This window comes from Streptomyces sp. CRN 30 (genome assembly GCF_034105845.1).
The window spans coordinates 1-42,687 of record NZ_JAVRHI010000232.1; the positions used below are offsets into that span (position 1 = coordinate 1).

The 42,687-nt window shown below is 73.4% G+C and carries 37 protein-coding genes and 1 pseudogene; 14 read left to right on the forward strand and 24 right to left on the reverse strand.

What is annotated here, in order from left to right; all coding sequences use genetic code 11:
* Together UW392_RS24770 and UW392_RS24775 are read left to right on the forward strand one after the other, a co-directional pair.
* A partial coding sequence (locus UW392_RS24770) for a glycosyltransferase (protein WP_320777316.1) occupies positions 1–1,477 on the forward strand: 1,477 nt, incomplete at its 5' end.
* A 162-nt stretch (positions 1,478–1,639) separates the two neighbouring features.
* Entirely contained in the window at positions 1,640–3,616 is a 1,977-nt protein-coding gene (locus UW392_RS24775; protein WP_320777317.1) for an NAD-binding protein, read from the forward strand.
* A gap of 74 nt (positions 3,617–3,690) precedes the next feature.
* Here UW392_RS24775 and UW392_RS24780 read toward each other — a convergent pair whose 3' ends face one another.
* The gene (locus UW392_RS24780; RefSeq protein ID WP_320777318.1) at positions 3,691–5,541 is read right to left on the reverse strand and encodes a prolyl oligopeptidase family serine peptidase; all 1,851 of its coding nucleotides are present in this window, start codon (positions 5,539–5,541) and stop codon (positions 3,691–3,693) included.
* A 187-nt stretch (positions 5,542–5,728) separates the two neighbouring features.
* On the opposite strand from UW392_RS24780, the gene UW392_RS24785 reads away from it, so the two are divergent.
* Complete coding sequence (locus tag UW392_RS24785) at positions 5,729–6,547, forward strand: SURF1 family protein (protein ID WP_320777319.1); 819 nt, start codon at positions 5,729–5,731, stop codon at positions 6,545–6,547.
* Positions 6,548–6,565: 18 nt separating this feature from the next.
* Here UW392_RS24785 and UW392_RS24790 read toward each other — a convergent pair whose 3' ends face one another.
* The 8 genes from UW392_RS24790 to UW392_RS24825 form a co-directional block, all read right to left on the reverse strand.
* The gene (locus tag UW392_RS24790; RefSeq protein ID WP_320777320.1) at positions 6,566–7,750 is read right to left on the reverse strand and encodes a hypothetical protein; all 1,185 of its coding nucleotides are present in this window, start codon (positions 7,748–7,750) and stop codon (positions 6,566–6,568) included.
* Positions 7,747–8,355, reverse strand: coding sequence for a SigE family RNA polymerase sigma factor (locus tag UW392_RS24795; RefSeq protein ID WP_320777321.1), 609 nt, complete (start codon positions 8,353–8,355; stop codon positions 7,747–7,749). Before UW392_RS24795 ends, UW392_RS24790 begins: the two co-directional genes overlap by 4 nt.
* A 492-nt stretch (positions 8,356–8,847) precedes the next feature.
* Positions 8,848–9,918, reverse strand: coding sequence for an aspartate-semialdehyde dehydrogenase (locus tag UW392_RS24800; protein ID WP_320777322.1), 1,071 nt, complete (start codon positions 9,916–9,918; stop codon positions 8,848–8,850).
* Entirely contained in the window at positions 9,918–11,207 is a 1,290-nt protein-coding gene (locus UW392_RS24805) for an aspartate kinase (RefSeq protein WP_320777323.1), read from the reverse strand. Before UW392_RS24805 ends, UW392_RS24800 begins: the two co-directional genes overlap by 1 nt.
* A gap of 298 nt (positions 11,208–11,505) precedes the next feature.
* Complete coding sequence (locus UW392_RS24810) at positions 11,506–12,471, reverse strand: M56 family metallopeptidase (RefSeq protein WP_320777324.1); 966 nt, start codon at positions 12,469–12,471, stop codon at positions 11,506–11,508.
* A gap of 22 nt (positions 12,472–12,493) precedes the next feature.
* On the reverse strand, positions 12,494–13,153 hold the full coding sequence (locus tag UW392_RS24815) for a DUF5063 domain-containing protein (RefSeq protein ID WP_320777325.1): 660 nt from the start codon (positions 13,151–13,153) through the stop codon (positions 12,494–12,496).
* Entirely contained in the window at positions 13,146–13,745 is a 600-nt protein-coding gene (gene recR / locus UW392_RS24820; protein ID WP_320777326.1) for a recombination mediator RecR, read from the reverse strand. The genes UW392_RS24815 and recR overlap by 8 nt, the downstream gene beginning before the upstream one ends.
* Positions 13,746–13,912: 167 nt before the next feature.
* A complete protein-coding gene (locus UW392_RS24825) occupies positions 13,913–14,254 on the reverse strand; it encodes a YbaB/EbfC family nucleoid-associated protein (protein WP_320777327.1) in 342 nt (113 codons plus the stop codon).
* A gap of 308 nt (positions 14,255–14,562) precedes the next feature.
* Between UW392_RS24825 and UW392_RS24830 the strand changes: the two genes are divergently transcribed.
* A complete protein-coding gene (locus UW392_RS24830) occupies positions 14,563–15,303 on the forward strand; it encodes an SLATT domain-containing protein (RefSeq protein ID WP_320777328.1) in 741 nt (246 codons plus the stop codon).
* Between the two features lie 90 nt (positions 15,304–15,393).
* Here UW392_RS24830 and UW392_RS24835 read toward each other — a convergent pair whose 3' ends face one another.
* Positions 15,394–17,430, reverse strand: a complete 2,037-nt coding sequence (locus tag UW392_RS24835; protein WP_320777329.1) for a serine/threonine-protein kinase — start codon at positions 17,428–17,430, stop codon at positions 15,394–15,396.
* A gap of 418 nt (positions 17,431–17,848) precedes the next feature.
* Here UW392_RS24835 and UW392_RS24840 point away from each other — a divergent pair, with 418 nt between their 5' ends.
* The 4 genes from UW392_RS24840 to UW392_RS24855 all read left to right on the forward strand — a co-directional run bounded on the left by UW392_RS24840 (position 17,849) and on the right by UW392_RS24855 (position 24,262).
* The gene (locus UW392_RS24840) at positions 17,849–18,550 is read left to right on the forward strand and encodes a GntR family transcriptional regulator (protein ID WP_320777330.1); all 702 of its coding nucleotides are present in this window, start codon (positions 17,849–17,851) and stop codon (positions 18,548–18,550) included.
* 132 nt (positions 18,551–18,682) lie between these two features.
* Positions 18,683–19,333: a hypothetical protein gene (locus UW392_RS24845; protein WP_320777331.1), complete on the forward strand. Its 651-nt coding sequence runs from the start codon at positions 18,683–18,685 to the stop codon at positions 19,331–19,333.
* Between the two features lie 146 nt (positions 19,334–19,479).
* A complete protein-coding gene (locus UW392_RS24850) occupies positions 19,480–19,887 on the forward strand; it encodes a CU044_2847 family protein (RefSeq protein ID WP_320777332.1) in 408 nt (135 codons plus the stop codon).
* Entirely contained in the window at positions 19,877–24,262 is a 4,386-nt protein-coding gene (locus UW392_RS24855) for a trypsin-like peptidase domain-containing protein (protein ID WP_320777333.1), read from the forward strand. The genes UW392_RS24850 and UW392_RS24855 overlap by 11 nt, the downstream gene beginning before the upstream one ends.
* An 8-nt stretch (positions 24,263–24,270) precedes the next feature.
* On the opposite strand, the gene UW392_RS24860 is transcribed toward UW392_RS24855, so the two are convergent.
* On the reverse strand, positions 24,271–24,792 hold the full coding sequence (locus tag UW392_RS24860; RefSeq protein WP_320777334.1) for a Scr1 family TA system antitoxin-like transcriptional regulator: 522 nt from the start codon (positions 24,790–24,792) through the stop codon (positions 24,271–24,273).
* Between the two features lie 200 nt (positions 24,793–24,992).
* On the opposite strand from UW392_RS24860, the gene UW392_RS24865 reads away from it, so the two are divergent.
* The 3 genes from UW392_RS24865 (at position 24,993) to UW392_RS24875 (ending at position 26,626) form a co-directional block, all read left to right on the forward strand.
* Positions 24,993–25,505 carry a hypothetical protein gene (locus tag UW392_RS24865; RefSeq protein WP_414496694.1) on the forward strand — a complete coding sequence of 171 codons (513 nt, stop codon included), beginning with the start codon at positions 24,993–24,995 and terminating at the stop codon, positions 25,503–25,505.
* 47 nt (positions 25,506–25,552) lie between these two features.
* The gene (locus tag UW392_RS24870; protein ID WP_320777335.1) at positions 25,553–25,924 is read left to right on the forward strand and encodes a peptidase inhibitor family I36 protein; all 372 of its coding nucleotides are present in this window, start codon (positions 25,553–25,555) and stop codon (positions 25,922–25,924) included.
* Positions 25,925–26,008: 84 nt separating this feature from the next.
* Entirely contained in the window at positions 26,009–26,626 is a 618-nt protein-coding gene (locus tag UW392_RS24875; protein ID WP_320777336.1) for a Uma2 family endonuclease, read from the forward strand.
* Positions 26,627–26,700: 74 nt separating this feature from the next.
* Here the strand turns inward: UW392_RS24875 and UW392_RS24880 are convergent, their stop codons facing one another.
* Positions 26,701–27,984 carry an adenylosuccinate synthase gene (locus tag UW392_RS24880; RefSeq protein WP_320777337.1) on the reverse strand — a complete coding sequence of 428 codons (1,284 nt, stop codon included), beginning with the start codon at positions 27,982–27,984 and terminating at the stop codon, positions 26,701–26,703.
* A 140-nt stretch (positions 27,985–28,124) separates the two neighbouring features.
* Between UW392_RS24880 and UW392_RS24885 the strand changes: the two genes are divergently transcribed.
* Entirely contained in the window at positions 28,125–29,147 is a 1,023-nt protein-coding gene (locus UW392_RS24885; protein ID WP_414496695.1) for a diacylglycerol kinase, read from the forward strand.
* A gap of 9 nt (positions 29,148–29,156) precedes the next feature.
* Here UW392_RS24885 and UW392_RS24890 read toward each other — a convergent pair whose 3' ends face one another.
* A complete protein-coding gene (locus tag UW392_RS24890) occupies positions 29,157–29,699 on the reverse strand; it encodes a GbsR/MarR family transcriptional regulator (protein ID WP_320777339.1) in 543 nt (180 codons plus the stop codon).
* Between the two features lie 166 nt (positions 29,700–29,865).
* Here UW392_RS24890 and UW392_RS24895 point away from each other — a divergent pair, with 166 nt between their 5' ends.
* Positions 29,866–30,792, forward strand: a complete 927-nt coding sequence (locus UW392_RS24895; protein WP_320777340.1) for an ABC transporter ATP-binding protein — start codon at positions 29,866–29,868, stop codon at positions 30,790–30,792.
* Positions 30,789–32,405 (forward strand): ABC transporter permease, encoded by a 1,617-nt coding sequence (locus UW392_RS24900; RefSeq protein WP_320777341.1) that lies wholly within the window; start codon positions 30,789–30,791, stop codon positions 32,403–32,405. Before UW392_RS24895 ends, UW392_RS24900 begins: the two co-directional genes overlap by 4 nt.
* 46 nt (positions 32,406–32,451) lie before the next feature.
* On the opposite strand, the gene UW392_RS24905 is transcribed toward UW392_RS24900, so the two are convergent.
* From UW392_RS24905 to UW392_RS24955, 11 genes and pseudogenes are all read right to left on the reverse strand, one after another.
* Positions 32,452–33,657 carry a cytochrome P450 gene (locus UW392_RS24905; RefSeq protein WP_320777342.1) on the reverse strand — a complete coding sequence of 402 codons (1,206 nt, stop codon included), beginning with the start codon at positions 33,655–33,657 and terminating at the stop codon, positions 32,452–32,454.
* An 82-nt stretch (positions 33,658–33,739) separates the two neighbouring features.
* Complete coding sequence (locus UW392_RS24910; RefSeq protein WP_320777343.1) at positions 33,740–34,414, reverse strand: response regulator transcription factor; 675 nt, start codon at positions 34,412–34,414, stop codon at positions 33,740–33,742.
* A complete protein-coding gene (locus tag UW392_RS24915; RefSeq protein ID WP_320777344.1) occupies positions 34,411–35,757 on the reverse strand; it encodes a sensor histidine kinase in 1,347 nt (448 codons plus the stop codon). The genes UW392_RS24910 and UW392_RS24915 overlap by 4 nt, the downstream gene beginning before the upstream one ends.
* 95 nt (positions 35,758–35,852) lie before the next feature.
* On the reverse strand, positions 35,853–36,752 hold the full coding sequence (locus tag UW392_RS24920) for an alpha/beta hydrolase family protein (RefSeq protein WP_320777345.1): 900 nt from the start codon (positions 36,750–36,752) through the stop codon (positions 35,853–35,855).
* Between the two features lie 197 nt (positions 36,753–36,949).
* A complete protein-coding gene (gene kynU, locus UW392_RS24925; protein ID WP_320777346.1) occupies positions 36,950–38,158 on the reverse strand; it encodes a kynureninase in 1,209 nt (402 codons plus the stop codon).
* Positions 38,151–39,011: a tryptophan 2,3-dioxygenase family protein gene (locus UW392_RS24930; RefSeq protein ID WP_320777347.1), complete on the reverse strand. Its 861-nt coding sequence runs from the start codon at positions 39,009–39,011 to the stop codon at positions 38,151–38,153. Before UW392_RS24930 ends, kynU begins: the two co-directional genes overlap by 8 nt.
* 160 nt (positions 39,012–39,171) lie before the next feature.
* Positions 39,172–39,591: a DUF3151 domain-containing protein gene (locus UW392_RS24935; RefSeq protein WP_320777348.1), complete on the reverse strand. Its 420-nt coding sequence runs from the start codon at positions 39,589–39,591 to the stop codon at positions 39,172–39,174.
* 87 nt (positions 39,592–39,678) lie between these two features.
* A complete protein-coding gene (gene fbaA, locus UW392_RS24940) occupies positions 39,679–40,710 on the reverse strand; it encodes a class II fructose-bisphosphate aldolase (protein ID WP_320777349.1) in 1,032 nt (343 codons plus the stop codon).
* A gap of 339 nt (positions 40,711–41,049) precedes the next feature.
* Positions 41,050–41,598 carry an orotate phosphoribosyltransferase gene (pyrE, locus tag UW392_RS24945; RefSeq protein WP_320777350.1) on the reverse strand — a complete coding sequence of 183 codons (549 nt, stop codon included), beginning with the start codon at positions 41,596–41,598 and terminating at the stop codon, positions 41,050–41,052.
* Positions 41,599–41,631: 33 nt separating this feature from the next.
* The gene (locus tag UW392_RS24950; protein WP_320777351.1) at positions 41,632–42,420 is read right to left on the reverse strand and encodes an aldose 1-epimerase; all 789 of its coding nucleotides are present in this window, start codon (positions 42,418–42,420) and stop codon (positions 41,632–41,634) included.
* A gap of 92 nt (positions 42,421–42,512) precedes the next feature.
* Positions 42,513–42,687: pseudogene (locus UW392_RS24955) on the reverse strand (carbon monoxide dehydrogenase subunit G); the annotation flags it as partial.

Below are 42,687 nucleotides of genomic sequence, written 5' to 3' on the forward strand. Positions count from 1 at the left end.
CCTGTACGGGCGCGGTCCCGAGCGCGCGAAGCTGCGGGCGCGGATCGACCGGCTCGGGCTCTACGAGCGGGTGCGCCTCATGGGCGCGGTCTCGCCGATCGAGACCGAGTGGGCCAAGGGCGCCGTCGCCGCGGTCTCCTCCGACATGGAGTCCTTCGGCATGACCATCGTCGAGGCCATGCACTGCGGCGTACCGGTGGTCGCCACCGACTGCCCGCACGGCCCCGGGGAGATCATCGAGCACGACGCGAACGGCATCCTCGTTCCGCTCGGTTCCGGAGTCGACGGTTATGCAGCGGCCCTCGACCGGATCATGACCGATCACGGCCTGCGCAGCCGGCTGGGCAAAGCGGCGCGCGTGCGCGCCGCCGCCTTCGCGCCCGCCGCGGTGGCCCTCCGCTACGAGGAACTGTTCCGGGAACTGCGGGGCCGGCGGGGCGGGAGGCCGGCCCGGGGCTCCCTGTGGTCGCGGCTGCGCGCCGCGCTGCCCTCCGTCGGAGCGGGCGTGCGCCAGCCGTCCGGCACGGCGGGGGCCGCGCCGGAGCCCGTGGTGCGTCCCCTCGCCTCCGCCCGGGCCCGCACCGACGGGACCGTCGGCGTGCGGCTGGACGCCGCGTCCCTGCCGCCGGGGCCGCTGGACTTCCTGGCCCGGCTGCGCAACGACCCGAAGAAACGAAACATCCGTGTCCCGGTACCGGCCGCGGATCCGGCCGCCGGGGCGGACGGCATCCGGGTCACGCTCGACCCGGCCGCGCAGGAGGCGGCCGAGGGACGCTGGGACTGTTACGTGGTGCCCCGGGGCGCGACGGCGAAGCGGGCACGGCTGATCAGCGTCCTCGCCGAGCAGTCGCGGGCCGTCGGCCGGCCCCCGGCCGTCGTCGACGGCCAGGTGACCGCCTGGCTGCCCTACACCACCACCGACGGCTTCCTGGCCCTGCGGGTCTGGCGGCGTCCCGCGCACGCCGAGGTCACCGGCATCGTCATCGACGACGACCGGGCGACGGTCACCGCGCGGCTGCTCGGCGAGGCGTCCGGCGCCGACGGTGCCGGTCTGCCGGACACCGCCTCGGTGGTCGCCGTCTCGCGTCAGGGCGAGGCGTACGACCTCACGCTGCCGGTCACCCGGCTCCCCGGTCAGGACGCGTGGTTCTCGTTCACCGTGCCCTACTCCCGGGCGATGGAGCTGCGCAGCGCCGAGCACGACCTGTGGGACCTGCGCCTGGATCTCGACCCGGGGTCCACCGGCGCGCCCGTCCCCCTCGGCCGTATCGGGGGCGACATCGTCGACCGCAAGAAGACCGATGTCGTCCCCGCCGTGCACCTCCCCCACCCGGAGCGGGGCGACACCCGCGCCAAGCCGTTCTTCACGGTCACCAACGACCTTGCCCTCAGCTTCCGTGACCTCGCCCCCGAGCATGACGTCACTCCCGGGACCGCCGAACGGGACGTCACCCCCGAGGAGGAAGCGGCCGGTTGAGCGGGCCCTTCCCCGTTCGTACGTGTCACTGGCACCAGTGACACCACGTACAACTGTGCGGCAGTCTTCTCCCTCGTGGGGAGCTTTCCGTATCACAGTGGTCACAGTGGGGCGCAGCAGAGTGGGTCGCAGCGGAGTGGTTCGCCTGCCACCGGGGCGCACATGGTGGTGTGCGGCGACGACGGGCTGGCGCACCGGCTGTCGGCCGAGTTGCGCCATGTGTACCGGGAGCAGGTGACCCTCGTCGTACCACCGAGCGAGCGGGTCGCGCGGCAGCCGGTGGTGGGGCGGGCCCGGACCACCACGTTGCTGGACCGGTTCTCCGCCGTCGTCAATCGGGCCGCCGGGAACGACGACCCGCAGACCACCGACCCCGCCGCGGACACCGGGACCTGGGACACCGGTGCCTGGGGCAGCCGGACCGGGCCCGCGGAGCTGGTGGTGGAGGCCGCCGAGGCGACCGAGGACGTGCTGGCCGCGGCGGGGGTGGAGCGGGCCGCCGCGCTGGCGCTCGTGTACGACGACGACGAGACCAACATCCGGGCCGCGCTCACCGCCCGGCGCCTCAACCCCCGGCTGCGGATCGTCCTGCGCCTCTACAACCGGCGGCTGGGCCAGCACATCGAGGAACTGCTCGACCAGGCGGCCGCGCTCGCCACCGGGGACACCGACGGGTCGGGGGCCGGAGCACGGCACCGGTACGGCTTCGACGCGTCCACCACCGTGCTGTCCGACGCCGACACGGCCGCGCCCGCGCTGGCCGCCACCGCCGTCGCGGGCACCAGCAAGGTCGTACGGGCGGACGGGCTCATGCTGCGGGCGGTGGAGCGCGCCCCCGGGGAGGACGGCCGGGGGGCCGGGCTGTGCACGCTGGCCCTGCTGTCCACGACGACCACCGACCCCGCCGGCGACGAGGGCTCCGAGGGCAGCGGCGAGCGCGGGCCGCAGCTGCTGCCCGACGAGCGGGAGGCGGCCGCGGCGGGCGGGCGCGGGACCGTCGTGCTGGAGACCGTGTCGTACGCGGGACCCGCGCTGCCTCCCCGGCGTGGGGGCGTGCCGCTCGGGATGTTCCAGTCACTGTTCTCCCGGCGGTTGCGGTGGTCGCTGGCGGGGCTGGTGGCGTGTGTGGTCGCGCTGGCCGTGACGCAGGTGGTGATCACCGACGGGCATCCGCTGCACGCGACGTACGTGACGCTGCTCGACCTCTTCGCGATCAACGAACCGGCGCTCGACGCCTCGCCGGGCGAACAGGTCCTGCAACTGCTGTCCGGGCTGATGGGGCTGTTGCTGCTGCCGGTGCTGCTGGCGGCCGTGCTGGAGGCGCTCGGCACGTTCCGCACCAACACGGCGCTGCGCCGGCCGCCGCGCGGGCTGTCGGGGCACGTGGTGCTGCTCGGGCTCGGCAAGATCGGCACGCGGGTGCTGACCCAGCTGCGGGAGCTGCACATCCCCGTGGTCTGCGTGGAGGCGGACCCGGAGGCGCGGGGCATGGCGGTGGCCCGGCGGCTGCGGGTGCCGGTGATCCTGGGCGACGTCACGGAGGAGGGGGTGCTGGAGGCCGCGAAGATCCACCGGGCGCACGCGCTGCTGGCGCTGACGAGCGAGGACACGACCAACCTGGAGGCCGCGCTGTACGCGCGCTCGCTCGAACCCGAGCTGCGTGCGGTGCTGCGGTTGTACGACGACGACTTCGCGACCGCCGTGTACCGCACGCTGCGGGCCGCGCACCCGCAGGCGCTGACCCGGAGCCGGAGCGTGTCGCACCTGGCGGCGCCCGCGTTCGCCGGGGCCATGATGGGGCGGCAGATCCTGGGGGCCATACCGGTGGAGCGGCGGGTGCTGCTGTTCGCGGCCGTCGAGGTGGCCGGGCACCCGCAGCTGGAGGGGCGGACGGTGGGCGAGGCGTTCCGGGCGGGGGCGTGGCGGGTGCTGGCCCTGGACACGACGGACCCGGCGGAGCGTACGGCCGACCTCTCCGCCCCGCGCGGTCCCGGGGCGCCCGACGGGCAGTCCGGCCTGGTCTGGGGCCTGCCCGCCTCGTACGTGCTCCGCAGGCAGGACCGGGTGGTGCTGGCCGCCACGCGCCGGGGGCTGGCGGAGTTCCTGGGCCGCAGACCCGGCGCGGGGGGCCGGACGTGAGGCACCGGTACCGGCCACGCGCGCGGGCGTGACCCGGAGGTACCGGTACCTCACCCCGGCCGCTCACCGACCGGTCAGGACTCCCCGAGGTGTCTGCGGGCGAAGTCCAGCTCCAGGCGCACCTGTTTGATGCGTTCGTCGACCACCAGGGAGCCGTGGCCCGCGTCGTAGCGGTAGACCTCGTGGACGGCGCCGCGGGCGGCCAGGCGGTCGACGTAGTTGTCCACCTGGCGGATGGGGCAGCGCGGGTCGTTGACGCCCGCCGAGATGTAGACCGGCGCCCTGACCTGGTCCACGTAACTCAGCGGCGACGAGGCCGCGAAGCGCTCGGGGACCTCCTCGGGGGTGCCGCCGAGGAGCGTGCGGTCCATCGCCTTCAACGCCTCCATCTCGTCGTGGTAGGCCGTGACGTAGTCGGCGACGGGGACGGCCGCGATGCCGAGGGTCCAGTGGTCCGGCTGGGTGCCGAGGCCGAGGAGCGTCAGGTAGCCGCCCCAGGAGCCGCCGGTCAGGATCAGCCGGGCCGGGTCCGCCAGACCGGTGCTCACCGCCCACTCGCGGACCGCCGCGATGTCCTCCAGCTCGATGAGGCCGACCCGGTGCTTCAGGGCGTCCGTCCAGGCGCGTCCGTACCCCGTCGAGCCGCGGTAGTTGATGCGGACGACCGCGTAACCGTGGTCGAGCCAGGCCGCCGGGCCGGCCGCGAACGCGTCGCTGTCGTGCCACGTCGGGCCGCCGTGGATGTCGAACACCGTGGGGTGGGGCCCGGGGGTCCCCTGCGGGCGCTGGACCAGGGCGTGGACACGGCCGCCCGGGCCCTCCACCCAGACGTCCTCCACCGGCACCGAGCCGGGGCACTTCACGATGGCCCCGCCCGCGGCGGCGACCGGCGGCGGGTCGAGGACCACCTCACCCGTCGTGGAGCGGACCACCGGCGGCTCGGCCGCCGAGGACCACAGGTACTCCACGCTGCCGTCCGGACGGGCCGTGGCCCCCGAGACCGTGCCCGGCGGAGTGGGCACCCGCTCGAGCTCCCGGGTCGCCAGGTCGTAGCGCCAGAGCTCGCTGCGCGCCTCGAAACTGTGCACGACCAGCAGCGCGGAGCCGTCCGCGTACCACTCGGCGCTCAGGTCGCCCGGCAGTCGGCCCGCGATGCCCAGGTCGGTCTCCTCGCCGGTCGCCACGTCCCACACCAGCGGCTCCCAGCGGCCGCCCCGCTGGTGTCCGACGAGCAGCCGGGTGTCCCCGTCGACCGGGGCGAAGCCCAGCACCTCCAGGCCCAGCTCGACCGTGCCGCCCTTGGTGTCGTCCAGCTCCGTGACCGCCGTGCCGTCCGGGCGCAGCACCCGCAGTGCCGAGTGCATCGCGTCACCGTGCTCGGTGTGCTCGATCGCGATGAGCGAGCCGTCGTGGGAGAGGTCGCCGACACCGGCCGACTCACGGTGCCGGTAGATCTCGACGGGTTCCTCGCCGTGCCGGGTCACGTGGACGGTCGAGCCGTCCTCGTCCGTGGAGCGGCCGACCACCGCCGTACGCCCGTCGCGGGCGATCGCCAGGCCCGCGGGGTACGACGGGTCCAGGCCCGGCGTCGCCTCGTCGTCCGGGCCGCCGTGGAACGGCTGGCGCCGCCAGACCCCGAACTCGTCGCCGTCCTTGTCGTCGAACCACCAGATCCACTCGCCGTCCGGCGAGAGCACGCCGTCCGTCGTGCCGTTCGCCCGGTCCGTGACCTGGCGCCGCTCGCCCGTCACGCGGTCCCACGCGTACAGCTCGTACGTCCCCGTGGCGTTGGAGACGAACAGCGAGCGGTGGGGCGCGTCTTGCGCCCAGTCCGGCAGCGACACCCGGGGCGCCCGGAAGCGCTTCTCCCAGTCGGGCATCGGCCCGCTCTGTTCCTGCCGGGTGGATGGGTTGCTCTCAGTCATGGCCCCATACTGCCCGCCCCGGGCGGCATTCGGCCGCCGAGGTCCGCAGCCTGTGGAAAACTCGCCCCTGACCCGGTCGGCGGTCACCCGCCGGTGTGAACGCCACCGGCCGGACGGCGCGTGACGCCGGGCGCGCGAAGCGACCCCGCGAACCGGTACCGCCCGGCGGCCCCGTACCGTTGGGGGCGTGTACCGGTTCCTGCTGACGCCCCGCTGGTGGGGGATCAACGTCTTCGTGTTGCTGGCCATCCCCTTCTGCGTCTTCATGGGCTCCTGGCAGCTGAGTCGGTTCGAGGACCGCGTGGAGAGCCACCGGGCGGCGGACCGGCACGCCGAGGAGGTCGAGCACGAGGCGGCCCGGCCGCTCGACGAGCTGCTGCCCGTGGACAAGGAGACCTCCGGCCGGCAGGCCACGGTGACCGGACGGTACGGCACGCAGTTGCTGGTGCCGCAGCGGACGCTGGACGACCGGACCGGGTACTACGTGCTGACGCTGCTGCGCACCGACGGCGGCGGCTCCGTGCCCGTCGTACGGGGCTGGCTGCCCGGCACGGCGGACCCCGCCGAGGCACCCGCCGCGCCCACCGGGGAGGTGACGGTCACCGGTGCCCTCCAGGCGTCCGAGACCCCGGGCTCCAACGGGGTCCCCACGGTCGGTGGACTCCCCGAGGGCCAGACCGGGGCGATCAGCGCGGCCTCGCTGATCAACCTCGTGCAGGACGACCTGTACGACGCGTGGATCACGCTGAACGAGGGCGACTCCGGCATGACGGCCGTGCCCGCGACCGCGCCCGCCGACACCGGCCTGGACCTGAAGGCGTTCCAGAACCTGGGCTACACCGGCGAGTGGTTCGTCTTCGCCGGCTTCGTGGTCTTCATGTGGTTCCGCCTGTTCCGCCGCGAGGCGGAGACCATCCGTGACGCCCGGCTCGGGCTGGTCACGGACGAGGCCGGCGCCGCGCGGACGCCGGCCCGGGAACCCGACCGGGAGAACGAGCCCGCCTGAGACCCTGCGTCGAGCCGGTCAGCCGGCCGCCAGCAGGCCCGTCCAGTAGACCGTGCCCGCGCACGCGTTGCTCACGGTCGTGGTCACGGACGGCACACCGCCCGGTGCCGTGTGCGTGACTGCCACGCTGCCGTCGGCGATGCCGTCCGCGGTGAGGAGCTGGGTCGTCGTGCCGGTGTCCTCGGGGACGGTGCCGCCGGTGTCGGGGGCGCTGCCGGTGGGGCTCGGCTCAGGGAGCGGATCAGGGGTGCTGCCACCACCGGTGGTGGGACACGCCTCGGACGGCACCCAGGCGAACTTCACCTCGTACGCGGCGCCCGGCTGGAGCAGCAGCTGGGGAACCGCCAGGGCCGGGTCGGGCAGTCCGGTGGCCGCGTCACCCGCGACGTGGCCGGTCACGAGGAGCTTGGACTGGTCCGCCGCGCCCTGGGCCGTCGGGCTCACCCCGCCCGCGCCCGAGACGGTACAGCCGATGCCGGAGACGTTGGCCACACGGAAGGAGCCGTACACGGCGCCGGAGGCGTCCGGTGCGCCCGCGCTCGCGGTGGCGCCGCCCAGCTGGTCCGCCGTACAGGCCTGGACGCTCTCGGGCGGCGAGGGGCTCGCCGTGGGGTCGGCACCGCCGTCGGTCGCGGCCTCGGCCTCGTCCCGCTTCTTCTCGTCGCCACTGCTCCCGCCAGGGCTCTCGGTGGCGCCGGCGGAGCCGCTGGAGGAGCCGGCGGCTCCGCCCTCCTCCTTGCCCCGGCCCCTGCTGCCCTGCGCGTCCTGGGTGTTGCCGACCGCGGCGGTGTTGGTGTCGGAGCTGGTCGTGTGGGAGACGTGGACGACGGCCGGGACCGCCGTACCTACGAACAGGACGGCGGCGGCCACGCCGACGAGGGCCTGCCGCTTCCGCGCCCGCCGGGCGGGAACCGCGCGTCGCAGGTGCTCCAGCGTGCCGTCACGGGGCTCGATCTCGTCGACGGCCTGGTGCAGCAGCCGGCGCAGCGCCGCCTCGTCCGCGCCGGACCCGCTCGCGCCGGCATCGCCGCCGTCGGGGCCGTGGTTCACAGTTCCGTTCCCAGTATGCGATCGACGGTGGGCGTGCGATGCGTCGTTGTGGTCGTGCGCACGGTTCTTGTCGTGTGGTGGGTTCTTGTCGTGCCCGTGTTCGAGCTTGCGTTCGTGCTCGCGCTCGCGTTCGTGTTCGTCGGAGCCGCTCATGCCGACGCCCCCATGGCGATCCGGAGGGCCGCGATGCCACGTGAGCCGTATGCCTTGACGGAGCCCAGCGATATGCCGAGCGTCTCCGCGACCTGTGCCTCGGTCATGTCCGCGAAGTAGCGCAGCACCAGCACCTCGCGCTGCCGCCGTTGCAGTCCCTTCATCGCCTTGATCAGGGCGTCGCGCTCCAGCTGGTCGTACGCGCCCTCCTCCGCGCTGGCCATGTCCGGCATCGGCTTCGACAGCAGCTTCAGCCCGAGGATGCGGCGGCGCAGTGCCGAACGGGAGAGGTTCACGACCGTCTGCCGCAGGTACGCCAGCGTCTTCTGCGGGTCGCGCACCCGCTTGCGCGCGGAGTGCACGCGGATGAAGGCCTCCTGGACGACGTCCTCGCAGGACGCGGTGTCGTCGAGCAGGAGCGCCGCCAGGCCGAGGAGCGACCGGTAGTGGGCGCGGTAGGTCTCGGTGAGGTGGTCGACGGTGGTACCCGCCGCCGCGGTCTCGGCGGCGGTCTGTTCAGCGTCGTCGCGCTGGCCGGGGATGCGGGCGGGCCGCGCTGCGGGCATGGGCGCGATCACCGGCATGCCGCCGGGAGCGCCGGGCATGCGGGGACGGCGGGGTGGACGCAGGACGGTGCCTCTGGTCTGGACCCCGGTGAGTTCGAGTACCTCTGCCACGCCAGTTGGACACGTGTGGGTGCGCCGGGGTTGTACGTGCCGGGCATCACTTTTACGGCGGACCTCATCTGTGTCGGCGGGTCGGCCGGTCTCGCCGACGGCACACCGGACAACGCGTCACATGCCCACATGCGTACCAGCTCTTCCCCTATGCCCGTGTGTCGTGGCGTCCGGCCCCCCGTAGGGCGTTCGCATAGACGCTCCCCGTCCGCGCGTGGTTGCGGGGAACGGGCAGGTGGTTGGTCGATCACCGGCGCCGCATGCCGGGAGCGCGCGACAGAAGTGGTTCCGGATGTCTCCCGGAACCACTTGAAACCACAAAGATCCTACAAATGGTGATCGCCGAAGGGCCAGGGAGATTCCCGTAGCCGGTACGGCCGGTGCGAAGAAGTTATCGGCCGGCCGCGGTCCCCCGCGCCGCTACCGCCCCTCGCCCGCCACCAGTTCCGCGATCTGGGTCGCGTTGAGGGCGGCGCCCTTGCGCAGGTTGTCGCCGCACACGAAGAGTTCGAGCGCCGTCTCGTCGTCCAGCGCGCGCCGCACCCGGCCCACCCAGGTCGGATCGGTGCCCACCACGTCGGCCGGTGTCGGGAACTCCCCGGCGGCCGGGTTGTCGAAGAGGACGACGCCCGGGGCCGTGGCGAGGATCTCGCGCGCCTTGTCGACGGTGACCCGGCCCTCGAAGCGGGCGTGGACGGTGAGCGCGTGCGTGGTGACCACGGGAACGCGTACGCAGGTCACGGCCACCGGGAGCGTCGGCAGCCCGAGGATCTTGCGGGACTCGTCGCGCACCTTCATCTCCTCCGAGGACCAGCCGTCCTCGCGGAGCGACCCGGCCCACGGCACCACGTTGAGCGCGACCGGCTCGGGGAAGGGACCGGTGTCGTCGCCCACGGCCCGCCGTACGTCGCCGGGGTGCGTCCCCAGTTCCGTACCGGCGACGAGCGACAGCTGGCGGCGGAGGGTGTCGACGCCCGCGCGGCCGGCCCCGCTGACCGCCTGGTACGAGGAGACGACCAGCTCGCGCAGCCCGAACTCGGCGTGCAGCGCGCCGAGCGCCACGATCATGGAGAGGGTCGTGCAGTTGGGGTTGGCGACGATCCCGCGCGGACGCCGGCGGACGGCGTGCGCGTTGACCTCGGGGACGACCAGCGGCACGTCCGCTTCCATGCGGAAGGCCGCCGAGTTGTCCACGACGACCGCGCCCCGGGCCGCCGCGACGGGCGCCCACTGGGCCGCGACCTCCTCGGGCACGTCGAACATCGCGACGTCGACCCCGTCGAAGGCGTCCTCCGACAGGGCCGTCACCTCGACCTCCTCGCCGCGCACGGCCAGCTTGCGGCCTGCCGAGCGCGGTGAGGCGAGCAGCCTGATCTCGCCCCAGACGTCCGCGCGCTGGGACAGGATCTGGAGCATGACCGTGCCGACGGCCCCGGTCGCTCCGACGACCGCGAGCGTCGGCCTGCCGGCGCGCCCGGCATCGGGGGTCATCAGCGGCCGGTGCCCCCGTAGACGACGGCCTCGTCGCTGTCGGAGTCGAGCCCGAAGGCGCTGTGCACGGCGCGGACGGCCTCGGGCACGTCGTCGGCGCGGGTGACCACCGAGATGCGGATCTCGGAGGTCGAGATGAGCTCGATGTTGACCCCGGCGTCGCTGAGCGCCTCGAAGAAGCCGGCCGTGACGCCCGGGTTGGTCTTCATACCGGCGCCGACCAGGGAGATCTTGCCGATCTGGTCGTCGTAGCGCAGCGAGTCGAAGCCGATCGTGCTCTTGGCCTTCTCCAGGGCGTCGATCGCCTTGCGGCCGTCGGTCTTCGGCAGCGTGAAGGAGATGTCCGTCAGGCCCGTCGACGCGGCCGAGACGTTCTGCACGACCATGTCGATGTTGAGTTCGGCGTCGGCGATGGCGCGGAAGATGCCGGCGGCCTCGCCCGGCTTGTCGGGCACGCCGACGACCGTGACCTTGGCCTCGGAGGTGTCGTGCGCGACACCGGAGATAAGGGCCTGCTCCACCTTCTGGTCCCCTTGCTGCGTCTTCGATACGAGTGGCTCACTGCTGACCCAGGTGCCCTGCAGCCCGCTGAAGGAGGAGCGCACGTGGATCGGGATGTTGTAGCGGCGGGCGTACTCCACACAACGGTGGAGCAGCACCTTGGAACCGGACGAGGCCAGCTCCAGCATGTCCTCGAAGGAGATCCAGTCGATCTTCTGCGCCTTCTTCACGACCCGCGGGTCCGCGGTGAAGACGCCGTCGACGTCGGTGTAGATCTCACAGACCTCGGCGTCGAGCGCGGCGGCCAGCGCGACGGCGGTCGTGTCGGACCCGCCCCGGCCGAGCGTGGTGATGTCCTTCTTGTCCTGGCTGACGCCCTGGAAGCCGGCGACGATGGCGATGTTGCCCTCGTCCAGCGCGGTACGGATGCGGCCCGGCGTGACGTCGATGATCCGCGCTTTGCCGTGGACCGAGTCGGTGATCACACCTGCCTGGCTGCCGGTGAAGGACTGGGCCTCGTGGCCCAGGTTCTTGATCGCCATCGCCAGCAGGGCCATGGAGATCCGCTCCCCGGCGGTCAGCAGCATGTCGAACTCACGGCCGACAGGCATCGGTGACACCTGCTCGGCGAGATCGATCAGCTCGTCCGTCGTGTCGCCCATCGCGGAAACGACCACGACCACCTGGTGGCCGTTCTTCTTCGCTTCCACGATCCGCTTGGCGACGCGCTTGATGCCTTCGGCATCGGCTACGGAGGAGCCTCCGTACTTCTGCACGACAAGGCCCACGTGCGCTCCTCGCTCAGTCCGTCTCGGTCCGCAGATACCCACGCACTGCGGTCGGCTCAGTCTATCGAGCGGCCGGTTTCCCCCTTCTGGGTATCGCATGGTGAGATGTCCCGTCCACCCTGCGATGCCCCCGGGATTCCTCCCGGTTTCCGCCCGGAGCCCGCCGGATTTCACTCGCGGTGCTCCGGCCACTCCGGAGCAGTACCTGCCCAGGACCGTGCGGGGCACTCGAGAAAGTGCCCCGCGTCACACGGCCGCGTGACACCCGTGCCGGGCCGTGCGGGCCGTGCCGGGCGGCTCAGAGCAGGGCCAGCGCCGGTGAGAAGGCGATGAGCAGCGGCAGCAGCGGGATGAGTGCGGCGGCCGTCGTGGTGGCGGTCCGGCGGGCGCGGTCGAGGCGGGGCGGGGGTTCCAGCAGCCGCTGCACCCGGTCGCCGAGCAGCCGCCGGGTGCCGGCGCAGCTCAGCACGCCCCGGTGCCGGTTGAGCTCGATGAGCGCGAGGGCCGCGGTGCGGTGGCCGCAGCGGCGCGAGGCCGTGTCGTCGGCGGCGAGCTCGACCAGGCGGTGGGTCTGGTCGGCGAAGTGGGCGAAGAGCGGGACCCGCGGAAACCCCGTGGCCAGCGCCGTCGACAGGTGCAGCAGCCAGTCGTGGTGGGCGCGGGCGTGGCCCAGCTCGTGGGCGAGCACGGCGTCGACCTGCTGCTCGTCCAGCCGGCGCAGCGCGCCCGTGGTGACGACGAGCCGCGGGGCCGCTCCCGGGATCAGCCAGGCGTCGGGGTACTCGTCCTCCAGGACCAGCAACGGGCCCCGGGCGTCCGCCGGATCGCCCGACGGACCGTCCACCTCCGCCAGGCCCGCCGGCAGCTCGGGGACCCGCTCGCGCAGGTGCGCCCGGCGCAGCCGCGCACGCCGCCGGGCCTCCACGAGCTCGCGGGCGAGCATGGCGCCCGTCCAGGCGGCGCCGCAGGCCAGCAGCAGGGTCAGGACGGCCGTCCCGGGGGGTGCCGCGGCCAGGTCGTACGCGGCGGTGACGGCCGGGGGCGCGGGCGCGAAGGCGTGGATCCGTACGGTGTCGAAGACCGCCGCCGCTCCGAGCACCAGTGCGGCCAGGCAGCTCAGCAGCACGGCGCCGACCAGGCACTGCCACACCCACAGCGCGACGACGGGTTCCCGCTCCGGCCAGCGGGCCCGGAGCAGGACACGGGGGCCCGGCACCGCGGCGGTCAGGGCCACGGTGGTCAGCAGGAGCAGGAGGGCGGTCATGGCGTGGCCTCGGACGGCGGGGTCACTTGACCTGGCGCAGTCCCAGCGGGCCCGCGATCTCCTCCGCCATCACCCGGCCGGCCTCCAGCTCCAGGGCCTCGTCGCCGAGGTCCTGGTCGGTGTCCAGGCCGTCCAGCTCCTGGAGGGGCTGGTTGAGGCGGACGTGGGCGACCACGGACTGCAGGGCGCGCAGGGTGGCGGAGGCCGTGGAGCCCCAGTTGGAGAAGTAGGAGAACTGCCACCACCAGAGGGCTTCCGTGGTGCGGCCGGCCTTGTAGTGGGCCATGCCGTGGCGCAGGTCGGTGATGACGTCGGCGAGGTCGTCGGAGATACGGGCCGGCACGGCCGCCTTGCGGGGCTCGTACGGGTCGAAGACCTCCGAGTACACGTCGATCGGCTCCAGCATGCGGGCGAAGTTCTCGCGCAGCTCGTCCACGTCCGGCTCCGGGCCGAGGTCGGGCTCGTACCGCTCCTCCGGGAGGATGTCCTCGTGCGCGCCGAGGCGCCCGCCGGCCAGCAGCAGCTGGGAGACCTCCAGCAGCAGGAAGGGGACCGCCGAGTCCGGCTCGTCGCCCTTGGCGACCTCGGTGACGGCGACCAGGAAGCTCTCGATCTGGTCCGCGATCTGGACCGCGAAGTCGCCGGGGTCCGGGTCGGTCGCGTGCAGCGTGGCGTCAGACATCTAGGAGTCGTCTCCCCTCGAAGGCGCGGCCGAGGGTGACCTCGTCCGCGTATTCCAGGTCGCCACCCACCGGGAGGCCGCTGGCCAGGCGGGTGACCCTGAGGCCCATGGGCTTGATCATGCGGGCGAGGTACGTGGCGGTGGCCTCGCCCTCCAGATTGGGGTCGGTGGCCAGGATCAGCTCGGTGACGGCGCCGTCGGCGAGGCGCGCGAGGAGCTCCCGGATGCGCAGGTCGTCCGGGCCGACGCCCTCGATCGGGCTGATCGCTCCGCCCAGCACGTGGTAGCGGCCGCGGAACTCACGGGTGCGCTCGATGGCGACCACGTCCTTCGGCTCCTCCACCACGCAGATGACGGCGGGGTCGCGGCGGGTGTCGCGGCAGATGCCGCACAGCTCCTCCTGGGCCACGTTCCCGCAGGTCGCGCAGAAGCGCACCTTGGCCTTGACCTCCATGAGGGCCTGGGCGAGACGGCGTACGTCCGTGGGTTCGGCCTGGAGGACGTGGAAGGCGATCCGCTGGGCGCTCTTGGGACCGACGCCGGGGAGCCGCCCCAGTTCGTCGATGAGGTCCTGGACCACGCCTTCGTACAACGGACTGCCTGCCCTTCGTGGAGTTCTTCAGTTCGTACGGTAATTGGCCCTCGCCCCGGGGAGAAGGCGAACCCCGCCAACCGGGGCGGCGGGGGCGGTGGGGGCCACCGTGTCGTCCGGGGCCACCGGCCGCCCGCGGGGGGCGGCCCGGCGGGCCCGTGCGTGGGCTAGAACGGCAGCCCGGGGATGCCACCGCCGCCCAGGCCCTGCGCGAGGGGGCCGAGCTTCTGCTGCTGGAGCTGCTGGGCGTTCTCGTTGGCCGCCTGGACCGCCGCGACGACCAGGTCGGCGAGGGTCTCGGTGTCCTCCGGGTCGACCGCCTTCGGGTCGATGACCAGGCCGCGCAGCTCGCCCGAGCCGGTCACCGTCGCCTTCACCAGGCCGCCGCCCGCCTGGCCGTCGACCTCGGTCCTGGCGAGCTCCTCCTGCGCGTTCGCCAGATCCTGCTGCATCTTCTGGGCCTGCTGGAGCAGCTGCTGCATGTTGGGCTGGCCACCACCGGGGATCACGATCAGCTCCTGACGTTCCGTTTTTTGCGTCCGGCACGAGCCTACGTGGTCGGCGTGCCCGTCGCCCAAGCACTCTTTCGGGTGAGGCCGCAGGAAGCCCATACCTGATCAAGCCCCTCGTCCGGGCGGAAAAACGATGAAAGCGCCGCCTTCGCCACCCGGTGGGCGCTAGGAAGGGGGCGGCCGTGTGCCGGGAGGCAGGTGCGGTGTGTCCGGCCCGCGGTGCGGGTGCGGTGTGCCCGGCCCGCGGTCGTGCGGCCGTCATGTGGTCAGGTCAGGTCGCGTCAGCAGCAAGAGGGAGTTGCCGGGTGAGCCAGCCGGAGATGCAGCCTGAGAGAGCGTCCCAGGAGGGGCGGGGCGACAGCGCCGGGCTCCGGTCGGGTGGTGACCTGAACGGGCGGCCGTTCCCCGCGGGCGACTGGGGCGAGCCCGCGGAGCGGCTGGAGGAGCTGTACCGCTGGGTGGAGGGGGGCGCCCTGCAGACGGTGACCTGGTACCTGGCGGACCGGGTGTGGAAGCGGCGGTGCGCCTGGGTGCTGCGGGCCGGGGCGGCACTGGGGGCCGTCGCCGGGGCCGCGCTGCCGCTCCTGGACGTGACCGGGACGGTGGGCGGGGTGGTGGCCTGGGGCTATCTGTCCCTGCTGCTGTGCGTCGCGTGCGTGGCGGCCGACCGGTACTTCGGGCTGACCTCCGGCTGGATGCGGGACGTGGCCACGGCCCAGGCCGTGCAGCGCCGGCTCCAGGCACTCCAGTTCGACTGGGCGTCGGAGAGCGTGCGGGAGGTCCTCGGCCCGACGGACGGGACCGCGAGCGAGGCCGCGGAGCGGTGCCTCGCGGTGCTGCGCAGGTTCACCGAGGACGTCACGGAGCTCGTACGGACCGAGACCGCCGACTGGATGATCGAGTTCCGTACCGGGTCCGCTCCGCTCGGCATCCAGACGGCCGGCGCGGGTACGGCCCGCCCGGACTCCTCACCGAACGGCCGCTACTCCGCCCCGCCGGCCACCCGCCCCAACATGCCGCGTCAGCGGCCGCCGGACGCCCGGTGAACGGTGACCGTGACCGTGACCGGTGGTCCGGCGGCTCGAGGTGCGACGGGCCGAGGCCCGGTGACCGGGTGAGCGGGTGCGAGGCCGGGGTCAGCCGGTCTTCGTGTACGTCAGCGTCTCGCCGGACCGTGTGTCCATCACCCGGCGCAGCCGCCCGTCCGGCAGCAGCGTGACCTCGCTGGCGGCGCCGGGGGCGCAGGAGGAGGCCGGTTCACCGACGACGACCCGGGAGGGGCCGATCCGCAGCGGACCGTCGTCGCCGGGCTCGGACGCCAGCTCGGCCTCGAACTCGCAGTGGTAGGTGCCGTCGCCCGCCGGTCCGTCCGCCGTGAGGAACAGCACCGTGTCGCCGGCCTCGCCCTGCCGGATGACGAGCGTGCGGGGGTTGCGCCCGGTCGCGTTGTCGATGCTCGCTCCCCAGGTGCCGAGGTACCCCGCGGGCACGGCTCCGCCCTCGGGCCCCTGCGCGGTGGACCGCTCGGTGGGGGGCGCCGTGGTCGCGGACCCTGAGGTGCCCGGCCCCGGAGTGCTCGGCTCCCGGTCAGCGGGCGCGCTCGCCGACGGGCCGGCGGCGCTGTCGTCGTCCTGCCCCGCCTCGCCCTTCATCAGCGCGTACACCGACCCGCCCGCCCCGAGCGCCACGACGAGGGCGACCGCGATGAGGGCCGCGGTGGTACGGCCGGATCTGCGCGGGGCGTCGGATCGTTGGGGGGCGTGGCCCAGGTCGTACGGGGGCGGTGTGGGACCGGGACCGTACGGCGGTGCGGAAGCGGGTCCGTACGGTGGCGTCGAGCCCGCTGCCGGGCCGTACGGACCGTATCCCGCGGGTGCGCCGCTCCAGCCACCGCTGTTCCAGCCTCCGCCGCTCCAGCCACCCGCCTGCGCGGGATCGCCGTACGCGGGGGGCTGCTGATGTTGTTGCTGTTGTTGTTGCGGCGGCTGCTGCCGCTGCCGCTGCTGCTGCTGCTGCTGATAGCCGTACGCGGCCGGTGGCGGCGGGAGGGCGGGTGGGAGCGGTGGAGCGGACGGTGCGCCCGAGACCTGGGTGGGCAGCCGGTCCGTCCCGTCCGCCGGACCACCCGGACCACCCGGACCGCCCGACGGAGGCGGCGTGACATCACCCTTGGGGGCGCCGACGGCCCCGTGCTCCATGCTCCGCGCCCCCTGCGCCTCCTCCGGGTCCTCGGAGTCGAGCAGGCGCACCGCGTGGCGGCCGAGCTGGGCCACCAGCGCGCTCGGCAGCCACGGGTCCCGCGAGCGCCCGTCCAGGACGGTCTCCTCCGCGCCCGTACGCGCCAGGATCCCCTCCAGCGTGGGCCGGGCCGCGGGGTCCTTGTGCAGGCAGTCCCGTACGAGTTCGGCAAGGCCCTCCGGCAGCGCGGCGAGGTCCGGCTCCTCCTGCGCGATGCGGAACATCAGCGCGTGGACACCGGAATCGGCGCTTCCGAAGGGCAGGACGCCACTGGCGGCGTACGCCAGGACGGAACCCAGGCAGAAGACGTCGCAGGCGGGCGTGGACCGGTCGCCGCGCACCTGCTCGGGCGCCATGAAGCCGGGCGAGCCGACGAGTGCGCCGGTCCGGGTCAGCCCGCCGTCGGTGACGGTCTCCAGCGCGCGGGCGATGCCGAAGTCGATGACGCGGGGGCCGTCGATGGTGACCAGCACGTTGGACGGCTTGAGGTCCCGGTGGACGATCCCGGCGGCGTGGATGTCCCGGAGCGCGTGCGCGAGCCCCGCGGCGAGGATGCGCACCGACCGCTCCGGCAGCGGCCCGTGGTCGTGTCCGACGACCGTCTGGAGGCTCGGCCCGGCGACGTACCCGGTGGCCACCCAGGGGATCCCGGCCTCGGTGTCGGCGTCGAGGACCGGTGCCGTCCAGTAGCCGCCGACCCGCCGTGCGGCCTGCACCTCCTGCCGGAACCGCGCCCGGAACTCCTCCTGCTCGGCGAGCTCCTGCCGGACCAGTTTCACGGCGACGGTGCGGCCCCGGTCGGACCGGGCCAGGTACACCTGCCCCATCCCGCCCGCGCCCAGCCGGGCGAGCAACCGGTACGTACCGGTCCGCCCCCGTAGCCTCCCGAAGCCCGCGGGCACCCCTTGCGGATCCCCCGTTCCCAGGTTCTCCATCGCCGCGCCACCTTCCCCCCGTCCGGGTGCAACAGACAATTCGAGGATAGTGCGGTCGTACCGGGAGACCAGGGATACGGACAGGGTCCACTGCTCCGCGACAGGGGCACGGTGCCGCGCGAGCAGCGGGGCTGCCCGGAGTGAACCGCGAGGCGGCTCCCGGCGTGTCCCGCCGGCGGACGGACCCCGGCGCGCGCCGGGGCGGGCGCGAGGCTGATGCGGGGCTGGACGCGCGATGGACGGGCTTGCGCGGGATCCGATCACATGAGGATGACTTGCGAACACATGAGAGCGACTTGTGAACGCGTAAGGTGACGTGCTCGTAGAAAGACGTGCTCGTAGAAAGACGTGTCTCGTGGAAATACGCAGCACGCAGAGCACCGTACGCACCCGCACGCGAAGGAGGAGGGCCCCGAGCATGCCCGGCACCGGCGGTGGCAGCCCGAGCCGCAACGGCAGTGGCGCCGTGACCCGCAGCACCCTGCGGCAGCAGGTCGCGGACGCGCTCCGCGACGAGGTGCTGGGCGGCCGGCTGCAGCCGGGGCAGGAGTTCACGGTCAAGGAGATCGCCGACCAGTACGGCGTGTCCGCGACCCCCGTCCGCGAGGCCCTGGTCGACCTGTCGGCACAGGGGCTGCTGGACGCCGTGCAGCACCGCGGCTTCGAGGTCCGCGCGTACTCCCTCGACGACTACCGGGAGATGCTCGAGGCCCGCGGCATCGTGATGGACGGCATCTTCCGGGACAAGCAGATCGACGACGGTCCCCGCACGGCCGCCGTCCTCGCCGCCGTGCGACGCCGCGGCGAGGAGGCCCGGCGGGCCGCCACCGCCGGTGAGCTGAACGTCCTCATCGGCTACGACCTGCGCTTCTGGCGTGAGCTGAGCGATCTGTTCGGCAACGTCCACCTCGCCGACTTCCTGCACCGGCTGCGCGTGCAGACCTGGGTGTGCGCGGTCCAGCACCTGCGCCGGCTCGCCGACCTGCGCGGGGAGTTGTGGGCCGGGCACACCGAGCTCGTCGACGCCCTGGCGCGCCACGACGTCCGTGCCGCGCACGAGATCGTCGCCGCCCACAACGCCGACTGCCTCGCCCTGGTCGAACGCCTCGCGGCCGGATGAGCGCGAGCGCGCTCGCGATCCGGTGCGCACGGCGGCGGAGAGTGGGGAAGGGATGTGCACGGAAGGCGCTGGAGCGGGCCGCACCCATTACGCTTTCTTGACTGACCACCGTGCTGGACAAGGAGTGCCCTGTTGGCCTGTGACCTGTGGCTGGTCCCGCTCGTCGACGTGTTGTGCCACACCCCCGACAACCCCTTCGCCGAGGAACTCGCGCTCTACAACACGGTGCTCGGCGAGGCCGGACTGCCTCCGGTACCGGTGTACCAGTACATGCCGGGCCTCTCCGGTGACGTGGCCCCGGTCGCGGGCTTCGACTACGACGCGCTGCACTTCCTGCGGCGGGCCTACCTGCTCCAGGTGTGCGGGCTGCCGCTGACCCCGGTGGACGAACTGGGCGGGGACTACGAGCAGTTGCTGGAGATGTTCGAGTCGACCGCCCAGCAGTCCCACCTGGTCTGGCACTACGACCACGCGGGCGCGTACGTCCCGGTCGACTTCCCGCACCCGCTGTCCAGCGACGAACTCCTCGCGGGCGGCGGCCCCCTGGGGTCCTCCCAGACGCTGCTGCGGGAACTGGAGCTCGTGGCCCCGTCCATCGGCATCGACCCGGCGAACCCCCCGGCGGCGCCGGCCGCCCCGTCCGCCCCCACGGAGCTGGAGGAACCGGCGGTCCCCGCCCCGTACGACCCCAGCCCCTTCGCCCGCGAACGCCACGTGTGGCTGGGGCTGCACGCGGCGACCACGCGGAGCCTGGCGCAGGGGTCGATGATCGTGTTCAGCTGACGGGGACGGCCGACCCCACGGATGCCGCACGTCCAGTTGTGTGCACAGCTGTTGCCCTAGTGACCTTCCGCCCGCCGGCGGTTACCTTCACTGCACACGCGTTCATGCAGGCATCGTCGGCATCACAGGACAGGTCCGCCCCTCCCATGACAGCCATCACCACGATCGAACTCGACGACGGCTCGCTGCTGCGGGTGGAGACCGGCGCGCCCGCCGGCACCTCTGGTCCGGCCGCGCGCACCGCCCCCGTCCGCCCGCACCCGGCCCCGGACGACCCGTACGAACCGATCGGCCGGCCCCGCCCCGCGGAGACCGTCGCGGACGCCGCCGAGACCCTGCGCGGTGCGGTGGACCAGGTGCGTCCGGCGGTCCAGGACATCGTCGACTCGCTGCGCACGATGCCGCGCCGCCCCGACCGGATCTCCCTGGAGTTCGGCATGAAGGTGACCGCCGAGGCCGGTGTGGTCATCGCCAGGACCGCTGCCGAGGCGCACTTCACCGTGGGGATGGAGTGGGACGCGGCGAACGGGCGGGACGAAGACGGTGCCGCCTAGACCCGACGAGCCCCACCTGCCGCGGCTGCCGCGGCAGGCCCGGTACGAGCGGGGCGCGGCCCGGGTGTTCCGGCCGGACGGGGCGGTCGTCGGCGCGGGGTTCCTCCTGGCGCCCGAGCTGGTCTGCACCTGCGCCCATGTCGTGGCGGAGCCGGACGGCGGCCCTCCCGGGCGGCCGGTCACCGTGGACTTCCCGCTGCTCGCCGGAGCCGACGCGGGCGCCCCGGTCCCCGCCGAGGTGGAGTTCTGGCGGCCCGAGGACGACATCGCGGTCCTGCGCCTGGCGACCCCGGCGGACGGCACGGAGCCGCTGCCGCTCGCGGACGGCACCGAGGGCGAGTGGGGCGGGGAGATCCGGGCCTTCGGCTTCCCCGAGGGTGTGCCGCGCGGCGTGAACGCCACCGGCGTGCTGCGCGGCCGGCAGCGGCTCGACCGGCTCCAGCTCGATCTGGCGGCGCACGGGGCGCCCATCGGGCGGGGGTTCAGCGGAGCCGCCGTCTGGGACGTGGCGCACCAGGCCGTGGTGGGCATGCTCGTCACGCGCGGGCGGGCGGACATCGAAGACATCGCGGACACCGCCTACCTCATCCCGGCGGACCGGCTCATCGGGCCGGACATGCCCCTGGACTGCCCGTTCCGGGGCCTCGGCCGCTTCGAGGAGGCGGACTCCCGGTACTTCCACGGCCGGGAGGAGGACGTGGAGGAGTTGGTGACGGCACTGGGCTCGCGGCCCGTGACCGTCCTGGTCGGCCCGTCGGGCAGCGGAAAGTCCTCCCTGCTCAGGGCCGGTCTGCTGGCCGGGTTACGGAGCCGTGGGACGCCGGCGGCCGTACGGGTGCCCCGCCCCGCCGAAGCGGCCGACGCCCCGCACGAGCACGCCGACGCCTGGGTCGCCGAGGCCGTCACCGCCGCCTGGCAGTCCGCCGCGCCGGACACCACCGCCCGCGACGACCGCCTGGACGCGGTCCGCCGGGCGTGCACCGGGCAGGACGCCGAGCGCACCGCCCTGCGCGGCCGGCTCTCCGACGAGCTCGGGCGGTCCGGCTCCGTACTCCTCCTCGACCAGTTCGAGGAGTACGCGGCGGCCTCGCCGCACGGAGCGCTGCGCGCCTTCCGCGTGCTGTCGGCGCTGGCGCAGGCCCCCGATCCGGCCCAGGGCGGCGGACTCCGCGTCGTGCTCACCGCACGTCCCGCGACCCTGGAGGCCCTCACCGCCGCCGACACCTCGGCGGCACTGGGCCGGGCCGTGACGTTCCTCGCCCCGATGACCGCCGAGGCGCTCACCCGGGCCGTCGAGGAGCCGGTCAGGGCGGTGCCCGGGCTCCGCATCGAGGACGGCCTGACCCGGCGCCTCGTCGACGACGCCGTCGGCGAGCCCGGCTGTCTGCCGCTGCTGCAGTTCGCGCTCACCCAGCTCTGGGACCGGCGTGCGGCCAACACCCTCACCCACGGCGCGTACGAGGAGATCGGCGGCGTCGGGGGCGCCCTGGCCGCGTACGCCGACGACGCGCTCGACCGGTGCCTCGCGGAGAGCGGCACGCCCGAGGACGCGGCCCGGCGGCTCTTCCAGCAGCTGGCCCGGCCCGACGGTGAGGGCGGCTTCACCCGGCGCGCCGTACCCACCCGCCAGTTGCCGCCCCCGCAGGCCGTGCTGGCGCGCGACCTGGCCGGGCGCCGCCTCCTGGTCTGGGACGTCGTCGACGGCGCTGCGGACGGCGGCACCGTGCACGTGGTCCACGAGGCGCTGCTGAGGGAGTGGCCGCGCCTGGCGCGCTGGCTGCACGAGGGCGCCGAGTTCCGCGAGTGGCAGGACCGTACGGCGCGGGACGCCACCGAGTGGGAGGCCCGCGGCCGGCCCGTGGGACTGCTGCCGCACGGGGTGCGCCTGGCCCAGGGCCTGGAGTGGCTCGGCACCCGCCGCGAGGACCTCACCGACCTGGAACGGACCTATCTGGAGGCGGGCCGACGACGGCAACGGCGCGGACTGCGGCGCCTGTGGGGCGTCGTCGGCCTGGTCACCGCGCTGGCGGTGGTCGCATCAGTCCTCGCGGTGAACACCTACCGGGCCCGCCAGCAGGACCTGCGGGAACTGCGGACGGCCGCCGCCACGGAGCTGAGCGAACTCTCCGGGGAGGTGGCGGACCGGTCGCCGGACAGTGCTTTTCGATATGCCGCGGGGGCGTGGTCGGCGCAGCACACCACCCAGGCCCAGCAAGCGCTGTTGGCCCAGTACACGCGTGCGCGCGATGTCGTGTCGTCGCACCGCGGGCTGTGGCAGGGTGCGGCACAACTGGTACTCGCGACACCGGACGGGCGCACGCTCGTGGTGGTCTCCCAGCCGGACGGCAAGGCCTCGCTGGAGATGACGGCGGTGACCGGCGTCCTCGACGGCAGGCCCCGGGCCGTACGGCCCGAAGGCTTCCCCGACGACCTCGTGGTGGGCGAACTGCGGCACGCCGTGAGTGACGACGGACGGTACTACGCCGCGTCGACGGCGGACGGGCGCGTCCTCGTCTGGGACCTGACCGCCCCTCGCCCCGCTCCGAAGAGGTTGTCGGGCGCACTGGCCGAGCGCGGGACCGTCTACGAGGTGTCGCTGGACTTCTCCGACGACGGCGGGCGCCTGCTGCACTTCTTCCACTTCGAGAGATCGCGCCCCGAGGACGCCGACCGCCGAGGGCTCGCACGCTTGTGGAACGTGGCGGACGGCCGGAGCCTGCCCCTGTCCCAGCGGACGATGAGCCGGGCGGAGCCCTCCGACGCCTGGCTGCTCGGGGAGGGCGACCGGATCGCCGTGGCCAGCAGCCGGCAAGTGGGCGACGGGGACGGGCACGGCGTCGAGGATTCCCTGGACATCTACGCCACCGGCTCCGGTGATCGGGTGCGCCGGGTGTACGGACCGGTGGCGACGGAGGCGGAGTATCCGACCGACCAGGGGCGCGGTATCTGGCTGAGCCGTGAGGGCGGTACCCGTTGGTACTCCTTGGTGCCCGGTGCCCGCCGACCGAGCGGCACGTTGACGGGGAACGTCGACACCCCGGACCTGACCGGCACACACTTCCTGTCGGAGCAGGGGATGACACCCGCGTCGGCGGGCGCGTATCGGCGAGTCACGGTCCTGGACGCCCGGTACGGCAACCGTTACTGGACGGCTGTCGTCCCGGGCAAGGAGATGAGCGAGCCCATCGCGGTGACCGGCACCGGCTCCGGACCGCGCACGCTGGTCACCGTTGTGGGTGACTCCCTGCTCCGGGCCCGGGCCGTGCCGGTACCCACGCCGTTGCAGGAGGAGACGGACGACGACCACCTGGCGACCGTGGACGCCCTCGCCGTGGCTCCTGACGACGACGGCCGCGTCGCACGCCTGCGTCAGGGCCGCCTGGAGGTCGTGGAGCACGGCACACGCGTACGCGGCGCACCGGTTCCCGAGCGTTACCTGAGGGGGCTGGAAGGCGAGCTGAACGTCCTGTGGGTCGCCCGGGAGGGCGGAGACGCGCTGCTGGTCTGGTCGCACGACGTCATCGGCGCCCTTCTGTACGACATCGACGACTTGCACGATCCGCTGGTCGTCACGTGGGACTGCGGCCGGGAGGGCGGCTCGGAGTGGGACCCGCCGCGTGACATCGTCCAGACGCCCGACGGGCACCTCGTACTGCTCTGTCTGGGCGCCAGTCTGCTCCGGCTGGACCCGCACACCGGAATGCCGATCGGCGACCCCGTGCACCTGGTACCCGCTCCGCAGCAGCCGGGCATGTTCTCCGACTCCGGTCAGCTCGTCCCCAGGCCGGGCCACCGCGGTCAGGTGGCGGTGATCACCGCCCAGTGGCGGAGCCGCGGCCGGATCGAGGTGTGGGACGTGCGGCGCGGCGAGCGCACGGCCCGGCTGGAAGGCGCCCCGCTGCGGTACGACGGGCGCAAATCGGTGGCGTTCACACCCGACGGCAGTCGGCTTGCCGCACTCGGGGATGACGAGCGGGCCGCGTGGTGGTGGGTGGACGAGGAGCACCGGTACGACCTGACCCGTGGGCTCGCGGGGGCGACCGGCCTGTTGGGCGTGGCCGACAACGGGACACTCGTCGTCAGCTTCCGTTTCGCGGACGCCATCGGGCTGCTCCCTCCCGGCGGCGCCGACGTGTCCGAGAGCCTGGGACTGTCCGAGTACTCGTCCGTGAGCGCCTGGCGCCTCAACGGCGACACCTTGCGGCTGCTCGGCCCGGAGGACGACCTGACCGTCCACCTCTCCCCCGACCACTGGCACCGCACGCTGTGCGCGGCCCTCGATGACGGCGACGACACCCTTGAGGAACATGGGGAACACGACTACCTGGAACTGGACCGGGCCCGGCAGACACGCCCGTGCCCGGCCGGCCAGTAGTCACCGCATCACGGGCGCCGTCCCGTCACGACACCTGGCTGCGCCGAGTCGAGCACGGAGCAGCGCCTCATGCGGAACTCGACCTTGCGGTCCAGGTCCTCGGGGCCGAGCGCGGGCACCGCCTCCGAGAAGACGGCACGCGCATAGTCCTCGTGCTGGAGGAGCCCCGGCACATGGGTCAGCTGTGCGGTACGCAGTGCCGATGCGTGGTGCTCCAGCTCCGCCAGATCTAGGAGCATCGCCGGAAGCGCAGCGCGGTACTCGTCCCACCAATTGCGGCCACGTTCCCTCGCCATGTCCGCGAGCGCGTCGACGTACTCGCGCTCCGAGCAGGCGTAGTTGGCGGCCCACACCCGGACACGGTCCGGACTCACACCGAACCGGGCCGACTCCGTATTGCTGATCGTGGCCTTGTCGACTCGATGCAGCTCGGCTGCTTCGGTCAGCGACAGGCCGATCCGCTCGCGCATCCGGCGCAACTCGGCCCCCAACCGCCGCTGCCGCTCGGTCGCAGGCTTTCTGGTCGCCATCCGTCCGCCCTCTCGCCGTCGCTCACGCAGGACCGTACCGGCCCGCCGCGGGTCCGAGCGCACTACGGCACACACCATGCCCGGTGCTCCCGGGGCGGCTCCCTGGTCACCTGAACGAGCGGTGTGGCGCATGGTCCCGCGCGCCGAGGGGGAGTTCACGGTCTCGACCGCCCACTCACACCGTCACCCGGAACCGCCCAGTGCGCCACCTCGCCCGCACCGCCGCCGCGTTGACCGTGGCCGGCCTGCTCACCGCCTGTACGGCCACCGTCCCCGTCCCCCGCCCGTCCACCGACGACCTCATCAAGGCCGCCACCCAGCACCTCACCGACACCTGCCTCACCGGCCGGGGCCTCGCCCCACCGCGCCCCGGACGGAGCCCGCTCCCCGTCGCCGAGCAACGCCGCGTCGACGGCGCGCTGTTCGGTACGGGCAGGGCGGAGCTCTCGTTGCGGCTGCCCACCGGGTACGTCGTCCGCGCCCACACCGACGGCTGTCTGGCCGCGGCCCAGCGGCGGCTCTACGGCGACCAGCGGCGCTGGTTCCAGGTGTCGGTGACCGTCGGCAACCTGCGCCCCGAGGCCACCCACACCCACCGCACGCTCGCCGCGGTACGCGCCCGGCACCGCGCCGAGCTGGCCGACTGGCGGCGGATGCGGGAACGGGCCGTACGGGCCGCCGGGCCACTGCTCGCCGGACCACCCGTCCAGTGAACACATCCAGGAACCCATCCAGTGAACTCATCCAGGAAGGACCCCTCATGAACCGCCTCACCGCCCTCCTCACCGCCGGACTGCTCTCCGCCGGAGCCGTCCTCGCCACCTCGGCCTCCGCCGGGGCCGCCGACTGCCGCAGCGGCTACTTCTGCGTGTGGACGAACGCCAACTTCGACGGCATGAAGATCGAGCACAGCGGTGACGACCGCTGGTGGGAGGGCGACATGTCCAACGAGGACTCCTCGTGGGCCAACCACGGCGTCTCCGGCCCCGGCGTCAAGGACCACGTCACGATCTACGACGGCCGGCAGCTGACCGGCGGCGTCACCCTCTGTCTGGCTCCGGGCCAGGAGGTCGCCTACGACGGGGGCGCGAACGACCGGGGCAGCTCCCACACCTGGACGATGGGCTGCTGAGCCCCCACGACCTTCGGCACACCACGGCGCACATGAGCAGCTACTCTGCGTGCTGAGTGGCCTGCACCGAGCGAAAGGCGCATCATGACCCTGATGATGGATCGACCGGTGATAGCTGGCACGCAGTCCCGCGGCTTCGAGGATCTGTTGGACGTCCTCGACGAGCTCAACGTGCCCGACGGCTTCAAGGCCGAGATCATCAGGGGCAACATCGTCGTGTCGCCGTGGTCGAAGGCGTACTACCTGGACGTCATGGATCTGGTCTGCGACCAACTGCGTCCATATCTGCCCGATGAGCACCGCGTTACCGCGTCACCTGCGCTGTACGTCTTCCCGGGCATCGAGCGGGCGTACGGGCCGGACATTCACGTCGCGCATCGGCAGGCGCGCCGTCATACGGGCCACCGTCTGGACGGAGAAGGTCTTTCGTTCGTCGCCGAGCTCACCTCCCCCTCTACGCGGGACAACGACCTGACCGACAAGGCCGAGACCTACGGCAAGGCCGGCGTGCCGGTCTACCTGATCCTCGGCATGCAGCTGGAACAGGCCACCGTCATGTGGGGGTCCTGCGCCAAGGGCTATCAAGGCCGCGTCACGAAGCCGTTCGGCGAAAAGATCGACATTCCCGGGCCGTTCGACTGCATGCTCGACACCGAGGGATTCCAAGCCCCGCGGGAGCCGGAGCAGCCCGAAGGCGAGTGACCCGGACGGAATGAGGGGCGCCCCGAGCAGGGGCGCCCCTCACACCGTCGTACGACCGCCGCGCGGCCCGGTCGCTAGATGAACGAGTTGATCTCGATCGTCTCGTCCCGGCCCGGGCCGACGCCGATCGCGGAGATCGGGGCGCCGGACATCTCCTCCAGGGCCTTCACGTACGCCTGGGCGTTCTTCGGGAGGTCGGAGAAGGTCTTGGCCTTCGTGATGTCCTCGCTCCAGCCCGGCAGCGTCTCGTAGATCGGCTTCGCGTGGTGGAAGTCGGTCTGGCTGTAGGGGAGCTCCTCGACGCGCTTGCCGTCGATCTCGTACGCCACGCAGACCGGGATCTCCTCCCAGCCGGTCAGGACGTCGAGCTTGGTGAGGAAGAAGTCCGTCAGGCCGTTGACCCGGGTCGCGTAGCGGGCGATCACCGCGTCGAACCAGCCGCAGCGGCGGTCGCGGCCGGTGGTCACGCCCCGCTCGCCACCGATGCGGCGCAGCGCCTCGCCGTCCTCGTCGAACAGCTCGGTCGGGAACGGGCCGGCGCCGACGCGGGTCGTGTACGCCTTCAGGATGCCGATGACCCGGCTGATCTTCGTCGGACCGACGCCCGAGCCCGTGCAGGCACCGCCCGCGGTCGGGTTCGAGGAGGTCACGAAGGGGTACGTGCCGTGGTCGATGTCGAGCAGCGTGCCCTGGCCGCCCTCGAAGAGGACCACCTTGTCGTCGTCGAGGGCCTGGTTGAGGACCAGGACCGTGTCGGCGACGTACGGCTTGATCTGTTCCGCGTAGCCCAGCAGCTCCTCGACCACCTGGTCGGCGGTGATGGTGCGGCGGTTGTAGAGCTTGGTCAGCAGCTGGTTCTTGACGTCGAGGGCCGCCTCGACCTTCTGCTGAAGGATCGACTCGTCGTACAGGTCCTGCACGCGGATGCCCACGCGGTTGATCTTGTCGGCGTAGGTCGGGCCGATGCCGCGTCCCGTCGTGCCGATCTTGCGCTTGCCGAGGAAGCGCTCCGTCACCTTGTCCACGGTGACGTTGTACGGCGTGATGATGTGGGCGTTGCCGCTGATCAGCAGCTTCGACGTGTCGACGCCGCGCTCGTTCAGACCGCTCAGCTCGGAGAGCAGGACCGACGGGTCGACGACGACACCGTTTCCGATGACCGGAGTGCACTCCGGGGACAGGATTCCGGAAGGGAGGAGGTGGAGGGCGTACTTCTGGTCACCCACGACCACCGTGTGGCCGGCGTTGTTGCCGCCCTGGTAGCGCACCACATAGTCCACCGAACCACCGAGCAGGTCGGTGGCCTTTCCCTTGCCTTCGTCACCCCACTGAGCACCGAGCAGCACAAGTGCGGGCACGCGCGTACACCCCTTCCGGGCGGGGCATGTCCAACGTCAGGGGCGTACGAGGCACCCTGTGTGCCGCGTACACCGGCGGCCTTGCCCGGCCGCTTGCCGTCGGACCCGGATGCCCCGGAATAGACGAAGCCCCTGGCGTAATGGCGCAAGGGGCTCTTGCACAAAGATGCTACCCGAGGAAGCGAGGCAGGACCGAGGTGGCGACTTCCGACCAGCTCCTGGTGGTCATCGACCCCCTCGCCCGTCGCACGGACGGTGAGTCGGTACGGATCGCGAAGGACGTGCTCAGCGCGGGTGCGGCGAGCACGAAGGTCTGCCTCCCGGAGGGACCCGAGGAGTTCGCGCGGGCCCTGGCGAGGCGCGGGTCGCGGCGGCCGGTCGTCATCGGCGACGACCGGGCGCTGCTGCGGGCCGTCGCGCTGCTGCACCGGCAGCGGGAGCTGACCGGGTGCGCCCTGTCGCTCGTGCCGGTCGGCGGCGGGGCGGGCACGGAGGGCCTCGCGCTGGCGCGTGCGCTGGGGGTGCCCACCGGCGCGGTCGCGGCGGCGCGCGCCGTCCTGGACGGCGTCGAGCGGCGGCTCGATCTGCTGGTGGACGACAGTGACGGGGTGGTGCTGGGGGCGGTGGGCATTCCGTCGGCGGTGCCGGGCCCGGCCCTCAGTGCCGATGCCGCGCCAGGGGCGGGTGGGGCCGCAGGTGACGGGGAGGTCGCCCGGAACCGGTACCGACCGGCCTCCCGGCACACCCGGCAGCACAGCGACAGCGGTCCCTCGAGCCCCTCGGGGTGCTCCGCGTGGCTGCGGGCCTGCCAGCAGTTCGTACGGGCGTTCACCCCCGGGTCGCGGGCGCCGCGGGCCACCGTCCAGGGGGCGGGGGCCGGGCCGGCCCGGCTGCGGGTGGAGGTCGACGGGGTGCTGCTCGTCGACCTCGACCAGCCGGTGCGGGCCGTGTCGGTGACACCGGGCGGAGCCGGGGCCGCGGAGGTCGAGGTGCGGCCGGCGTCGGCGGGCGCCGAGGCCGCCGCGTTGCGGGCCGTCGGGCGGCGGGTGACCGTGTCGGGCGCGGACTTCCGGTACGCCTCGGACTCCGTCGTCGCCGGCCCCGTCCGTACGCGCACATGGGTGGTTCGGGAGGGGGCCTGGGGGCTCACGCTGCCGGAGTGAGACGTCGTCTCACCCGTTGCCCGCGCCCGCTCCGTCGCCGTCACCGCCGTGGCCGCCTTCGCCGCCGTCGCCGAAGAGCTCCTCGCGGCGGACGCGCCAGCGTTCCATCAGCTGGATGATCTCGCCCTGCAGGAACTCGAAGAAGGCGAGCGTCTCGGTGAGCCGTCGGCCGGCCGGGGTGTCGGCGCCGAGCTGCTGGACGCCCTCGCGCAGGGCGTCCTCCCAGCGGCGGAGGAGGGCGTCACGGTTGGTCACCGCCTCGTACCACTGGCCACTGTGCACGCGGTAGCGGTCGCGGCGCGATCCCGGTTCGCGTTCGCGCGAGACCAGGTGCTGCTGGGAGAGGTAGCGGACCGCCCCGGAGACGGCGGCCGGGCTGATCTTCAGCTGCTCGCCCAGCTCGGCCGAGGTCAGGGCGCCGGTGTCGGAGGCGAGCAGCGCCGCGAACACGCGTGCGGGCATCCGCTGCATCCCCGCGTCGGTGAGCTGCGCGGCGAACCGCTCGACGAAACGTGACACGGCCTCGGGGTTCCGGCCGGGCGCCGTCTCCATGCCCGTCTCCGCCCCCGCTTCCGTCCCGGCCGTGCTCGACTCGCCCACGAAAACCCCGTCCGTCGTCCGTCCGGTCGCGCCCTCTGCTCCGGTCGGCCGAGTCTATCGTCGATTTATACGTTTCCTTAGCTTCACAAATTTGTGAAGATACCGTACGTTCAGAAGCATGACCATGGCACAGCACGCCATCGACGTCTCCGGACTGCACAAGTCGTTCGGGCGGACCCACGCGCTGGACGGCCTCGACCTGCGCGTCGCCACCGGCGAGGTGCACGGCTTCCTCGGGCCGAACGGCGCCGGGAAGTCCACCACCATCCGCATCCTGCTCGGCCTGCTCCGCGCCGACGCGGGAACCGTACGGCTGCTGGGCGGCGACCCCTGGGCGGACGCGGTCGCACTGCACCGCCGGATCGCCTACGTGCCCGGGGACGTCGCCCTGTGGCGCAACCTCTCCGGCGGCGAGGTCATCGACCTGTACGGGCGCCTGCGCGGGGGCCTCGACCGGGCGCGGCGGACCGAACTGGTCGAACGGTTCGAACTGGACCCCACCAAGAAGGGCCACACCTACTCCAAGGGCAACCGGCAGAAGGTCGCCCTCGTCGCCGCCTTCGCCTCCGACGTCGACCTGCTGATCCTGGACGAGCCCACCTCCGGCCTGGACCCCCTGATGGAGGAGGTCTTCCAGCGGTGCGTGGCCGAGGAGCGCGGGCGCGGCCGTACCGTGCTGCTCTCCTCGCACCTGCTCAGCCAGGTGGAGGAGTTGTGCGACCGGGTCAGCATCATCCGCAGGGGCCGCACGGTCGAGCGCGGCTCCCTCGCCGACCTGCGCCACCTGACCCGTACGAGCGTCACCGCCGAACTCGCCGGCCCGCCGGGCGCGCTGTCCGCGCTGCCCGGCGTCCACGGCCTGGAGGTGCGCGGCGGGCACGTCCGGTTCCAGGTCGACACCGACAAGCTGGACGCGGTGCTGCGCATCCTCGCGGAGTCCGGCGTCCGGTCGCTGACCTCGGCCCCGCCGACCCTGGAGGAACTGTTCCTGCGGCACTACCAGGACGAACTGGGCGAGGTGCCGGCCGAGGCGGTGGCCCGGTGACCGCGGTGGCGGCGGCCGGGCCGGTACCGGGCGCCGGGCGTGCGCGCCGGCTCGCCGGGACGGGCACCCTGCTGCGGCACGCGCTGCGCCGGGACCGGGCGCTGCTCCCGCTGTGGGTGGCCGTCATCGCGCTCACGGTGCTCGCCGTGCCGAACGCGCTGGAGAGCGTGTACGGGACGGCGGACGAACGGGCCGGGGTGGTGCGGCAGATGCTGACGAACAGCTCGCTGCGCGCCCTGTACGGGCCGGTGTTCGGCGACTCGCTCGGTGCGCTGACGGCCTGGCGGATCGGTGTGTACGCGGGGGTGTTCGCCGCGGTCATGAGCATGGTCGTCGTGGTGCGGCACACCCGTGACGAGGAGGAGAGCGGACGGCAGGAGGTGCTCTCCTCGGCGGTGGTCGGGCGGCGGGCACCGCTCACGGCGGCGCTGCTCACCGCGCTGGCGGGGAACGCGGCGCTCGCACTGCTGATCACCGGCGGGCTGGCCGGGCAGGGGGCCGCCGGTGCGCTGGCGCTGGGGATCGGGACGGCCGGCACCGGCATGGTGTTCGCGACGGCGGCGGCGGTCGTGGCCCAGCTGACGGAGAGCGCGCGGCTGGCGAAGGGGCTGACCGGGGCCGCCCTGGGGGCGGCGTTCGTGCTGCGGGCCGCGGGCGACGCCGCCGAGCACGACGGTTCGTCCCTCCTGACCTGGGCGTCGCCGATCGGCTGGCTCGAGCACACGCGTGCCTTCGCGGACGAACGGTGGTGGGTGCTGCTGCTGTTCGCCGCGACGGTCACGGTCCTGACCGTGGTGGCCTACCGGCTGGCGGACCGGCGCGACCTCGGCATGAGCTTCCTGCCCACCCGGCCCGGCCCTGCGACGGGCCGCCTCGGTACGGCCGGTGCGCTGGCGTGGCGGCTGCAACGGGGCAGCGTGCTCGGCTGGGGGCTCGGGTACCTCGCCGCCGGGCTGGCCTTCGGCGGCATCACGGGCGGTGCCACCGATCTGGTCGGCGACAACGAGCGGACCCGCGCCATCATCGAACAGATGGGCGGACAGGCCGGGCTGACCGACGCGTTCCTCGGCGCCATGGCCGGCCTGCTGGGGATGGCCGCCGCGCTCCACATCGTCCAGGCCGTCCTGCGGCAGCACACCGAGGAGACCTCGCAGCGGGCCGAGCCGGTGCTGGGCTGCGCGGTCGGGCGGCTGCGCTGGGCGGGCGGGCACCTGGTGATCGCCTTCGGCGGCGCCGCGCTGGTCATGCTGCTCGGCGGCCTCGGCCTGACCGCCGGGTACGGCGGCGAACCGGGCCCCGTCCTCGGCGCCTGCCTGGTGCAGCTCCCGGCAGTCTGGCTGATCGGCGGCTGGGCCGTCCTGCTGTACGGGGTGTGGCCCCAGGTGGCCCCGGCGGCGGCGTGGGGCGTGGCGGGCGCGGCCCTGCTGATCGGCTGGCTCGGTCCCGTGCTCGACCTGCCGGGCGCCGTACTGGACCTCTCCCCCTTCAGCCACCTCCCGAAGCTGCCGGGCGCGGAGATGGCATGGGGGCCGGTGGGCGGGATGACGGCGATGACGGCGGCCCTCGTCGCGATCGGCCTCGCGGGACTGCGCGTGCGGGACCTGGCGACCTGACGACGCCCCGGCGGCCCGGCATGCGCCCGGACGACCCCGCGGGCGCTCAGCGGACCGTGACGTCGAGACCCTTCAGCCCCCGCATCACGAAGTTCGGCGTGCGCTCGGGCTCCGCCGCCGGGGCCAGTCCCGGGGCCCTGGTCAGCAGGGCCGTCATCGAGGCCGCCAGCTCGATGCGGGCCAGGGGGGCGCCGATGCAGTAGTGGATGCCCGCGCTGAAGGAGATGTGCGGGTTGTCCGCGCGGGCCAGGTCCAGGCGGGCGGGGTCGGTGAAGACCGCCGGGTCGTGGTTGGCCGAGCCGAAGAGCAGCGCCACCTCGGCGCCGCGCGGGATCCGCGTGCCGGCGATCTCGATGTCGTCCAGCACCCAGCGCTCGAAGAACTGGAGCGGGGTGTCGTACCGCAGCAGCTCCTCCACCGCGGACGGGACCAGGGAGTGGTCCGCGCGCAGGGCCGCCAACTGGTCCGGGTTGCGGAACAGCGCCCACCAGCCGTTCACCGTGGCGTTGACCGTCGCCTCGTGGCCCGCGTTGAGCAGCAGCACACAGGTGGAGATCATCTCCTGCTCGGTGAGCCGGTCGCCCTCGTCGTGGGCCGCGATCAGCCCCGAGACCAGGTCCTCGCCCGGCTCCTTCCGCCGCGCCGCGATCAGCTCGCGCAGGTACTCCGTGAACTCGACCGACGCCCGTACCGCCCTCGCCGCCGCCTCCTGTGACGGGTTCAGCTCGTACATCCCGCAGATGTCCGCCGACCACGGTCGCAGCGGCGCCCGGTCGGACTCCGGGATGCCCAGCATCTGCGCGATGACCGCCACCGGGAGCGGCTCGGCGACCTCCGTCAGCAGGTCGCCGCCGCCCGCCTCGACCAGGCGGGCGACCAGCTCGTCCGCCAGGCGGTCGACGTACGGCCGCAGCCGTTCCACCGTCCGCGGGGTGAACGCCTTCGACACCAGGCGCCGGATCCGCGTGTGGTCCGGCGGCTCCAGGTCGAGCATGCCGTGGTCGTTCAGCGTGTGGAACGGCTCGTGCTCCGGCGGCGGCGCCGTCCGCCCGAACTCCTCGTGGCGGAAGCGGTGCTGGTAGGTCCGGCCGAGCCGGCGGTCCCGCAGCAGCGCCGACACGTCCGCGTGGTGCGGCACCAGCCACTGGTCGCTGGGCTCGTAGTAGTGCACCCTGCCCGACGCCCGCAGCTGAGCGAACGCGGGGTACGGGTCGGCCACGAATGCGGGGTCCCACGGGTCGAAGGCTGCCATGGGCGGACGCTACCCGGCGGCCGGGGCCGCTGACCAGGGGTTCCGGCGGTCCATGTCCGTTCGGCGTCCGCTCGGCGCCCGCTCAGCCCGGGGTGACCAGCCGGGCCTCGTAGGCGAAGACCGCGGCCTGGGTCCGGTCCCGCAGGCCCAGCTTCACCAGGATCCGGCTCACGTGCGTCTTGATCGTCGACTCGGCCACCACCAGCCGCTCCGCGATCTCCGCGTTCGACAGTCCCTGCGCGATGAGGACCAGGACCTCCGTCTCCCGCTCGGTGAGATCGCCGTACGCCGACTGCGCGCCGGGCATCAGGCGCGGGGCCTCGGAGAGCTTGGAGAACTCCGTGATCAGCCGCCTGGTCACGGAGGGCGCCAGCAGGGCCTCGCCGGACGCCACCACCCGTACGCCGTCCGCGAGCTGGCGGGCGGAGGCGTCCTTGAGCAGGAAGCCGGAGGCGCCCGCCCGCAGCGCCTGGTACACGTACTCGTCCAGGTCGAACGTGGTCAGCACCAGCACCTTGGCCGCGCCGTCCGCCGCGACGATCTCCCGGGTCGCCTCGATGCCGTTCAGCTCGGGCATGCGGATGTCCATCAGGACGATGTCCGGGGCCAGCTCGCGGACCTTCGCGACCGCTTCCCGGCCGTTGACCGCCTCGCCGACGACCTCCATGTCCGGCATCGCGTTCAGCAGCACCGAGAAACCCTCGCGGACCATCATCTGGTCGTCCGCGATCAGCACGCGGATGGTGCTGCCCGTCATGCCGCGTCCTCGCTCACCGGCGGCACCGGCAGGAAGACCGTCACCTCGTGACCTCCGTCGTCCGTCGGGCCGGCCGTCATCTCGCCGTTCAGCATGGTGACGCGCTCGCGCATGCCGGTGATCCCGTGGCCGGCGCCGGGCGAGGGTTTGATCAGCGCGGGGTTCGGGGGCGCGCCGTTGACTATGCGCAGGCCGAGGCCGCCGAGCACGTAACCGATCTCCACGCGGGCGCTCGCGCCGGGCGCGTGTCTGAGGGTGTTGCTCAGCGCCTCCTGCACGATCCGGTACGCCGACAGCTCCACGCCCTGCGGCAGCTCGCGCACGGCCCCGGTCACCGCCTTCTCGACGGTCAGGCCCGCCTCGCGCACGTTGGCGAGGAGCGCGTCGAGGTCGGCGAGGGTGGGCTGCGGGGCCTCCGGGGCCTCGTAGTCCTCCGCGCGGACGACACCGAGCACGCGGCGGAGCTCGGTGAGCGCCGCGACCGCGTTCTCCCTGATCGTCGCGAAGGCCTGCTCCAGCTCCGGCGGCGGGTTCTCCACGCGGTACGGCGCGGCCTCCGCCTGGATCGCGACCACCGACATGTGGTGGGCGACCACGTCGTGCAGCTCGCGGGCGATCGTGGTGCGCTCCTCCAGGAGGGTGCGCTTGGAGCGCTCGTGCTCGGTGACCGTCTGCTGGGCGGTCACCTCGCGCTGGGCGGTGCGGCGGGTGTGGACGACGGTGACGGCCAGGAAGGCCATGGCGGAGATGACCAGCAACGGCACGGTGTTGTTCACGTAGTGCCCCGCGCCGAGCAGCGACGTGACGACGAACCCGTACGCCGCGGTGATCACCCACATCCACGCGGCGGCGCGCGGCCGTGTCCGCAGCGCCACGATCGTCATCACCATCAGGTGGGAGGCGAAGGCTCCGATCGTCCACGGCCAGTCGCCGTGGCTGTTCGAGACCACGGCGGCCACCGGGGTCACCGCCATGGACACCCAGAAGGCTCCGACGGGCCTGACCAGCGTCAGCAGGACGGGGCCGAGGGCGAGCAGGGCGTTCAGCGCAGCGCTGTCGCCGTAGCCGTCCGCCGTACCGAAAGCCATCGCCCACAGAACGAGCACGGCCACCACGGCGTGCGGCGTCCACACCGCGTACGCCCGCAGCCGCGGGGGCAGCCGCCGGGTGATCGGACCGTCCACGCCCATTCGGGGCAGCGGACGGTACGCGAACGCGTCGGTGATCAGGTCCTCCCGCAGCCCGCGCAGGGCGTCCACGGCCAACCGGTACTCGGGGGTGCGCGACGGGGCACCGTCTCGCGGGGGCACTGCCCGCGTCTGCGTCTGGGTCGTCTCGGTCACGCTCCACACCGTAGGTGCCGGCCGGCACCGGGGTCGTCACCAGTGAGAGGGGTTCTCCGGGGTCCGTCTCAGGTACTACGGGGAGCGCCGGAGCCTCACCAGGCCAGCTGGCCGATCTCCTCCGCCACCACCGCGCAGGCGTCCGCCGACGGGTCGATCAGGGGGAAGTGACCGACGTCCTCCAGGAGTGTGAGGCCCACCATCTCGCCCGCCCGTGCCGCCGCGTCCGCGTACGAGTCGGCCACCGCCTGGGGCACGACCGTGTCGGCACGGCCCTGCACCACCGTGGTGGCGATGCCCGTGGGCAGCAGGAGGGCCGGGTCGGCGTACGCGCGCCGCTCCGCGAACGTCTCGGGGCCGCCCAGGAGTTGCTCGGCGGCCCCGCCGCACAGGTCCAGTTTCCGCGCGACGCCGAGGTCGGCGATCGGCGCGAGGGCGACGACACCGCGCAGCGGTGCCGGCCGGTCCGTGCGCCACGGTGCGCCGGACGGCAGGACGTGACGGGCGGCCGCCCACAGGGCCAGCTGCCCGCCCGCGGAGTGGCCGGTGATCACCGTCCGGCCCAGGTCGGCCTGCGGCAGCGCGTCCCGCACGAGAGCGGGCAGCGCGTCGAAGGCCGCGGCCACGTCGTCGAACGTCTCCGGCCAGCGCCCCGCCGCCGGCGTCGGGTTCCCGGCCCCACCGACGCCGCCCCGGCGGTACTCCACGTTGGCCACGGCGAAGCCCCGGCCGGCCAGGAAGGCGGCGAACGGCGTGAGGTGACGCCGGTCGTGCCGGGCCCGCCAGGCGCCGCCGTGCAGGACGACCACGAGCGGCGCGGACCTGGACCCGCCGTTCCCGCGGGAACCGCGCGGGGCGTAGAAGTCGATCACCTGGTCGGGGTGGTCGCCGTACGCGCCGCCGGCGTCCGGGGCGACCGGCGGGTGCGCGAAGGCGGAGGCCTCCTCGGCGGCACGGGGGACGGCGTCGTCCGGTGCTGCGGCGTCGTCCGGCATGCTCCAACCTCTCAGCGGCTGAACGGTGTTGGGTGCGGGCGCACAGGGCCGGACCGTACGGATCCAGCCGTTTGCGGGGACGGTATCAGGCCGGTGACGAGCGTGAACACGCGGATGTCACGCTCGGTGAAGACGGCCGGTCCCCCCGGTCGGCGCACCGGCCCCCACCCCACATCGAGCGACCCGCACCCGGCGCCTCACCCCAGTACCCCCGCCAGCACCCGTGCCGCCCGCTCCGCGTCCCCGAAGCCCACGTACAGCGGGGTGAAGCCGAAGCGCAGGACGTCGGGGTGCCGGAAATCGCCCACCACACCCCTCTCGACCAGGCGCTTCATCACGTCCCCGGCATCCACGGAGGCCGCCACGGTGCGCAGCGCCACCTGGCTGCCCCGTTCCGCGTGCGCGGCCGGGGTGAGGGACTCGACGCGGCCCTCGGGCACGTACGCCGCCACGCACTCCAGGAAGAAGTCCGTCAGGGCGAGCGACTTGGCCCGTACCGCCTCGATCCGCACCCCGTCCCAGGCCTCCAGGGCCGCCTCGAGCGCGAGCATCGACAGGATGTCGGGCGTGCCCACCCGCGCGCGCGGGGCACCGTCCGCGGGCGTGTAGTCGGGGCGCATGCCGAAGGGCTCGGCGTGGGAGGTCCAGCCGGGGAGGGGGGAGTCGAAGCGGGGTTGGAGGCCGGAGCGCACGTACAGGTACGCGGGCGAACCGGGTCCGCCGTTGAGGTACTTGTACGTGCAGCCGACCGCCAGGTCGACCCCGTGCTCGTCCAGCCCGACCGGCAGGGCGCCGGCGCTGTGGCACAGGTCCCAGACGACGTACGCGCCCGCCCCGTGCACCGCGGCCGTCAGCCCCGGCAGGTCGTGGAGCCGGCCGGTGCGGTAGTCGACGTGGTTGAGCAGGACGGCGGCCGTACGGTCGCGCAGCGCCCCCGGCACCTCCGCGGGGGTCACCGCGCGCAGCGTGCAGCCCGTCATCCGGGCCGCCGACCGGGCGATGTACCCGTCCGTGGGAAAGGTCGTCGCGTCGACCACGATCTCGTCCCGGACCGTGTCCCCGTCCCCCTGGGCCATCCGTACCGCCGCCACCAGTGCCTTGAAGACGTTGACGCTGGTGGAGTCGCCCACCACGATCTGCCCCGGTGCGGCGCCCACCAGCGGGGCGATCCGGTCGCCGATCCGCTCGGGCGCGGTCCACCAGCCGCTCTCCTCCCAGGAGCGGATGCGCAGCTCGCCCCACTGGCGGCGGACGACGTCCGCGACCCGGTCGGGCACGGCCGCCGGCAGCGCGCCCAGCGAGTTGCCGTCCAGGTACACGGCGTCGTCCAGCACGAACCGGCGGCGGAGTTCCGCCAGCGGGTCGGCCGCGTCCAGTTCGTCGGCCCTGCTCTTCAGCTCAGACATGCGACCGCGCCGTCCAGAGCTCGGGGAACACGTTGTTGCGGGCCCGCTTCTCCAGCCACGCCACGCCGGCGGAGCCACCCGTGCCCGTCTTCGCGCCCATCGCCCGGCGGGTGGCGACGAGGTGGTCGTTGCGCCAGCGCCACACCAGTTCCGCCACGTCCGTCAGCACCTCGCCGAGCCGGGCGAGCTCGTGCGTCTCCTCGCCCGCGTAGAGGGAGGTCCACACGGCCTCGACCGCGGTGTCGGCCTCGTACCGCTGCGACACGTCGCGCCGCAGGACCGACTCCGGCACCGGGTGGCCGCGCCGCGCGAGCAGTCGCAGGACCTCGTCGTACAGGCTCGGCTCGTGCAGCGCCTTCTCCAGTTCCGCGTGCGCGCGGGGCGCGCCGCGGTGCGGGACGAGCATGGACGCGGACTTCTCGCCGAGCAGGAACTCCATGCGCCGGTACATCGCCGACTGGAAGCCGGAGCCCTCGCCGAGGGCGCCGCGGTAGGAGTTGAACTGGGCGGGCGTCAGCTGCGAGAGGGGCCGCCAGGACGCGTCGAGCGCCTCCAGCTCCCGTACGGAACGTTTCAGCGCGGCCATGGCCCGGGGGACGTCGTCGTCGCGGAGGGCCGCGGCGGCCGTCTCCCACTCGTGCACTATGACCGTGAACCACAGCTCCATGACCTGGGTGGTCACCAGGAACACCATCTCCCCCGGGTCGTCGGAGAGGAGGTGCTGCAGGTGGGTGAGGACGTCCGCCCTGACGTAGTCCTCGTAGGGGGTCGTCCCCCGGAAGTCGAGGTGCGGGGTGTCCGCCCGCTCGTCGGCCTCGATGCCGATGTCGTCGGTTCGCTCCGGTCGGGACATCGCTGTCTCCTGACACTGTCCGGGTAGCGGTCCGCCCCTGCCGATGCCGGCACGGGGGCCCCGGTCCCCAGGGGCATCCTCCGCAATCGTCCCTCCGCGCGGCAAGGCCCGCATGATCACAAGTTGTCGATCACGCGGGCCCCACGCGCTCCGGCACCGGTCAGGCCCGGCCGAGCTCCTGCGCCGCCGTCTCCGAGGACTCCTTCAGGAACTGGCTGCAGCGCTCGTACTCCGCCTGCTCGCCGATGGCCTGCGCGGCGCGGGCGAGGGCGTGCAGGGCGCGCAGGAAGCCGCGGTTGGGCGCGTGCTCCCAGGGCACCGGCCCGTGCCCCTTCCAGCCGTTGCGGCGCAGGGCGTCCAGGCCGCGGTGGTATCCGGTACGGGCGTACGCGTACGACTCCACGACGCCGCCCCGCCGGAACGCGTCGTCCGCGAGTTCGGCCCAGGCGAGGGACGAGGTCGGGTACCGGGCGGCGACGTCGGCGGGCGCGGTGCCCTGCGCCAGCAGCTCGCGGGGCTCCGGCTCGTCCGGGAGGTGCGTCGGGGCCGGGCCCCCGAGGAGGTTCTGGTGAATGCTCATGGCTCCCAGTCTCACCCATGCGCGAGGCCCGGCCCCCCGCGGTGTCACGCGGGGGGCCGGGCCCGGGGTCCGTGGCGGACGGCGGCTTTACTTGATCTTCGTGCCCGCCGACCGCAGGTGCGCGCAGGCCTGGCCCACGCGCTCGGCCATCGACGCCTCGGCGAGCTTGCCCCACGTGCGCGGGTCGTACGTCTTCTTGTTGCCGACCTCGCCGTCGACCTTCAGGACGCCGTCGTAGTTGGTGAACATGTGGGCGGCGATCGGGCGCGTGAAGGCGTACTGGGTGTCCGTGTCGAGGTTCATCTTGACCACGCCGTTCTCCAGGGCGGTCCGGATCTCGTCCTCGGTGGAGCCGGAGCCGCCGTGGAAGACGAAGTCGAACGGCTGGCTGCCGGCCGGCTTGCCGTACCGGTCGGCCACGCCCTCGTTCAGCTCCTTCAGCAGGTCGGGGCGGAGCACGACGTTGCCCGGCTTGTACACGCCGTGCACGTTGCCGAAGGAGGCGGCCAGCAGGTAGCGGCCCTTCTCGCCCAGGCCCAGCGCCTCGGCGGTGCGGAGCGCGTCGTCGACCGTCGTGTACAGGGAGTCGTTGATCTCGTGCGAGACACCGTCCTCCTCGCCGCCGGTCGGGGTGATCTCGACCTCGAGGACGATCTTCGCGGCGGCGGCGCGGGACAGCAGCTCCTGCGCGATGGAGAGGTTGTCGGCCAGGGTCTCCGCCGAGCCGTCCCACATGTGCGACTGGAACAGCGGGTTCTCACCGCGGGCGACCCGCTCCTCGGAGATCCCGATCAGCGGCCGCACGTACCCGTCGAGCTTGTCCTTCGGGCAGTGGTCCGTGTGCAGGGCGATGTTCACCGGGTACTTCTCGGCGACGATGTGCGCGAACTCGGCGAGGGCCACCGCGCCGGAGACCATGTCCTTGCTGTACTGGCCGCCGAGGAACTCCGCACCGCCCGTGGAGATCTGGACGATGCCGTCGCTCTCGGCCTCCGCGAAGCCGCGCAGCGCGGCGTGCAGGGTCTGGGTCGAGGTGACGTTGATGGCCGGGTAGGCGAACTTGCCCGCCTTCGCCCGGTCGAGCATCTCGTTGTAGACCTCAGGGGTCGCGATGGGCATCTGTCCGCTCCTTGTATGTGCGGGTCGCGTACGGCGCGGTACGGCGTACGACGTAACGGCTCTTCTGCTGCTGCTCGGAGCCTGTGTCGCCGCCCCGGCCGGATCAGCGCGCGGCGTCTGGTGCGTGCGATCGCAAGGCGCCGGAGCGTCCTCGTAGCGGAGCTACTAGGGCGCTTCGGCAACGCCGCGAGCGTGCGTGCCAGACGCCGCGCGCCCGGCCGGGGCGGCGACACAGGCTCTTGGGCCCTGACCTGGGGGCGACGTCATCGTCGCCCCCATCTTCCCAGACGGGCCCGGACGGTCCGGCCGAGGTGGCCGAAACCGCCTGCCGGGCGATACCTAGTCCAGGCCCAGCTCGTCCTTGGAGAAGGCGAAGAGGTACGGGACCCCGGCGCCCTCCTGGATCTTCTCGGCGGCGCCCGTGGCCCGGTCGACGATGGTCGCGACGGCCACCACCTCGGCGCCCGCCTCCCGAACGGCCTCGACCGCGGTGAGCGGGGAGCCGCCGGTGGTGGAGGTGTCCTCGACGACGAGCACCCGGCGGCCCTCGATGGCGGGGCCCTCCACCCGGCGCTGCATCCCGTGCGCCTTGGCGGCCTTGCGGACGACGAACGCGTCGAGCCGCCGCCCGCGCGCGGAGGCCGCGTGCAGCATGGCCGCGGCCACCGGGTCGGCGCCCATGGTGAGCCCGCCGACCGCGTCGAAGTCGAGGCCGTCGGTCAGGTCCAGCAGCACCTGTCCGACGAGCGGCGCGGCCTCGCCGTCCAGGGTGACGCGGCGCAGGTCGACGTAGTAGTCGGCCTCCAGCCCGGAGGAGAGCGTCACCTTGCCGTGCACCACGGCCTTGTCCTTGATCTGCTGCAGCAGCGCGCCGCGAACGTCACTCATGCCCGTCAGCTTAGACAGCCCGGCGGCCCGGGTTCAGAGGCGGCGCCAGGTCCAGGTGGTCGTCGCCTCCAGGGGGTCGATGGGGGTGACCAGGCGCGGGTGGGTGTTCAGCCCGTTCGGCGGCCCGGTCTGCGGCTCCACGCAGACCGCCTCGGCCTGCTCGTCGTAGACGACGACCCACTCCTCGCGGGAGGCCACCTTCAGCTCCAGCTGTCCGGGCCAGGTGAGGCGCACGTCGACGCCGTCGGGCATGCCGAAGCAGTCGTCCCAGGGGCCGGGCCCCGGCGCGACGCGGTTGCCGGTGGGCAGGTGGTCGGCGCCGCGCTCCTCCTGCCAGGCGGCGTCGAAGTCCAGGCGCACGCCCTCCCCGCCCAGGTTCCGGTTGAACCAGGGGTGCCAGCCGATCTGCGCCGGGAAGGACGTCCCGTACGTCTCCACGGACATGGCCAGCGTGAGGGAGTCCGCGGTGAGGGTGAACACCTGGGTGACCCGGCCCGGGTGGGGCCAGGGGTCGACCAGGTCGTACGTGAGGACGGCCTCGTCCGGGGCGGTGTGGGCGACGCTCCAGGCGCTGGTGCGGGCGGTGCCGTGGATGGCGTGGGGCGGGGCGTTCAGGGGCATCTGGCGGACGGTCACCCCGTCGAGGAAGCGGCCGTCCCGGATGCGGCCGCACCACGGGACCATGGGGAAGCAGCCGAACCGCTCACCCTGGCGCAGCAGTTCGACGCCGCCGACCCGCAGACCGCTCACCCGGCCGCCGTTCGCCGGCGCCACGACAACCTCCGCGTCACCCGCGGTCAACGTGATCTCTTGGTTACGCACGGCACGACCCTACGGGGTGTCTCCGGCGGACGGGCGGGCGGAGCGGGGCGTGGTGCGGGCGCCGTCGGTGTCCGGACACGCGGGGGGGGTGTTCAGCGGCGCTTGCGGAGGGCCCTGGTGACGACGATGGCCGAGGCGAGGGCCAGGGCGGCGGCCGGGGCGGCCCAGCGGAGCGCGGGGCCGGCCACGGTGGACTCCGGGGCCGGTACGGGCGCGTAGCGGCCGCGGGGCGGGGCGTGGTCCACCTCCTCCGCGCTGCGGCCGATC

Excerpts from the sequence above, each read along its gene's own strand:
- UW392_RS24775 (WP_320777317.1), top strand. The coding sequence starts at position 1,640 with ATGGTGGTGTGCGGCGACGACGGGCTGGCGCACCGGCTGTCGGCCGAG.
- UW392_RS24780 (WP_320777318.1), bottom strand. The coding sequence starts at position 5,541 with ATGACTGAGAGCAACCCATCCACCCGGCAGGAACAGAGCGGGCCGATG.
- UW392_RS24790 (WP_320777320.1), bottom strand. The coding sequence starts at position 7,750 with ATGAGCGGCTCCGACGAACACGAACGCGAGCGCGAGCACGAACGCAAG.
- UW392_RS24795 (WP_320777321.1), bottom strand. The coding sequence starts at position 8,355 with ATGCCCGGCGCTCCCGGCGGCATGCCGGTGATCGCGCCCATGCCCGCA.
- UW392_RS24800 (WP_320777322.1), bottom strand. The coding sequence starts at position 9,918 with ATGACCCCCGATGCCGGGCGCGCCGGCAGGCCGACGCTCGCGGTCGTC.
- UW392_RS24810 (WP_320777324.1), bottom strand. The coding sequence starts at position 12,471 with ATGACCGCCCTCCTGCTCCTGCTGACCACCGTGGCCCTGACCGCCGCG.
- UW392_RS24815 (WP_320777325.1), bottom strand. The coding sequence starts at position 13,153 with ATGTCTGACGCCACGCTGCACGCGACCGACCCGGACCCCGGCGACTTC.
- UW392_RS24835 (WP_320777329.1), bottom strand. The coding sequence starts at position 17,430 with ATGGAGAACCTGGGAACGGGGGATCCGCAAGGGGTGCCCGCGGGCTTC.
- UW392_RS24840 (WP_320777330.1), top strand. The coding sequence starts at position 17,849 with ATGCCCGGCACCGGCGGTGGCAGCCCGAGCCGCAACGGCAGTGGCGCC.
- UW392_RS24850 (WP_320777332.1), top strand. The coding sequence starts at position 19,480 with ATGACAGCCATCACCACGATCGAACTCGACGACGGCTCGCTGCTGCGG.
- UW392_RS24860 (WP_320777334.1), bottom strand. The coding sequence starts at position 24,792 with ATGGCGACCAGAAAGCCTGCGACCGAGCGGCAGCGGCGGTTGGGGGCC.
- UW392_RS24870 (WP_320777335.1), top strand. The coding sequence starts at position 25,553 with ATGAACCGCCTCACCGCCCTCCTCACCGCCGGACTGCTCTCCGCCGGA.
- UW392_RS24875 (WP_320777336.1), top strand. The coding sequence starts at position 26,009 with ATGACCCTGATGATGGATCGACCGGTGATAGCTGGCACGCAGTCCCGC.
- UW392_RS24885 (WP_414496695.1), top strand. The coding sequence starts at position 28,125 with ATGGCGCAAGGGGCTCTTGCACAAAGATGCTACCCGAGGAAGCGAGGC.
- UW392_RS24890 (WP_320777339.1), bottom strand. The coding sequence starts at position 29,699 with ATGGAGACGGCGCCCGGCCGGAACCCCGAGGCCGTGTCACGTTTCGTC.
- UW392_RS24895 (WP_320777340.1), top strand. The coding sequence starts at position 29,866 with ATGACCATGGCACAGCACGCCATCGACGTCTCCGGACTGCACAAGTCG.
- UW392_RS24905 (WP_320777342.1), bottom strand. The coding sequence starts at position 33,657 with ATGGCAGCCTTCGACCCGTGGGACCCCGCATTCGTGGCCGACCCGTAC.
- UW392_RS24910 (WP_320777343.1), bottom strand. The coding sequence starts at position 34,414 with ATGACGGGCAGCACCATCCGCGTGCTGATCGCGGACGACCAGATGATG.
- UW392_RS24920 (WP_320777345.1), bottom strand. The coding sequence starts at position 36,752 with ATGCCGGACGACGCCGCAGCACCGGACGACGCCGTCCCCCGTGCCGCC.
- kynU (WP_320777346.1), bottom strand. The coding sequence starts at position 38,158 with ATGTCTGAGCTGAAGAGCAGGGCCGACGAACTGGACGCGGCCGACCCG.
- UW392_RS24930 (WP_320777347.1), bottom strand. The coding sequence starts at position 39,011 with ATGTCCCGACCGGAGCGAACCGACGACATCGGCATCGAGGCCGACGAG.
- UW392_RS24935 (WP_320777348.1), bottom strand. The coding sequence starts at position 39,591 with ATGAGCATTCACCAGAACCTCCTCGGGGGCCCGGCCCCGACGCACCTC.
- fbaA (WP_320777349.1), bottom strand. The coding sequence starts at position 40,710 with ATGCCCATCGCGACCCCTGAGGTCTACAACGAGATGCTCGACCGGGCG.
- pyrE (WP_320777350.1), bottom strand. The coding sequence starts at position 41,598 with ATGAGTGACGTTCGCGGCGCGCTGCTGCAGCAGATCAAGGACAAGGCC.